At 73.9% G+C, this 56,108-nt stretch carries 51 protein-coding genes, 2 tRNA genes and 1 pseudogene (2 of these 54 running past the window's edge); 26 read left to right on the top strand and 28 right to left on the bottom strand.

Annotation, left to right across the window (positions count from 1 at the left end; all coding sequences use genetic code 11):
- Window positions 1-212, top strand: partial view of a DNA primase gene (dnaG, locus tag V6D49_RS20235; protein WP_340561695.1) — the 3' portion only. Its footprint begins 1,711 nt before the window's first position; only the last 212 of its 1,923 coding nucleotides appear in the window; its start codon lies beyond the left edge, outside the window; it ends in the stop codon at window positions 210-212.
- A gap of 133 nt (window positions 213-345) precedes the next feature.
- On the top strand, window positions 346-1,590 hold the full coding sequence (locus V6D49_RS20230; protein WP_445330561.1) for an RNA polymerase sigma factor: 1,245 nt from the start codon (window positions 346-348) through the stop codon (window positions 1,588-1,590).
- A gap of 22 nt (window positions 1,591-1,612) precedes the next feature.
- Here the strand turns inward: V6D49_RS20230 and V6D49_RS20225 are convergent, their stop codons facing one another.
- The 3 genes from V6D49_RS20225 to V6D49_RS20215 form a co-directional block, all read right to left on the bottom strand.
- The gene (locus tag V6D49_RS20225; protein WP_340564166.1) at window positions 1,613-3,064 is read right to left on the bottom strand and encodes an FGGY family carbohydrate kinase; all 1,452 of its coding nucleotides are present in this window, start codon (window positions 3,062-3,064) and stop codon (window positions 1,613-1,615) included.
- Window positions 3,065-3,244: 180 nt separating this feature from the next.
- Entirely contained in the window at window positions 3,245-3,652 is a 408-nt protein-coding gene (locus V6D49_RS20220) for a rodlin (RefSeq protein WP_191207856.1), read from the bottom strand.
- 201 nt (window positions 3,653-3,853) lie between these two features.
- Window positions 3,854-4,690 (bottom strand): SAM-dependent methyltransferase, encoded by an 837-nt coding sequence (locus tag V6D49_RS20215; protein ID WP_445330560.1) that lies wholly within the window; start codon window positions 4,688-4,690, stop codon window positions 3,854-3,856.
- 211 nt (window positions 4,691-4,901) lie between these two features.
- Between V6D49_RS20215 and V6D49_RS20210 the strand changes: the two genes are divergently transcribed.
- The 3 genes from V6D49_RS20210 (at window position 4,902) to V6D49_RS20200 (ending at window position 9,653) form a co-directional block, all read left to right on the top strand.
- The gene (locus tag V6D49_RS20210; RefSeq protein ID WP_340561693.1) at window positions 4,902-5,477 is read left to right on the top strand and encodes a hypothetical protein; all 576 of its coding nucleotides are present in this window, start codon (window positions 4,902-4,904) and stop codon (window positions 5,475-5,477) included.
- A gap of 95 nt (window positions 5,478-5,572) precedes the next feature.
- Window positions 5,573-7,732, top strand: a complete 2,160-nt coding sequence (locus V6D49_RS20205; RefSeq protein WP_340561692.1) for a SpoIIE family protein phosphatase — start codon at window positions 5,573-5,575, stop codon at window positions 7,730-7,732.
- A 91-nt stretch (window positions 7,733-7,823) separates the two neighbouring features.
- Window positions 7,824-9,653: an ATP-binding SpoIIE family protein phosphatase gene (locus V6D49_RS20200; protein ID WP_445330559.1), complete on the top strand. Its 1,830-nt coding sequence runs from the start codon at window positions 7,824-7,826 to the stop codon at window positions 9,651-9,653.
- Window positions 9,654-9,681: 28 nt separating this feature from the next.
- Here the strand turns inward: V6D49_RS20200 and V6D49_RS20195 are convergent, their stop codons facing one another.
- Both V6D49_RS20195 and V6D49_RS20190 read right to left on the bottom strand, forming a co-directional pair.
- The gene (locus V6D49_RS20195) at window positions 9,682-10,326 is read right to left on the bottom strand and encodes a TMEM175 family protein (RefSeq protein WP_340561691.1); all 645 of its coding nucleotides are present in this window, start codon (window positions 10,324-10,326) and stop codon (window positions 9,682-9,684) included.
- Window positions 10,327-10,607: 281 nt separating this feature from the next.
- A complete protein-coding gene (locus V6D49_RS20190) occupies window positions 10,608-10,859 on the bottom strand; it encodes an acyl carrier protein (protein ID WP_340561690.1) in 252 nt (83 codons plus the stop codon).
- An 818-nt stretch (window positions 10,860-11,677) separates the two neighbouring features.
- Between V6D49_RS20190 and V6D49_RS20185 the strand changes: the two genes are divergently transcribed.
- The 5 genes from V6D49_RS20185 to V6D49_RS20165 all read left to right on the top strand — a co-directional run bounded on the left by V6D49_RS20185 (window position 11,678) and on the right by V6D49_RS20165 (window position 16,778).
- Window positions 11,678-12,757: a hypothetical protein gene (locus V6D49_RS20185; protein ID WP_340561689.1), complete on the top strand. Its 1,080-nt coding sequence runs from the start codon at window positions 11,678-11,680 to the stop codon at window positions 12,755-12,757.
- Window positions 12,754-14,019 (top strand): glycosyltransferase family 4 protein, encoded by a 1,266-nt coding sequence (locus V6D49_RS20180; RefSeq protein WP_340561688.1) that lies wholly within the window; start codon window positions 12,754-12,756, stop codon window positions 14,017-14,019. Before V6D49_RS20185 ends, V6D49_RS20180 begins: the two co-directional genes overlap by 4 nt.
- Window positions 14,020-14,065: 46 nt before the next feature.
- Window positions 14,066-15,319, top strand: a complete 1,254-nt coding sequence (locus V6D49_RS20175; protein WP_340561687.1) for an 8-amino-7-oxononanoate synthase family protein — start codon at window positions 14,066-14,068, stop codon at window positions 15,317-15,319.
- Window positions 15,316-16,197: an HpcH/HpaI aldolase/citrate lyase family protein gene (locus tag V6D49_RS20170; RefSeq protein ID WP_340561686.1), complete on the top strand. Its 882-nt coding sequence runs from the start codon at window positions 15,316-15,318 to the stop codon at window positions 16,195-16,197. The genes V6D49_RS20175 and V6D49_RS20170 overlap by 4 nt, the downstream gene beginning before the upstream one ends.
- Window positions 16,198-16,268: 71 nt before the next feature.
- Entirely contained in the window at window positions 16,269-16,778 is a 510-nt protein-coding gene (locus V6D49_RS20165) for a MaoC family dehydratase (RefSeq protein WP_340561683.1), read from the top strand.
- 59 nt (window positions 16,779-16,837) lie between these two features.
- Here the strand turns inward: V6D49_RS20165 and V6D49_RS20160 are convergent, their stop codons facing one another.
- From V6D49_RS20160 to V6D49_RS20130, 7 genes are all read right to left on the bottom strand, one after another.
- Entirely contained in the window at window positions 16,838-17,827 is a 990-nt protein-coding gene (locus tag V6D49_RS20160; RefSeq protein ID WP_445330558.1) for an ornithine cyclodeaminase family protein, read from the bottom strand.
- On the bottom strand, window positions 17,824-18,624 hold the full coding sequence (locus tag V6D49_RS20155) for an SDR family NAD(P)-dependent oxidoreductase (RefSeq protein ID WP_340561682.1): 801 nt from the start codon (window positions 18,622-18,624) through the stop codon (window positions 17,824-17,826). The genes V6D49_RS20160 and V6D49_RS20155 overlap by 4 nt, the downstream gene beginning before the upstream one ends.
- Complete coding sequence (gene argS, locus V6D49_RS20150; protein ID WP_340561681.1) at window positions 18,606-20,669, bottom strand: arginine--tRNA ligase domain-containing protein; 2,064 nt, start codon at window positions 20,667-20,669, stop codon at window positions 18,606-18,608. Before argS ends, V6D49_RS20155 begins: the two co-directional genes overlap by 19 nt.
- A 63-nt stretch (window positions 20,670-20,732) precedes the next feature.
- Window positions 20,733-21,812, bottom strand: coding sequence for a 4-hydroxy-2-oxovalerate aldolase (dmpG, locus tag V6D49_RS20145; RefSeq protein WP_340561680.1), 1,080 nt, complete (start codon window positions 21,810-21,812; stop codon window positions 20,733-20,735).
- The gene (locus tag V6D49_RS20140; protein ID WP_340561679.1) at window positions 21,809-22,705 is read right to left on the bottom strand and encodes an acetaldehyde dehydrogenase (acetylating); all 897 of its coding nucleotides are present in this window, start codon (window positions 22,703-22,705) and stop codon (window positions 21,809-21,811) included. Before V6D49_RS20140 ends, dmpG begins: the two co-directional genes overlap by 4 nt.
- The gene (locus V6D49_RS20135) at window positions 22,692-24,713 is read right to left on the bottom strand and encodes a carbamoyltransferase family protein (protein WP_340561677.1); all 2,022 of its coding nucleotides are present in this window, start codon (window positions 24,711-24,713) and stop codon (window positions 22,692-22,694) included. Before V6D49_RS20135 ends, V6D49_RS20140 begins: the two co-directional genes overlap by 14 nt.
- A 14-nt stretch (window positions 24,714-24,727) precedes the next feature.
- Window positions 24,728-25,474 (bottom strand): phytanoyl-CoA dioxygenase family protein, encoded by a 747-nt coding sequence (locus tag V6D49_RS20130; protein WP_340561674.1) that lies wholly within the window; start codon window positions 25,472-25,474, stop codon window positions 24,728-24,730.
- 318 nt (window positions 25,475-25,792) lie between these two features.
- On the opposite strand from V6D49_RS20130, the gene V6D49_RS20125 reads away from it, so the two are divergent.
- Window positions 25,793-26,827 (top strand): beta-ketoacyl-ACP synthase III, encoded by a 1,035-nt coding sequence (locus tag V6D49_RS20125; RefSeq protein ID WP_340561673.1) that lies wholly within the window; start codon window positions 25,793-25,795, stop codon window positions 26,825-26,827.
- Between the two features lie 234 nt (window positions 26,828-27,061).
- Entirely contained in the window at window positions 27,062-27,919 is an 858-nt protein-coding gene (locus tag V6D49_RS20120; RefSeq protein WP_340561671.1) for a cupin-like domain-containing protein, read from the top strand.
- Window positions 27,920-28,069: 150 nt separating this feature from the next.
- On the opposite strand, the pseudogene V6D49_RS26240 reads toward V6D49_RS20120, so the two are convergent.
- Both V6D49_RS26240 and V6D49_RS20115 read right to left on the bottom strand, forming a co-directional pair.
- Window positions 28,070-28,165, bottom strand: a pseudogene (locus tag V6D49_RS26240) (LAETG motif-containing sortase-dependent surface protein); the annotation flags it as partial.
- A 65-nt stretch (window positions 28,166-28,230) separates the two neighbouring features.
- Window positions 28,231-29,424 (bottom strand): Cmx/CmrA family chloramphenicol efflux MFS transporter, encoded by a 1,194-nt coding sequence (locus tag V6D49_RS20115; protein ID WP_340561670.1) that lies wholly within the window; start codon window positions 29,422-29,424, stop codon window positions 28,231-28,233.
- Window positions 29,425-29,892: 468 nt separating this feature from the next.
- On the opposite strand from V6D49_RS20115, the gene V6D49_RS20110 reads away from it, so the two are divergent.
- Both V6D49_RS20110 and V6D49_RS20105 read left to right on the top strand, forming a co-directional pair.
- Window positions 29,893-30,498, top strand: coding sequence for an XRE family transcriptional regulator (locus V6D49_RS20110; protein WP_340561669.1), 606 nt, complete (start codon window positions 29,893-29,895; stop codon window positions 30,496-30,498).
- A 282-nt stretch (window positions 30,499-30,780) separates the two neighbouring features.
- A complete protein-coding gene (locus tag V6D49_RS20105) occupies window positions 30,781-31,194 on the top strand; it encodes a hypothetical protein (protein ID WP_340561668.1) in 414 nt (137 codons plus the stop codon).
- A gap of 802 nt (window positions 31,195-31,996) precedes the next feature.
- Here V6D49_RS20105 and V6D49_RS20100 read toward each other — a convergent pair.
- A tRNA-Ile gene (locus V6D49_RS20100) sits at window positions 31,997-32,070 on the bottom strand.
- 179 nt (window positions 32,071-32,249) lie between these two features.
- Window positions 32,250-32,322: transfer RNA gene (locus tag V6D49_RS20095), tRNA-Asn, on the bottom strand.
- A 157-nt stretch (window positions 32,323-32,479) separates the two neighbouring features.
- On the opposite strand from V6D49_RS20095, the gene V6D49_RS20090 reads away from it, so the two are divergent.
- On the top strand, window positions 32,480-32,785 hold the full coding sequence (locus V6D49_RS20090; RefSeq protein WP_340561667.1) for a YtxH domain-containing protein: 306 nt from the start codon (window positions 32,480-32,482) through the stop codon (window positions 32,783-32,785).
- Window positions 32,786-32,855: 70 nt separating this feature from the next.
- Here the strand turns inward: V6D49_RS20090 and V6D49_RS20085 are convergent, their stop codons facing one another.
- The 3 genes from V6D49_RS20085 to V6D49_RS20075 all read right to left on the bottom strand — a co-directional run bounded on the left by V6D49_RS20085 (window position 32,856) and on the right by V6D49_RS20075 (window position 36,397).
- Window positions 32,856-34,115 (bottom strand): NAD(P)/FAD-dependent oxidoreductase, encoded by a 1,260-nt coding sequence (locus V6D49_RS20085; protein WP_340561666.1) that lies wholly within the window; start codon window positions 34,113-34,115, stop codon window positions 32,856-32,858.
- A gap of 128 nt (window positions 34,116-34,243) precedes the next feature.
- Window positions 34,244-35,548, bottom strand: a complete 1,305-nt coding sequence (locus tag V6D49_RS20080) for a deoxyguanosinetriphosphate triphosphohydrolase (protein WP_340561665.1) — start codon at window positions 35,546-35,548, stop codon at window positions 34,244-34,246.
- 33 nt (window positions 35,549-35,581) lie between these two features.
- Window positions 35,582-36,397, bottom strand: coding sequence for a sirohydrochlorin chelatase (locus V6D49_RS20075; RefSeq protein WP_340561664.1), 816 nt, complete (start codon window positions 36,395-36,397; stop codon window positions 35,582-35,584).
- A gap of 160 nt (window positions 36,398-36,557) precedes the next feature.
- On the opposite strand from V6D49_RS20075, the gene V6D49_RS20070 reads away from it, so the two are divergent.
- On the top strand, window positions 36,558-38,780 hold the full coding sequence (locus V6D49_RS20070; protein WP_340561663.1) for a molybdopterin oxidoreductase family protein: 2,223 nt from the start codon (window positions 36,558-36,560) through the stop codon (window positions 38,778-38,780).
- 44 nt (window positions 38,781-38,824) lie between these two features.
- Here the strand turns inward: V6D49_RS20070 and V6D49_RS20065 are convergent, their stop codons facing one another.
- Window positions 38,825-41,587 (bottom strand): SpoIIE family protein phosphatase, encoded by a 2,763-nt coding sequence (locus V6D49_RS20065; protein WP_340561662.1) that lies wholly within the window; start codon window positions 41,585-41,587, stop codon window positions 38,825-38,827.
- Window positions 41,588-41,777: 190 nt separating this feature from the next.
- On the opposite strand from V6D49_RS20065, the gene V6D49_RS20060 reads away from it, so the two are divergent.
- On the top strand, window positions 41,778-41,969 hold the full coding sequence (locus V6D49_RS20060) for a hypothetical protein (protein WP_340561661.1): 192 nt from the start codon (window positions 41,778-41,780) through the stop codon (window positions 41,967-41,969).
- Between the two features lie 30 nt (window positions 41,970-41,999).
- On the opposite strand, the gene V6D49_RS20055 is transcribed toward V6D49_RS20060, so the two are convergent.
- The 3 genes from V6D49_RS20055 to V6D49_RS20045 all read right to left on the bottom strand — a co-directional run bounded on the left by V6D49_RS20055 (window position 42,000) and on the right by V6D49_RS20045 (window position 46,151).
- The gene (locus tag V6D49_RS20055) at window positions 42,000-43,529 is read right to left on the bottom strand and encodes an ABC transporter substrate-binding protein (RefSeq protein ID WP_340561660.1); all 1,530 of its coding nucleotides are present in this window, start codon (window positions 43,527-43,529) and stop codon (window positions 42,000-42,002) included.
- A 19-nt stretch (window positions 43,530-43,548) separates the two neighbouring features.
- On the bottom strand, window positions 43,549-45,576 hold the full coding sequence (locus V6D49_RS20050) for a hypothetical protein (RefSeq protein ID WP_340561659.1): 2,028 nt from the start codon (window positions 45,574-45,576) through the stop codon (window positions 43,549-43,551).
- A gap of 125 nt (window positions 45,577-45,701) precedes the next feature.
- Window positions 45,702-46,151 (bottom strand): VOC family protein, encoded by a 450-nt coding sequence (locus tag V6D49_RS20045; protein WP_340561658.1) that lies wholly within the window; start codon window positions 46,149-46,151, stop codon window positions 45,702-45,704.
- Between the two features lie 178 nt (window positions 46,152-46,329).
- Here V6D49_RS20045 and V6D49_RS20040 point away from each other — a divergent pair, with 178 nt between their 5' ends.
- Window positions 46,330-47,511, top strand: a complete 1,182-nt coding sequence (locus tag V6D49_RS20040; RefSeq protein ID WP_340561657.1) for a S8 family peptidase — start codon at window positions 46,330-46,332, stop codon at window positions 47,509-47,511.
- On the opposite strand, the gene V6D49_RS20035 is transcribed toward V6D49_RS20040, so the two are convergent.
- Entirely contained in the window at window positions 47,495-47,914 is a 420-nt protein-coding gene (locus V6D49_RS20035) for a gamma-glutamylcyclotransferase family protein (protein WP_340561656.1), read from the bottom strand. The two genes, V6D49_RS20040 and V6D49_RS20035, sit on opposite strands and share 17 nt — an antisense overlap.
- Window positions 47,911-48,231 carry a divalent-cation tolerance protein CutA gene (gene cutA, locus V6D49_RS20030; RefSeq protein WP_340561655.1) on the bottom strand — a complete coding sequence of 107 codons (321 nt, stop codon included), beginning with the start codon at window positions 48,229-48,231 and terminating at the stop codon, window positions 47,911-47,913. The genes V6D49_RS20035 and cutA overlap by 4 nt, the downstream gene beginning before the upstream one ends.
- A 123-nt stretch (window positions 48,232-48,354) precedes the next feature.
- Between cutA and V6D49_RS20025 the strand changes: the two genes are divergently transcribed.
- A complete protein-coding gene (locus V6D49_RS20025) occupies window positions 48,355-48,750 on the top strand; it encodes a VOC family protein (RefSeq protein WP_340561654.1) in 396 nt (131 codons plus the stop codon).
- A 57-nt stretch (window positions 48,751-48,807) separates the two neighbouring features.
- On the opposite strand, the gene V6D49_RS20020 is transcribed toward V6D49_RS20025, so the two are convergent.
- Entirely contained in the window at window positions 48,808-49,290 is a 483-nt protein-coding gene (locus tag V6D49_RS20020) for a MarR family winged helix-turn-helix transcriptional regulator (protein ID WP_340561653.1), read from the bottom strand.
- 51 nt (window positions 49,291-49,341) lie between these two features.
- On the opposite strand from V6D49_RS20020, the gene V6D49_RS20015 reads away from it, so the two are divergent.
- Entirely contained in the window at window positions 49,342-49,803 is a 462-nt protein-coding gene (locus tag V6D49_RS20015) for a nuclear transport factor 2 family protein (protein WP_340561652.1), read from the top strand.
- A 13-nt stretch (window positions 49,804-49,816) separates the two neighbouring features.
- Here the strand turns inward: V6D49_RS20015 and V6D49_RS20010 are convergent, their stop codons facing one another.
- Together V6D49_RS20010 and V6D49_RS20005 are read right to left on the bottom strand one after the other, a co-directional pair.
- Complete coding sequence (locus V6D49_RS20010) at window positions 49,817-50,548, bottom strand: helix-turn-helix transcriptional regulator (RefSeq protein ID WP_340561650.1); 732 nt, start codon at window positions 50,546-50,548, stop codon at window positions 49,817-49,819.
- A 5-nt stretch (window positions 50,549-50,553) separates the two neighbouring features.
- Window positions 50,554-51,510, bottom strand: a complete 957-nt coding sequence (locus tag V6D49_RS20005; protein ID WP_340561649.1) for an AraC family transcriptional regulator — start codon at window positions 51,508-51,510, stop codon at window positions 50,554-50,556.
- Between the two features lie 104 nt (window positions 51,511-51,614).
- On the opposite strand from V6D49_RS20005, the gene V6D49_RS20000 reads away from it, so the two are divergent.
- From V6D49_RS20000 to V6D49_RS19975, 6 genes are all read left to right on the top strand, one after another.
- On the top strand, window positions 51,615-52,502 hold the full coding sequence (locus V6D49_RS20000) for an NmrA family NAD(P)-binding protein (RefSeq protein WP_340561647.1): 888 nt from the start codon (window positions 51,615-51,617) through the stop codon (window positions 52,500-52,502).
- Window positions 52,503-52,730: 228 nt separating this feature from the next.
- The gene (locus V6D49_RS19995) at window positions 52,731-54,419 is read left to right on the top strand and encodes an ATP-binding protein (protein WP_340561645.1); all 1,689 of its coding nucleotides are present in this window, start codon (window positions 52,731-52,733) and stop codon (window positions 54,417-54,419) included.
- On the top strand, window positions 54,416-54,862 hold the full coding sequence (locus V6D49_RS19990) for a roadblock/LC7 domain-containing protein (protein ID WP_191207899.1): 447 nt from the start codon (window positions 54,416-54,418) through the stop codon (window positions 54,860-54,862). The genes V6D49_RS19995 and V6D49_RS19990 overlap by 4 nt, the downstream gene beginning before the upstream one ends.
- Complete coding sequence (locus V6D49_RS19985) at window positions 54,859-55,227, top strand: DUF742 domain-containing protein (RefSeq protein ID WP_340561643.1); 369 nt, start codon at window positions 54,859-54,861, stop codon at window positions 55,225-55,227. The genes V6D49_RS19990 and V6D49_RS19985 overlap by 4 nt, the downstream gene beginning before the upstream one ends.
- Window positions 55,205-55,855 (top strand): GTP-binding protein, encoded by a 651-nt coding sequence (locus V6D49_RS19980; protein ID WP_340561641.1) that lies wholly within the window; start codon window positions 55,205-55,207, stop codon window positions 55,853-55,855. The genes V6D49_RS19985 and V6D49_RS19980 overlap by 23 nt, the downstream gene beginning before the upstream one ends.
- Window positions 55,852-56,108, top strand: the start of a protein-coding gene (locus tag V6D49_RS19975) for a cytochrome P450 (RefSeq protein ID WP_340561639.1). The gene runs 1,138 nt beyond the window's last position; 257 of the gene's 1,395 nt are visible here — the first part of the coding sequence; its start codon is at window positions 55,852-55,854; its stop codon lies beyond the right edge, outside the window. The genes V6D49_RS19980 and V6D49_RS19975 overlap by 4 nt, the downstream gene beginning before the upstream one ends.

Here is a 56,108-nt window from a genome sequence, read left to right as displayed (position 1 = left end):
GCAACGGCGCCCCCGACGAGGCGTACGCGGGCGAGCAGTTGGTCGCGGTGCGGCTGGCCGCCGTCCGGGCCCGGGTGGCGGAGCTCGAGGGCAGCGCCCGGCGGCTGGACGCCCAGGGGCGGGCGGAGGAGTCGGCGGCGGTGTGGCAGGAGCTGTGGGTGCTGGAGCAGTACGCGACGGCACTGCGGGCCAAGGGCGCGTCCGCGCTGTAACTCCCGCCCTGCGTAGTCCTACCGCCGCGTCCCGTAGCGAAAACCCAAAAAACCGTACGCAGACCCCTACAGAGTGCAGTGTGTCGTACCCCACACTGTTGACGGTGTCTCAACCCGTTGTCGAGCGCGACGCGTGGAGCAGCCGACGCGCTCTCATTACCGGGGACGGGCGGCGGCGCCGAGCCACCGCGACCGTCCTCGTCGTGCACGCCGTTCCCGCAACTGGCAGCGATCACTCCTGGAGGTCGCCCTCGTGCAGACCCAGACCCTGACCGGTTCGCCGACGCCCGCGTCGCCGTTCGCCCCGGCCGGCCTCATCGGCTCGCCCGCGACGCCCGCCGCGCACCCCGAGCAGGTGCCCGCTCCCGGCACCGCCCCACCGCTGGACCTGCTGGAGCCGCTCCCGCCGGAGCCGCCCGCCCCTCGGCGCGTGCGCGCGGTGGGGGTGCGTCCTGACGCGGGTGCGGCGCCGTCGGCCGACCTGTTCCGGCAGTACCTGCGGGAGATCGGCCGCATCCCGCTGCTGAGCGCGGCCGAGGAGGTCGAGCTGGCGCGCAGGGTCGAGGCCGGGCTCTTCGCGGAGGAGAAGCTGGCGGCCTCCACGGACCTGGAGAGCGGCCTCGCCCTCGACCTGGACCGGATCGTGGTGCGGGGCCGGCTGGCCAAGCGGCGGCTGATCGAGGCGAACCTGCGCCTGGTCGTCTCGGTGGCCAAGCGGTACGTGGGCCGGGGGCTCACGATGCTCGACCTGGTGCAGGAGGGGAACCTCGGCCTCATCCGCGCGGTCGAAAAATTCGACTACGCGCGTGGATTCAAGTTCTCCACCTACGCGACGTGGTGGATTCGGCAGGCGATGTCGCGTGCGCTGGCCGACCAGGCCCGCACGATACGCGTGCCGGTACACGTGGTGGAGCTGATCAACCGCGTGGTCCGCGCCCAGCGCAGCATCCTCCAGGAACGCGGCTACGAGCCGACGCCGCGGGAGGTCGCGCTGCTGCTGGACCTCACCGAGGAGCGGGTCAGCGAGGTGCTGCGGCTCGCCCAGGAGCCGATCTCCCTGCACGCGCCGGTCGGCGAGGAGGAGGACGTCCACCTCGGGGACCTCATCGAGGACGGGGACGCCCCCTCACCGGTGGAGTCGGCGGCGTTCCTGCTGCTGCGGCAGCATCTGAACGCGGTGCTCTCCACGCTCGGCGAGCGCGAACGCAAGGTGGTGCAGCTGCGGTACGGACTGCTCGACGGGCGGCCGCGCACCCTGGAGGAGATCGGCCGGCTCTTCGGCGTCACCCGGGAGCGCATCCGGCAGATCGAGTCGAAGACGCTCGGCAAGCTGCGCGACCACGCCTACGCCGAACAGCTCCGCGGGTATCTGGACTGACGGCACTGACGGCACACCCGGCTCAGGCGGTGAACGCGCCGGGGTGGGTCTCGTCCCGCACGGCGGCGTACTGCTGGCGCACGGCCTGCCCGACCGGCAGGTCGTCGCCGGGGTCGCACAGTGTCGCGGCGGGTGCCGGCCACTGCGGGGGCGCGGCCGGTGTGTGGTGCCCGTTCGCGACGCCCAGGGCCCAGGCGGCCTGCCGCGCGGCCCCCAGCGTGGTGTAGTCGGCGGCCTGCGGGACGACGACCTGGGTGCCGAACACGGCGGGCGCGATGGCCTGCACGGCGGGCAGCTCGGCGGCCTGGCCGAGCAGGAAGATCCGGTGCACCGCCACACCTCGGCGGCGCAGCACGTCGAGCGCGTCGGCCAGCCCGCACAGCATCCCCTCGAAGGCGGCCCTGGCCAGGTGCTCCGGCTTCATGGACTCCCGCCGCAGTCCGGCCAGCGTCCCCGCCGTGTGCGGCAGGTCGGGCGTCCGCTCGCCCTCCAGGTAGGGCAGCAGAACCATCCCGTACGAGCCGGGTGAGGACCGGAGCGCCAGGGCGGAGAGCCCCTCCAGGTCGCAGCCGAGGAGTTCGGCGGTGCCGCGCAGCACGCGGACGGCGTTGAGGGTCCGCACCACGGGCAGGTGCATGCCGGTGGCGTCGGCGTACGAGGTGATGGTGCCGCTGGGATCGGCGAGCGGTTCGTGGTGGATGACCGAGACCGAGCCGGAGGCGCCGAGGGAGACGACGGCGTCGCCCAGCCCGATGCCGAGGCCGAACGCGGCGGCCATGGTCTCCCCGGTGCCGGAGGAGATGAGCAGGCCTTCGGGCGTGTGCCCGGCGACGTCGGCGGGTCCGAGCACCTCGGGGAGGGCGACCTGGTGTCCGAGTGCCAGTTCGGCGAGGTCGGGGCGCCAGCCGCCGGTGGCGGCGGACCAGTAGCCGGTGCCCGAGGCGTCGCCCCGGTCGGTGGTGCGGCGGGCGGGGCGGCCGAGGAGCTGCCAGGTCAGCCAGTCGTGCGGCTGAAGGACGGCGGTCGTGCGGGCGGCGGCGTCCGGCTCGTTGCGGGCGAGCCAGCGCAGCTTCGTGACGGGGTTGCCGGACTGCGGGACGAGGCCGACGGCCTGGGCCCAGGCGGCCTTGCCGCCGAGCCCGTCGACCAGGTCGGCGGCGACCGTCTGGGCGCGCGGGTCGTTGCCGACGAGTGCGGGGCGGACGGCGTTCCCGACGCGGTCGAGGAAGACGGCGGCGTGCTGCTGTCCGGAGACCCCGATCGCCTGCACCCCCTCCAGGAGGCCGCCCCCGGCCGCCTCGCCGAGCGAGAGCAGCCAGGCCTGCGGGTCGATCTCGGTCCGGCGCCCGCCGCCCTCGGGCGGCGGGGCGGGGTGCGGGGCGTACCCCTGCCTGATGACGGCACCGGTGTCGGTGTCGCAGACGACGATGCGGGTGTACTCGGACGAGCTGTCCAGACCGGCGGCTATCCCCATGGCCACGATGATGCCGTATCGGGGTGCGGACACGAGCGAGCCCCCGCCCGTGCGCGGTGGCACGGACGGGGGCGGGAGGGTCGAGCGGAGCGCCGGTCAGAAGGAGGTAGATCCCGGTGCCCGCGCATCCTGGGAGCCCGGGTGGCCGGAGGACGTCCGGCCACCCGGTGCCACCGGGGCTCAGTCGACCGCGGCGGCGCCGTTCTCCGAGAGGAGGTTGAGGTCCGACAGGATGTGCGACAGCGGGTCGTCGCCGTCCTGGATCGTGGAGTTCTCCGTGCAGGCCTGGCTGTTGTTGCTCGACAGGACGTCCTGGACGGTGATCGGCACGAGGCCCACGAGGCTGCCCACGTTGGTCTTCCCGTCCAGCGCCGCGATGCACGGCTTGTTCAGGGAGCCGTTGACCAGGCTCATGTTCGGGCTCATGTAGCCGCCCGTGGTGGTGTTGCCGTAGACCTGCTTCGCGCCGTTGCCGCTGGCCGCTTCCTGGTTCCCGTCGCCGACCGCGAGAGCGGGGGACGCAACGACACCGGTCACACCGACGACGGAAGCCGCCACAGCAGCCGTGGCGAGCACCTTCTTGATCACGAGTTTTCCTTCCGAATCTGGAATGCCCCGCTGCCGGAGCAAACTGGACAACTCACGATCCGGCGCAGAAGTTCTGCCCCTTCACTCGACCGGCTCAATGATGCGATTCTCGGATTCTTCCTACCGGAACAGGACGTCGCAGCTCGAAACGTTTCCGCAGGCATGGACACCGAGAAGGCGCCCAAACGTGGGACGGCCGCCTTACGGCTTGCGCCCCACGCCGCCGTAGGAGTCCACGGGAACGGCGGAGCCGACCTCCGACGGGTTCGGCCGCCACAGCGGACACGAGACGACTCCCGGCTCGACGAGGTCGAACCCGGCGAAGAACGCCCCGAGCTCCTCCGGGCTGCGCAGCCTGTACTGCACCTGCCCGCCCTCGTTGTGCTCCTCCTGCGCCTTCTTCAGCGTCTCGTCGGTGTCCGTGCCGTCGCAGACCAGCAGGTAGCTACCGGACGGCAGCGCCTCCGTCAGTTCGCGGACGATGCCGAGCGCCTCCGCGTCGTCCGTGACGTGACCGAGGATGCCGCTGAGGATGAGCGCGACCGGCCGGTCGAAGTCCAGCGTGCGGCGGGCCTCGGCCAGGATCGCCGCCGGCCGGTGCAGGTCGGCGTCCAGGTACGCCGTCGCGCCCTCCGGGGTGCTGGTGAGCAGCGCGCGGGCGTGGGCCAGGACCAGCGGGTCGTTGTCGACGTAGACGATCCGCGAGTCGGGGGCCACCCGCTGCGCGATCTCGTGGGTGTTGTCGACCGTCGGCAGCCCCGTGCCGACGTCGAGGAACTGCCGCACCCCGGCGTCGTCGGCCAGGTACCGGATCGCCCGGGAGAGGAACGCGCGGAAGGCGCGGGCGTTGGCCGCGATGGCCGGGAACGCCGTGGCGAACTGGTCCGCCGCCACCCGGTCGGCCTCGTAGTTGTCCTTGCCACCGAGCCAGTAGTTCCACATCCGGGCCGAGTGCGGCACGCTGCTGTCGATCAGCGCCGCCGGGTCCTCGCCGGTCGGGTCGCCTTCGGCTATGGGTCCGCCGTTCGCCACGTTCATCTCCTGTTGGCCACGTCACATGCGATCAGTGCGATCAACGTACCGCCCCGCCCGTCACCGGGCCACAGGCCGGTCCCCCGCCCAGGGCCGGGCAGCGGCGTGAGCCACGTCATTCTGCCCGGACCCCGCCGCCGGATACCGTGCCCCTGCCCGGCCCGCGACGGACGGTTCGGGGCCCGTATCCGTCCGGACGAGCTGGAGGTCCGCCGTCGTGTCCGATGACGTCCCTCCCGCGGTGCCGGGCTACTCCGCCGACCTCTCCCCCCTCATAGCCGCCACCGCCCGCTGGCTGGTCTCCGCCTACCCGGCCGTCGGCGGGGCGATGAGCGCGGCCCTGGCCGAGGCGCAGGCCCGCCAGGCGGCCACGGTCGCGGCCTGGCTGCGCTACCCGACGGCGGTGGACGCGGCGCTGGCGGCCCTGACCGGGGCCGGGGGCTCCGATCGGCTGGACCGGCTGCTGGGCCCAACGGGCGGTACAGGCGACGGCCCCGGCGATCCCGACCAGGCGTGGCGGACCTGGGTGGACGAGGTGGTCGCCAGCTGGGCGGCGTGCCTGCTGTCCTGCCCCGAGCTCGCCCGCAGCGCCGTGGCGGCGCTGTCCCCGGGCAACGGGACCGGCTCCGGCGTCTCCGGCGGATTCGGCGAGTTCCGGCGGCTGACGGCCCCCGACGTCCACGACCGGCAGGCGGCACCCCTGCTCCGCCACCCCGACCTCGTGGCCGGGGTGGCCGACCTCCACCGCGCCGGCCTGATCGCCCGTCTGCGGGCCGACCCCGTCGCGGGCTGACCCCGTCGCGGGCCGACCGGTCCCGCGCACCGTGCGGAACGCCCCGTTGTGCCGGATCATGGCAGCAGGCCGAGGAACGGCGGCGAGGACGTGAGATGGCCACAGGGCACGGCAGCGGCAGGTTCGCGGACGCGCTCGTCCGGCTGCTGGCCTGTGCCGAACCGGACGACCTGCTGGCCGAGGCGGCGGCCGCGCTCTCGCCCCGGGTACAGGACGCGGTCGGCGTCCTGTACCGGCTGGACGCGGACGGATCGCTGCGGCTGACCGCCTCCGTCGGACTGCCCGCCGCCTACCTCGAAGCCTACCGCGTCATCCCCGTGGACTCCTGGCTGCCGTGCGCCCGCGCGGTACGGGAGAGCCGCCCGGTCTGGACGACCGCCGGTGAGTACGCGCGGCCCGACCTCCACCCGGAGGACCACGGCCGCGTGCCGCTGCCCTCCAGCGCGGAGTTCGTCGCCGTCCCCCTGCTCGTGGACGGCACCTGCCTCGGCGCGCTCAGCCTGCGGGTACCCCGGGGCAGCGCGCTGGACTCCACGGTCGAGTACCGGCTGATGGCACTGGCCACGGCCTGCGCCCACCGCTGGGAGCGGATCCTGACCGGCGGGAACGTCCCCGCCGGGGACCAGGGACTGCCGCCGAGGGCCCTGGCGGCAGGGCAGCGGCGGGTGACGATGCTGGAGATGGCGCTGTCCAACGCCAGCATCGGCACCTTCGACTGGGACTTCCCCTCCGGCCACGTCGTCTGGGACGAGCGGTCCTGCCGGCTCTTCGGCATCAGCCCCGAGGAGTTCGACGGCCGCATCGAGACGTTCGAGAGGTCCGTCCACCCCGAGGACCGGGCCCTGGTGGCGGAAGCGGTCGCCAAGAGCCACCGGACGGGCAAGTACGACGTCACCTACCGCGTCGTGCACCCCGACGGCGCCGTCCGCTGGATCACGGCCGAGAGCCGGGTCGTCTACAACCGCGAGGGAAACCCGCAGCGCATGATCGGCATCGTCCAGGACCGGACGGACGAGCACGAGCGGGAAGCGGCCCGCAAGGCCCGCAGCGACTTCATCCTCGCCCTCACCCGCTCCCTGGCCGCCGCCCTCTCCACCGACGACGTCGTCTCCGCCGTGGCCGCCGCGGCGCTGCGGGAGCTGGGCGGTACCCGGCTGGCCGTCTTCCTGCGCGAGGAGGACGGCACCCTGCGGCTGGCGGGCTCCCGGGGCTACGCCCCCGAGCAGGTGCCGAAGCTGCGGCTGCTGGGCGAGGTCAGCACCGAGCACCCGCTCCTGCGGTCCGTGTGGGCGGGCACGCCGCTGTTCATCGAGACCGCGCGCGAGTACCGCGAGCGCTTCCCCGACGAGCGGCTGGCCTCGCCCAGCGGCGACAACGCCCAGGCGTGGGCCGTCCTGCCGCTGATGTCCGCCCGCAACCTCGTGGGCAGCTGCGTCATCACCTACGCGCGGCCCCGGCGCTTCTCCCCCGACGACCGGACCGTCTACACGGCCGCGGCGGGCATCATCGCCCAGGCCCTCACCCGGGCGTCCCTCTACGACTCGGGTCGGGGCTACCTCACGGAGCTGCAGCAGCTCATGCTCCCCCGCGACCTGCCCGAGCTGCCGGGGCTGGAGGTCGCCGTCCGCTACCGGCCGGGGTCGGAGGGCCTGGACGTCGGCGGGGACTGGTACGACGTCCTGCGGCTGCCCGGCGACCGGGCCGCGCTGATCATCGGCGACGTCCAGGGGCACAGCGCCCGGGCGGCGGCGGTCATGGGGCAGATGCGCACCGCCATGCGCGCCCGCGCCGCCGAGTACCACTCGGCCCAGGGGCTCATGGCCTGGGCCAACCGCACGCTCTGCGACCTGGACACCGACCTCTTCGCCACGTGCATCATCACGGAGGTGGACCGGGCCAGGCGGCGGCTGCGCATCGTGCGCGCCGGCCACCCCTACCCCATGCTGCTGTGCCCCGACGGAACCGTGCGGGACATCGAGGTGCCGGGCGGCACGCCGCTCGGCACCTTCACCGAGGAGACCTACCCCTCGTGGGAGACGGAGCTGGAGCCGGACAGCACGCTGCTGCTGTACACCGACGGCCTGGTGGAGGCGCCGGGCTCCGACTACACCGGAGGGGTCACGCGGATCGCCGACCAGCTCGCGCGCGACGGGCGCCTGCCACTGGACGTGCTCGCCGACCGCCTGGTCGCGCCCGCCGCCTCCCGCTCCCTGCACGACGACATCGCGGTCCTGCTGCTGCGCCCCGACGGCTGACCCACCGGGACGGGACCGGGCGGGCGCGGGACGGGGCGACCTCGGAAAATCCGCTGCCGCCCGGAGGCCGATTCCGCCGTCACGGGGCAGAATGGGGAAGCGCCAGGGGGTGCCCACGGCACAGGTCGGTCCAGGAGGTGGTGCGGTGGTCCTCGAGCGCAGGCCCACGGCCCGCCGGACGCTCTCCGGCCGGGGTCGCGGGGCCTCGGCGGCGCTCCGCAGGACGCGTGAGGCGCTGGGCACCATGCTGGCCCCGCGCGACCGCCTGACCTGGCTGAACGAGGCGAGCAGCCGGATCGGCACGACCCTGGACCTGGAACGGACCTGCCAGGAACTCGCCGACTACGCGGTGCCCGAGCTGGCCGACGGGGCGGCCGTCGACGTGCTCGACAGCATCCTGCGCGGCGAGCAGCCCGTGACGCCGCCGACCGGGCGGCTGCCCGTGACGCGCGCGATGGCCGTCTCGGAACTGCCCGAACTCGACCTGGAGCCCGACCCGGTCGGCGACCTCTCCACCCGCCGTTCCGGCAGCCTGGTCAACCCCTGTCTGCTGGAGCAGCAGCCGGTCCTCGTCAGCCGGATCGAGCCGCACGAGTACGAGATGATCGCCCCCACCCGGAACGCGGCCCTGGCCATGCAGCGGGCGGGTGTCCACAGCTACATGGCGGTGCCGCTGGTGGCCCGGGGCGTGTTCCTCGGCATCGCGGACTACGTGCGCGCCGGCACCCGGCCCGGTTTCACCCGCACGGACGTGTCGCTGGCGATGGAACTGGCCACGAAGGCGGCCGTCTACGTCGACAACGCCCGGATGTACGGACGGGAGCGGCAGGCCGTCGTCTCCCTCCAGCGCAGCCTGCTGCCGCGCGCCACCCCCGAGACGCCGGGCCTGGCCGTCGACACCTGCTACGCGCCGGCGAACGAGCCGCAGGGTGTCGGGGGCGACTGGTTCGACGTCGTCGGCCTGCCGGGAGGCCGGACGGCGCTGGTGGTCGGGGACGTCATGAGCCACGGCATGGCGGCGGCCGCCACGATGGGCCGGCTCCGGGCCGTCGCCCGCACGCTGATGAGCCTGGACATCGCCCCCGAACGCGTACTGGGCCGCCTGGACCTGGCCGCCCGCGACCTGGAGGAGGATCAGGTCGCGACCTGCCTGGTCGCCGTCCACGACCCCGTCGACCGGACGTACACGCTGGCCGCCGCCGGACAGGTCCCGCCGCTCGTCGTGGACGGCCGGGGCAACGCCCGTTACCTGGAGATGCCCGTCGGCGCGCCGCTCGGCTCCGGCGTCATTCCCTACGACGCGGTCGAGCTGCCCGCCGAGGAGGGCGACCGGCTCGTGCTCTACACGGACGGGTTGATCAAGACCCGTGAGGACGACCTGGACCACTGCCTCGACCTGCTGCGCAAACGTGCGGGCGAGCTGCTGGCCGGTCGGATGCTGGGCGCCGAGGAGCTGGTGCACGCCGCGCCGACCGGCGTGCACCGGTTCGACGAAGCGGTGACCGTCGTCTCCGCGTCCTGCCCGAGCGGTGACGTCCTGCTCCGGCAGTGGGACCTGCCGAGCGACGGCGCCGCGGCGGGGCGGGCCCGCAGGCTCGTGCGCGAGCAGCTCGGCCGGTGGCGGCTGGAGGAGATGTCGGACGTGACCGAACTGGTCGTCAGCGAGCTGGTCGGCAACGCGCTGCGGTACGGGGGCGGGCCGGGCAGGCTGCGCCTGCTGCGGCACAGCCGCCTCGTCGTGGAGGTCTCCGACACCGGCCCCGACCTGCCGCAGATCCAGCACGTTTCGCTGAACGACGAGGGCGGGCGGGGCCTTCAGCTGGTCAACCTCCTGTGCCGGCGCTGGGGTTCGTGCCGCACCCCGCTGGGCAAGGTCGTCTGGGCCGAGCAGGACATCCCGCTCCCGGCGGAGGCGGACTGAGCGTGCCCGTCCCGGTCGGCCGCAGCGGTCAGCGACGGCGCGCGCGCCGGGCGGCGGCCTTCTGACGCAGGCCGATCATCGGTTTGAGGGGGAGGAAGAGCAGCCACGACAGCAGCGCGGCGGTCGGTGAGACGAACGCCAGCGGGACGGCCAGCCCGAACAGCACGACGGCGACGGCCACGTCGGCGTCGTCCAGCCGCTGGAGCCGCAGGGCCTCCGGGGACGCCGCCTGCCCCGGGCCACGGTGCGAGAGCACCCGCAGCGCGAGGTGCACCGCGTTGACGGCCGCGACCACGGCCGCGTACAGCGCGACCGCCGAGGACTCCTCGGAGTAGTCGGCCAGGACGGCGGTGGGGAAGGGCACCAGCGCGACGAGGGCCAGGCCCAGGAGCGTCAGCCAGACGACGCGCACGTCGATCTCCGGGATGGCCGCCAGGATGCGGCGGTGGTCCCACCACAGCTGGGCGATGACCCAGAAGCTCAGCGCGTAGGCCCCGATGCCGGGCAGTGCCTCGCGCAGCGCGGCGTGGAACGCCTGCGGCCCGAGGTCGGGCGGGACGGAGAGATCGAGGACGAGGATGGTGAGCGCGATGGCGAAGACGCCGTCCGACAGCGCCACCAGGCGCTCGTCCGCCGCCCTGTCCTGTTCGCGCGCCTCCGGTGGACGTTCCACGCGAGCACCCTAGAGGCCACCGGCGGGCGGGACGCGGCCACACGCCGGGGCGGCAGGGGGAAAGGCGGTGGTGCGGGACGCACGGGCCCACACAGAACAGTCCCCGGTAGTCCGGGTCGGCACCCTCCGCCCCAGTCGTCGCTGAGGCTCCGGTGCCCTGGGACTGCCGAGGGCCTGGCCAGTACCTGACGAGAGTCTCTGTCGACGGACGTCTCCCTCGACGGTGGGGCTCTCCGGCTCCCTGGTGTACTGCCCATTTTCACCCCTTTGCCCCCTTCGCGTCAAGGGCTCGACGCCTCCTGGGCGGCCTGCGCGGCACGCTCCTCGACGAGCCGGGCCAGGTCTCCCACGGTGGCGGCCTCCAGCAGTTCGTCGTCGCTGACGTCCAGCCCCAGCCGCTTGCCGATCGCCATGGACAGCTCCACCATCGCCAGGGAGTCCAGGCCCGCCTCCTCGCGGGTCGCCTCCGGCCGCACGTCGCCCTCCGCCACGTGGAGATCGGTGATCAAAATGGTCTTGAGCTGCTCGTACACGATGTCTCCTTGAGGGGAAGGACCACAGCCCGGGGAGAGACGCAGCCCCCGGCGCCATGACACGACGATCGCCTCCGCAAACGGAAAGCGCCGGGCCGTCCCGGCGCGCCGGGCGCGCGATCGGACCCGTCGAGCCGTGGTCGGCCGAACACGGGCTCGACATCCCCCGTTCTACCACGCCCCCCTGATCCGCGCCGTTCCATATCCGCCGCCCTCCGGCGGAGTTACCCGAACGGCCGGAGCAAGTTCAGCCTCGGAAAAGCCACATGATGTCAGGTCAGCCCCAGCCCTCGGAGCAGGCGGGGCGCGGACTCACGAGCGTCCGACGTCGTACGGAAGCATCTCCCCGGCAGCCGTGGAGACGTTCCGGAGCAACCGGCGCGCGAACGGCCGCCGTTGTCCGACTGCCCGGGGGAGCCGACGGGCGGCGTCGGTACCGCGCGGCACGACCCGCTCTGGCCCCCGCTCCCCCAGGGCGATAACGTGACCCCTCGTGACGGGGACAGCGCCGCGGCCGACGGGCCGGATCGGGATCTCAGTGCGATCGAGACCCACCATCGCCCATGCCGCCGCGCGCTCCGGCGTGGCCGGTGGTTCGCCATGGCACACACCCGTGACACCACCCGTCGACGCCCCGCACACCGGACCGGCGGACGTGCGCACACCGCGTACCGCGAACCCCGCCTGACGCACCCGTTTGTCGCCGCGCCCGGCCCGTCGCCGCGCAGTTCCGGCGCGGCACCCGGCGACGCCGCTCGGTGCTCTTGCCCGTCCGGGGCGCGTCGCCACCGTCTCCACCACCACGCCCGAGGGGGATCATGTCCGCACAGGGGAACAAGCGGTTCACCGCTGAGGAACTCGAACACGCCAGGACCGACAACGAGCGTGAACGAGCGCTCCACGACCTCACCCAGGTACTCCCCGCGCCCGAGCTCGAACAGGTGTTGCGGTCCCTGGGCGGGCCGGAGACCCGGCTGGCCGGGCTGCCGCCGCTCAGCGCCGCCGTGCGCTTCGTGGACACCGGGCTCGAACACACGCGGGCGAAGCGGCTGTCGGCCGCGGACGTCCACGCGGCGGCCGCCACCGTGGCGGCCGGGCGCGGTCAGCCGGACGTCCCCGCGCCCCAGCCGCTGTTCGAGCGGGCGATCTTCGTCTTCGGCCTGCGGCGCGGAGCCAACCACGCCATTTCCGAGTGGCTGCGCGGCCACTTCGACGAGGCGGAGGTCTGCTACCTGAACAGCGCCGAGATCTCCCTGTTCGAGACCGAGGGCAACACGCTGACCGTCGACCGCGACACCTACCGGCGGCTGCCCGTGGACCCCGGGAAGCGTGTCCTGATCGTCGGGTACGAGAACCTCGACCCGGCTCACTTCCCCCTCCGGCACAACGCCCGGGTGGCGCGGCGCTCCGACGTGGTGGTGGTCCTGCGCGACTTCCCCAACACCGCCGCGTCCATCGCCCGGCAGGCCGACGACGACCCCGCCTTCGCCTACCGCTACCGCATCCGCGACCTGCTGGACCTGTGGAAGCGCTACGCCGACTACTTCGCGAGGCGGGCCTTCGGCCACACCTACATCGCCTTCAACTCCTGGTTCAGCGACCCGGACGAGCGGCGGGCCATCTCGCGGCGGCTCGGCCTGGACCACACCGACGAGGGGCTCAACCGGGTGAGCCCCTACGGGGAGGGCAGTTCGTTCGACGGACTGCACCACGACGGCAGGGCCCAGGACATGGCCGTGCTGGGCCGGTGGGAGAGCATGCTGGACGACCGTCTCTTCCAGTTCCTGCTGCTCGCCGACGAGGAGGCGCTGGAGGCCGACCAGCGCCTGTTCGGCGGGTTCCCGCACACGCGCGCGGACCTGCTCCGCCGCTGGCGTGCCGGGGGCGACGCCCGGTGAGGGTCCTCCACGTCATCAAGGAGGTGACCGACGGCGGAGCCAGCGTGGGGCTGCTCCGGATGTGCGTCGACGGCCCCGGGGAGGCGCGGCCCACGGTCGCCTCGCTGATACCGCCCCGCCCCGAGCACCGCGCGGTCTTCGAGCGGGCGGGCGTCCCCGTGCTGGCGGGCGGGGAGGCCGCCCGCGCCGCCGTGGCGGAGACCGACCTCGTGCAGGTGGAGTGGTGGAACAACCCCTACGTGAACGACTTCCTGGTCAACGCCGACCTGCCGGCGACCCGCGTCCTCCTGCACTCCCGGGGCCACTTCGACGCTCCGTGGATGTGTCCGAGCGACCGGCTGCTGGCGCGCGTCGACGGCTGCACGGTGACCACGCCGAGTGCGGCGGCCAACCCCCGCTTCGAGAGCAACCGCCGCAGCACCGGGCTGCCGGCCGCCCGGTGTGTCTTCTCCTCGGCGGGCCCGGTGGCCGCGGCGCCCGGGCCGGGGCGGGCCCGGCGCGAGGAGGGGCGGATCACCGTCGGCTACCTCGGCACGGTCGAACCGATCAAGATGCACGCCGCGATGATGGAGATCGCCGCAGGGGTGATCGAGGCGGCCCCGGAGGTCGACTTCGTGTTCGCCGGTGACGGCGCCCTGGCGGAGTACCGGGCGGAGGCACGGCGGCTGGGCATCGGCGACCGCGTGAGGTTCCTGGGGTTCCAGGACGATCCGGCCGCCTTCCTCGCGGGGCTCGACGTCTTCTGCTACCCCCTCAACCCCTACACGTACGCCACGAGTGAGAAGGCGCTCCAGGAGGCGATGCTCGCCGGGCTGCCCTGTGTGGCGCTCCCGGTGGGCGGCATCCGCGACCTGCTCACCACGGACAGCGCCCTGCTCGTCGAGACGCCCGCACAGTGCGTCGACGCCTGCCTGTCGCTGGTGCGCTCCCCCGCCCTGCGGACGCGCCTGGGGCGCGCGGCGCGCGAGCGGATCGAGCGGCTCACCGAACGCCGCGCGTGGCGGAGCCGGCTGTCCGCCGCCCGCGCCGAGGTGCTGGCCCGGCCCGCCCGGGCGAGGTCCGCCCTCGGGGTGGACCGGGCAGCGCTGTTCGACCACTGCACCGACCGGCGCGGGTGGGAGACGGACCGGATGGACGAGGCGCGGCGGGCGGACTTCGCCCGGGTGGCCGCCTTCGTCGAGGACGACTACGCGGCCTGGCTGGAGTCCGGCACACCGCGTCCCGACATGCCCGCCGTGCGGGCGGAGAGGATCTCATCGTGAGTGACACGGCTGCCGGAGCGCCCGGCGGACACCCCGGAGGCGTCCGATGACCGCCCGAAGGACGATCGAACCGACGCACCGCTTCCGCAACAACGACAAGTCGGTGGGGATCGGCAACGCGTTCTGGGACCTGTCGGAGGAGAACGGCCTCGCCGGCATCGTCGCCGAGCTCGACGACGGCGTCCTGCGCACTGAGGCGGGGCACACGTTCGTCAACTTCAGCTGCTGCTCGTACCTGGACCTGGACTCGCATCCCCGGGTGATCGAGGGAGCCGTCGAGGCCCTGCGCCGGTACGGCGTGCTGGACCACTGCATCCCCCGCAGCCGGGTCCAGATACCCGCCCTGCTGGAGCTGGAGCACTCGCTGGGCGAGCTGTTCTCGGCGGACGTCGTCTCGGCCATCTCGGCCAGCGCGGCCAGCGCGGGCCTACTCCCGCTGATCGCCTCGGGCCACGTCGGCGACGGCGAGCGACCGCTGATGATCTTCGACAAGAACTGCCACGTCTCGATGGCGCAGACCAAGCCGGTCTGCGCGGACGAGACGGAGGTCGTCACCTGCCGCCACCACGACCTGGACTTCATCGAGGCGCGCTGCAAGGAGTACTCCCGCGTCTGGTACGTCTGCGACGGCAGCGACAGCCTGGGCGGCTACGCCCCGGTCGCCGAACTCGCCGCGCTGCAGGACCGGTACGGCCTGCAGGTCTACTACGACGACTCGCACTCCCTGTCGGCGTTCGGACCGCGCGGTGTGGGCTACGTCCGGTCGGTCAGCCCCGCCTTGAGCGACCGCACCGTCGTGGTCACCACCCTGAACAAGGCCTTCGGCACCAGCGGGGCCGCCGTGCTCCTCAACGGCCACCCGAAGCGGACGTTGCGCGTCATCGAGCGCTTCGCCGGAGCGATGAGCTACTCGCAGCCGCTCAACACCGCCGCCGTCGGCGCGGGGCTGGCGTCCGCCGAGATCCACCGGAGCGAGGAACTGCCCGCACTGCAAAGGCGGTTGCAGGAGAAGATCGCGCTGTTCGACGCCCACGTGGAGACCGCGCAGTCCGGTTCGACGTTCCCCATCCGGCTCGTGCCGATGGACGACGAGGTGGTCATCGAGGCCGGAAGGCGCGTCTTCGAGGCCGGGTTCTACGTCTCGCCGGTGTTCTTCCCGATCGTCGCGCGCGGTACGGCGGGGCTGCGGGTGATGATGCGGGCCGGGCAGACCGACGAGCAGATCCGCGCGCTGTGTTCCGTCCTGGTGGAGGTGGGGGCCCGGCCGGCCCCCGCGACGCGGACGGAGGCGGGGGCGTGAGGAGCACGACGCGCGCGATCCCGCGCAGCTTCCTGTACACGCCGGCCCTGTCCCTGGACCGGGTCCTGGCGGCCCGCTCCTACGACGCCGACGTGCACCTGATCGACCTGGAGGACTCCGTCCCGGCTCCGGCCAAGGAGGAGGCGCGGACGATCTGCCGCACGGCCCTGGACCGGGCGGACGACGCCCGGAACCTCGCCGTCCGCATCAACCCGACGGGCACGGTCGACCACGTGCGCGACCTCGCGCTCCTGACGGACGGCACGGTACGGCCCGGCTACGTCTTCATGACCATGGTGCGGTTCCCCTCGGAGCCGCTGCTCCTGCGCGAGTGCCTCGCCTCGGCCGGGTGGCGTCCGGAGATCTTCGTGACGGTGGAGACCGTCGAGGCCGTGCACGACCTCGACGCGGTGGCCGGGGCGAGCGACGGGCTCATCCTCGGCTCGGCGGACCTGGCGGCCACCCTCGGCATCGACATCAACCCCACCGGACTGCTGGCCACCCGGCAGGCGATGGCCCTGGCCTGCGCCCGGCACCACACGACGTGTATCGACACCGGCAACTTCCAGCTGGCCGACACCTCGGCCCTGCACGAGGAGATCGCCCAGGCCCGCGCGCTCGGCTTCCACGGCAAGGGCACCGTGCACCCGAAGGAACTCGACGCCATCAACGCCGCCTTCCGGCCGAGCCCCCAGGAGATGGCGGAGGCCCGCACGGTCGTGGACGCGGTCCGCGCGGCGGGCGACGGCGTCACGCTGGTGGACGGACGGATGGTCGGCCCGCCCTTCGTGCGCCGGGCCCGCGAGACCCTGGGCCGGGGGGAGGCGTGGGAGGCCCGTTTCGGCACGGCCCGCTCCGACCGCCCCGCAGCGCCCTGACGGCCGGCCCCGGACGCCGGGGCCGGCCCCCGTCCGCTCCCCCTGCCCCTGTGACGCACGAAGGAGTTCCCATGGCGCTGCGGCGCACCGGCGAGAACGAGTACACCGAGGAACACGGCGGTGACTACGAGGACTTCGAACCCGGCATGGTCATCAAGCACTGGCCCGGCCGGACGCTCTCGGAGGCCGACAACACCTGGCTCACCCTGCTGCTCATGAACCAGCACCCGCTGCACTTCGACGAGAACTACGCGGCGGGCACCGGGTACGGCCGGGTCCTGGTGAACAGCTCGATCACCCTCGCACTGGTCGGCGGCATGACCGTGCAGGCGCTGTCGGCCCGCGCCGTGGCCAACCTCGGCTGGGACAAGGTGCGGCTGGCCGAGCCCGTCTTCGTCGGGGACACCCTCTACGCGACCAGCCGCATCCTGAGCAAGCGCCTGTCACGCTCCCGTCCCGGCCAGGGCATCGTGACGGTGGAGACCACCGGGACGAAGGCCACCGGGGAGACCGTCATCGTCTTCGAACGGTCCTTCCTGGCCCGCTCGCGCGACGCCCGGCCCGGCCGGGACGCGGGCTGACGCGCGGGCCCCGTGGCCGGCGCGCGCGTCGGGCACGGGGCCCGGTCGGGCGTCGGGCGTCAGGCGTCCGCCGTGACGACGTCGTGGACGGCGGCAGCGGCGGCGGTGTCCTCGATCGACAGGCCCACGCTGCGGAACAGCGTCGTCCGGCCGGCGGGCGGGGTGACGTCCCCGTCGAGCAGCGCGCCGAGTTCGTGCAGCGCGTCGGCTCCGATCAGCCCGGCGGCGAGTGCGGCCCGGACCTCCCCCGCCTCCTCCAGCGCGTCGGCCCGCTGCTCCACCGCGACGAAGGCCGAGGCCAGCAGCTCGGGGGCGACCTCGACGGCGTCCTCGTGGGTGCCGCCGATCACGTTGAGGTGGGCGCCGTCCGCCACCCACCCGGCCTCGACGACGGGCGTCGCGTCGTCCGTGGAGGTCGCGGTGCAGACGATCTCCGCGTCCCGGACCGCCGAGCGGGCGTCGCCGCACACCGTCACCCGCGTGCGCGGCCCGAAGCGCTCGCGCGCCCAGTCGGCCAGTTCCTCCGCGCGCGGCCGGGTCCGGGAGTGGAGCCGGACGGTGTGCACCGGGCGCACGGCCGCCATGGCGCGCAGCAGGGCCCGCGCCTGCACCCCGGCCCCGACGACCGCGAGGTCGCCGGCCTCCGGCGGTGCGCAGAGCTCGGTGGCCAGCCCGGCGACGGCGCCCGTGCGGAGGGCGGTGAGCGCCGCGCCGTCCAGCAGGGCCGCCACCCGGCCCGTCCGCAGGTCGACGAGGGCGACGATGCCGTGGATCAGCGGCAGGCCCCGGCCGGGGTTTCCAGGGGTGAGCGTGGTGATCTTCAGGCCCGCCACACCGTGCCGCTCCCACGCCGCCGGGCTCACCAGCAGCTGGTTGCGGGGTTCCTCGCCCGTCTGCAGCAGGGTCCGGTCCGCGCTGTGGGCCCGGCCCCCGCGCAGGTCGCGGAAGGCCCGGCCCAGCGCGTCGACGACGGGGCGCAGCAGGTCGTCCCGGTCCAGCACGGACGGGTCGATCAGCCGCGGGGCCCACGCCGCCGTCGGCTCGCTCACAGGGCCACCTCGCCGCCGTCGACGGCGATGTCGCCGCCCGTCATCCACGCCGACTCGGCGGAGGCCAGGAACACCGCCGCGCCCGCCAGGTCCTCGGGACGGCCGGGACGACCCAGCGGGATGTCCTTGCCGCGCTCGGCCCACAGGTCCGGATCGTCGCGCCACTGCACGGCGTTGGACTTGGTGGCGGTCAGGCCCGGGGAGACCGTGTTGACGCGGATGCCGAACGGCGCCAGCTCGTAGGCGGCGCTCCGCGTCAGCATCGACAACCCCGCCTTGCTGCACTGGTAGTGCGCCATGGCGCTGACGGCGCTCGACGCGCTGAGCGAGCTGATGTTGACGACGCTGCCCCGGGCCCCGGCGGCGCGCAGCCGGGCCGCGAACGCCTGGATGGCGAAGAACGGGAACCGGAGGTTGACCTCCATGACCCGGTCGTACTCCTGCGGCGTCAGGTCGAGGAAGCCGGTACGGGTCGCCGTGGCGGCGTTGTTCACCAGCACGTCCGGCAGCCCGATCGCCTCGGCCGCCGCGCCCATCAGCCGGTCGACGGCGTCCGGGGCGGCGGCGTCGAGCAGCGTGAAGTCCGCCGCGACGCCGTACCCGCGCAGCTCGGCGCGGGTCGAGCGGGCGGCGGGCTCGTCGCTCAGCGCGGTGAAGAAGACGTCGCACCCCTCGCGGGCGAACGCCGTGGCGATGGCGCGGCCTATGCCGTTCGCACCGCCGGTGACGATCGCCCGCCGCCCGTCCAGTCGGCCCGCGGCCCGCCCCCCGTCCCCCATCAGATCTTCGGGGGGCACTCGACGTGGCACATCGCGAGCCCGTTGACGAGGACCGTCTGCACGGACTTCGTGATGAGCAGGCGGAACTCGTTCGCCTGGCCGCCCTGCAGCACGGGGGCGCTGGCGTAGTACGAGTTGTAGATCCCGGAGATGTCGAGCAGGTGCCGGACCACGACGGCCGGGTCGTCCTCCTCGGCGGCCCGGGCCACCTTCTCCGGGAACTCCAGGAGGCGGAGGATCAGCAGGGCCTCCTGGTCGCTGACGTCGAACGCGCCGATGGCGGCGGCCTCGGGCAGCGGCCGGTCGTACTTGCGCAGGATCGCCCGGGCGCGGCAGGCGGAGTAGACGACGTAGGCGCCGCCCGCCTTCTCGAAGCCCGCGATGGTCGAGTTCAGGTCGTCCTTGGCGATGCTGACGGACGCCTTCATGTCCTTCTTGAGGTCGTTGAAGACGACCGAACCGACGGCGAGCTGGCGGGCGGCCTCGTCGATCTCCTCCTCCGTCATCCCGCCGCTCTCGGCGGTCTTGGCGCGGAAGTGCTCGACGGAGCCGGCCAGCAGCTCGTTGACGCCGGCGACGCTGTCCCGGCTGGAGAGCTTCTTGCCGGAGGCGGCGTCCACGTAGAAGCCGAACCACGTGTGCGTGAGGTTCAGCTCGCCCGGCTCGGCCAGGCCCATGACCTCGGCGGCCTCGAACAGCCGGGAGAAGTGGACGCGCTGCTCCTGACCCACCACGTAGTTGATGTCGGTCGGTGCGAACAGCTCGCGCCGCAGCTTGATGGCGCCGACGTCGCGGGTGGCGTAGATGCTCCGGCCGTCGGAGCGGCGCACGACGAGGCGCTCGCCCTTCTTCAGCGGCACCACGATCGCGCCGAGGTCCTTCTGCAGGGAGGTGACGGCCTTGTCCCGCACCTCGGGCGTCATCTCGTCCTTCTCGACGAGGCCCGTGAGCTCGGCGGCCTCGCGGTCCACCATCTCCTGGGTCAGCTCGTAGGCCCGGCCGCCGCGGATCGCCTCGTCGACGGCGGCGTTCCCCGCGTCCAGGTAGAAGCTCTCACCGATGGTGAAGTCGATGTCGATGTCGAGCGCGGCGTAGAACTCCCGGAAGTCGGCCAGGCTCCACCGGACCATGCGCAGCCAGAGCTCGACCTCCTCCGGGTCGCCCTCCTCCAGCCGCTGGAAGCGGGCGTCGGAGGCGGCGACGAACTCCTCGTACGTCCGCCGCAGCGCGTGCGCCTCGGTCACTCCGGGGAAGTAGGTCTCGATGACCTTGCGGTCGCCCTCGGCCGCGCGGTCGAGGTCGGTGCCCGCCGCGACCGTCCGCTCCAACCCGCGCCGGATGGCGTAGATGGACAGCAGCCGCTCGTTGTCGCCGAGCTCCGGGGGGAAGTGCGGCTCGAACCGGCGGTAGCCCTCCAGCATGAAGCCGAAGCCGCCGAAGTCGTTGATGTGGTTGACCCGGTAGACCAGGGCGCCGCAGGCCTCGTAGAGGTTGCTCAGCACGTGGCCGATCATGGTCGACCGCAGGTGACCGGCGTGCAGCACCTTCGCCACGTTGGGCGAGGAGTAGTCGACGATGTGCGTGCGGTCGGCCCGGCGGTCGTTGTGCCCGAAGCGGCTGTCCAGGGCGACGACGGAGGCCACCCCGGCCAGGTACCAGGCGTCGGTCAGCCGGACGTTGACGTAGATGCCCTTGCGGCTGACCTCCGCGACGGCGTCGCGGAGCGAGGGCGACGACAGCGCCTCGACGATCCACGGGACGTGGGAGGCGATGTACTCCTTCGCCCCGCCCTCCTTGAGCAGCCCCGTCAACCGCACCGCCAGGTCGGCGCCGAAGCGGGTGCGGTCGAGGATGTCGACCTCCCAGTCCAGCGTGTCGCGGCCGGAGCGCTCCCGCAGTGCCTGCTCGATGCGTGCCTTGACGTGGGCCAGCGGATAGTCCCCGGCGGCCGGCGGCGTCGAGGCGCGTCGGCGTTCGCGCACGGCGTCGCGAAGGGCCTCCACCTCGTGCCGACGGGCTTCGTTCTGCTTGGCCAACTCGTTCATGGGAATCGCTTCACGCACCGTAGCAATAGTCGTTTTCGGGTGGGTGTGTCCTGTCCGTCCGTCCGGACCGTCACGAAACGGTCAGCTCCGAGCGGCTCCCCGTCCACCGTCGTCACGCGCGCGGAGCGTGGTGTCGCTCCGCAGCTCCGTCACGACGTCGACGATGAGGTCCTCCTGCCCGGCGACCACCTGCCGCCTGCCCAACTCGAAGAAGACGTCGCGCGGATCGACCCCCGCGCGGCGGGAGGCGTCCAGCACCCGGTTTTTGAAGCCTGAGAATACCCCAGCCAGGCCGCTCACTATGCTTTCGGAGCTGATGGTGGGGGGCGCGGGCATGAGGGTCCGCTCGGCCAGGTCGCCCGCGTCCAGGAGGGCGTAGAGGTCGATGCCGGTGGCGAATCCCATCCGTTCCAGCACCGGCACGACGACCTCCAGCTGGGTGTTCCCGGCCCCGGCGCCGAAGCCCCGGGCGCAGGCGTCGACGATCGTGGCGCCCGCCGTCGCGGCGGCGACCGAGTTGGCCACCGCCATGCCCAGGTTGTTGTGCGCGTGGAAGATCACCGGCACGTCCACCGCGGCCGTGATCGCGGTGATCCGTTCCGTGACGTCGGCGGGGAGGTAGTGCCCGGAGGAGTCGAAGATCCCGACGGCCCGCGCCCCGTAGGAGACGAGCGCCGCGCACTGCTCGGCCAGTCGCCCCGGCTCGGCCATGTGGCTCATGAGCAGGACGCCCTGCGCCTCGACACCGCTCTCCCCGAGGACGTCCAGGTGACGCTCGGCGACGTCGCCCTCGGTGCAGTGGGCGCCGATGCGCACGACGTCCGCGCCGTGCCGGACCGCCCGGCGCAGGTCGTCGCTCGTGCCCCAGCCGGGCAGCATGAAGACGCCCATCCGGCTGTTCGGCAGGGCCTCCCGGACGACCGCCAGCATCTCGTCGTCGCGGAGCCTGGCCCGGCCGACCTGCAGGGACGAGGCGCCCAGGCCGTTCCCGTGCCCCACCTCGACCACCGGCACCCCCGCGGCGTCGGCCGCCGCCGCGTAGCCGCGCAGCTGCTCCGCGTCGAGCTGGTGACGCACCGCGTGGTGCCCGTCCCGCAGGGTGGGGTCGTGGATCACGATGCGCGGCCGGTCCCCCGCTGGCTCGTCCACCGTCCGGTTCACGACAGCTCCTCCGTGGCGCCCACCAGGGGCTGACGCGCGGCGTACCGCTCGGCGATCAGCACGGCGGCGGCGTTGATGATGTCCAGGTTCCCCGCGTACCGGGGGATGCGGTCCCCCGCGGCGGTCACCTCGACCGCGACGAAGATCCGCTCGTCGGTGACGGTGCAGGCGGTCACCCGGTAGCCGGGGGTGTGGCGGCGCACCTCGGCCGCCGCCGCGTCGACCTGTGCCGCGACGGTGTCCGCGTCCGCTCCGGGCACGACGAGGGACATCGCGACGCGGAACGGGGTGGGCGGCCGGGCGGGGCTCAGGTTGACGATGGCCTTGACGTCGGCGACACCGGTGAACGTCCGCGCGGCGTCCTCCGTCGTCGCGATGTACTCGTCCAGGTTGAGGCGGGTGGCCCGGCCCACGCTGACGCTCGCGGCCGTGGTCACCACCTCGATGTACTCCGGCCGGTAGTGGCGCGCGAGCGCGTGCAGGACGGGCACGGAGGCCTGCCCCCCGCAGCTGACGAGGTTGACGTTGCGGTGCAGCAACGCGTCGGCGCCGTTCACCGTGGGCACGACCATGTGGCCCACCCGGCTCGGCGTGAGGTCCACCAGCAGCGTCCCGAGCGGCCGGAGCCGGGCCCAGTGCTCGGCGTGCGCCATCGCGTTGGTGGCGTCGAAGACGACGTCGAACGGCTCGCGTCCGGCGACCAGCGCGTCCACGCCGCCCGCCGCCGTCGCGCAGCCCAGCGCGGCGGCGTGCCGCAGCCCGCGCGTCTCGTCGGTGCGCCCGACCACCAGCGCGCAGCTCAGCGCGGGGGACCGCTGGATCTTGGTGACGAGGTCGATGCCGATGAGTCCGGCGCCGAGCACCGCGGCCTTCAGGGGTTCACTCCGGGGCATCGGCGAGAGACCTCCCCCGGGCCAGCAGCAGCCGCTCGGCCAGCAGCCCGCGCACGACGCGCAGCGCCTCCGCGCGCTGCTCCGCCTCCGGGCAGTGCGCCGTCAGCAGGTCGCGCAGCGGCGTGGCGCCGTCGGCGTGCGCCAGCAGCAGGAAGGCGGACGGCGTCAGCTCCAGGCCCGGGCCGCTCCGGGGCCGGCTGGTCAGCCGGTAGGCGGGCCCGTCCTCCCCGACCGTGGCGCTCAGCTCGACGCCCGGCGCCCGGGCCGGCAGGCAGTCCGCCAGGGCGTCGGCGCCGGCGAGCGGCGGTGGGGCGGGGGCCACGACGCGGTCCTCGATCACCAGCGCGTCCATCTGCGTGGCCAGCAGCACGTCGACGGCCTGCCCGGGCGTCTCGACGATCGGCTCACCCCGCACGTTCATGCTCGTGTTGACGAGGACCGGCACCCCCGTCCGCTCGCCGAACGCCGTGAGCAGCGCGTGCCAGCGCGGATTGCGGACGCGGTCGACCGTCTGGACGCGGGCCGACCCGTCGACGTGGGTCACGGCGCCGAGGCGGTCCCGCCACTCGGGGCGGACGGGCACGACCCGCAGCATGTACGGGCTCTCCGGGTCCGGGCCCATGTCGAAGAACCGGTCGGCCACCTCCACCGGCACGATGGGCGCGTAGGGCCGGAACTCCTCGCGGTACTTGATCGAACGGTTGAGGTGTTCCCAAGTCCCGCGCTCGAACGGCGCGGCCATGATGGAGCGGTGACCGAGCGCACGCGGCCCGAACTCGGAGCCGCCCTCGAACCAGCCGACCACCTGCCCGCCGGCCAGCCGTTCGACGACCTCCTCCTGCTCGTACCGGCCGACGTCCAGGAAGCCGCTCCGGGCCCGCAGCGCGGCGTCGACCTCCTCGGGCCGGTAGGGGCGGCCCAGGAAGTCGTGCGGCACCGGGCGGCCCTTGGTCTCGCCGGTGAGCAGGTAGTGCGCGGCCGCCGCGACGCCGACGGAGACCCCCGCGTCGTGGCTGGCCGGCATGGCGTAGAACCGGCGTACGCCCGACTCCCGCACCATGCGCTGGTTCGCGACGCCGTTGAGCGCCACGCCGCCGGCGTAGGCCAGGTCGGCCTCGCCGGTGCGCTCCAGCACCCGGGTGGCGCGCTCGGTCAGCGCCACCTCCAGGTCGGCCTGCACCCGCGCGGCGAGATCGCGGTACTCCATGGGGCCGCCCCGCCGGTTGGCCCGGCGGAGGTCCTGCTTCCACGCGCTGCCGAAGCGGGACACCCCGTCGCCGTCCCGGGTCAGCAGGCTCTCCCCGAAGCGCGCCGCGTCGCCGTAGGGGGCCAGCCCCATCAGCTTCCCGCCCTCCTGCCAGTCGCCGAAGACGTACTGGGAGACGGCCGCGTAGGTCTCCCCCAGCGAGGAGGACCCGCACATGGGGTGGAAGGACGCCGCCACGGCCCGGTCGACCAGCCGGTAGCCGCTCCGGTCGAAGACGTACGCCGACTCGACGTGGTACGGCGGCCGGGGCACGGGCATCGGCGTGTTCACGTACGCGGCGAGCTCGGGCCCGCGCAGCAGAAGGTCGTCGGCCCCGATCACGCTGCCCCCGGAGCCGTCCACCACCCAGACGGCCGACCGGTCGAACGGGCTGGAGAAGAACGTCGCGAAGGCGTGGGCCAGGTGGTGGGAGACGAAGACCGACCGCTCCCCCACGGGATCGAAGAGATCGAAACCCTCGTCCGCGAAGGGGAAGTTGAGACCCACCTGGGTGGGCACCAGGTTCTGGGTGTTGAACGCGAACAGGTCGACGTCGTCGGGCGTGAGGCCCGCCGCGTCGAGGCAGTAGTCGGCGGCGAGCCGCGTGTTGAGGTAGGGGCGGCCATCCCGCTTGACGCGCGTGAGCCGTTCGAGCTGGATGGCGGCGACGACCTGCCCGCCGCGCAGGAGACACGCCGAGGCGTCGTGGCTGCACGACATCCCGAGCACGACGGGGCCGTCTTCGGCCTTGCTGGAGACCATGGAGGAGTGACCGCCTAGGAGTTCTGCGGCAGCGGCGCGTCGCGCAGCGGACGCTCGGAGCCGTAGCGCGAGACCTGCGTGGAGTTCTTGGGCTCCGAGTAGTAGTTGACGACGGAGGCGAGCCGGTCGTGGTCGGAGCGGTTGCGCGCGCTGGCGTGGACGGTGAGGACGTCCAGGAAGAGCGCGTCGCCGGGCTCCATGACGGCCGCCTCGACCCTGCTCAGGTCCAGGGTGTTCTCGCGCACCTGGTAGTCGTCCAGGTCCTCGTGCGGCAGGAGCTGTTGGTGCGAGCCGGGGAGAAGCTCGATGCCGCCGCGCTCCGGCGTCGCCGGGTCGATCGCGCACCAGAGGGTGAGCTGCCGCGCCGACAGGTCCGTCCAGTATGCGAGATCCTGGTGCATCGGTTTGCGACGGCCACTTCTCGCGGGCTTGAAAATCAGCTTGGAGGAGTGCAGATAGATGCGGGGCCCCATCAGGTCCTCGACGTGATCGAGAACACGTGAGGAACCGAATATCTCACGGAAACCGGCGTCGTTGTCGAAAGGCGCCGGAACGCGGCGCAGCACCGGCGTGGCACTTCCGTCCTGATCCCAGGCCGTACCGTCCGACGCGGAGACCGACGCGGACTGGGCCGCGGCGACGCGCTGGTAGTACGCCTTGATGTAGGTGATGTCGTCCTGGCTCAGAAAACCCGGAACTATACAGTAACCGTCCCGGCGGAACTGCTCGGCCTGAGCGGCGGTAAGCGCCTTGAGCGTCATATGCCTGAGCGTACTGACGGACCACCACATGATCAACGTCCTTTTCGTGAAAGGACCTTCACCGCGGCCGCGCACCCGGCATTCCGGACGGGGATCGGGCGGCCGTCGTCATCCTACCCGGGCGGCACCGCCGCTCGCGCCGCCCACACCGCGCTGACCTGGGGCTCCCCGGTCCGGGCGGGGCGTGACGGGCGTGCCGGCCGGGAATCCCCGGACGTCCGCCCGCTCTACACTGATCGCCGACACGACCGACCGAGCGGGCGAGGTAAGTGCTGTGCGACGGATATTCCGCAACTCCCGGCGTCCCGGCGCGCGTCGATGACGGATGACGGCCTCCCCACCACCGGACCGGCGGACCGGGCGGCGGTGCTCTGCGGCCTCGGACACTGGCTCCCGCCCACGGTCGTGACCAACGAGGAGCTGAGCTCGCGGCTCGACACCTCGGAGGAGTGGATCCGCGGCCGGACCGGCATCTCCACCCGGCATCTGGCCGGCCCGGGCACGGCCACCTCCGACCTGGCGGTGGAGGCGGGCGCCCGAGCGCTGAAGTCGGCCGGCGGCGGTGAGATCCAGGCCCTCGTCCTCGCCACGACGACACCCGACCACCCCTGCCCCGCCACGGCCCCGGACGTCGCCGCCCGTCTCGGCATGACGGGCATCGCCGCGTTCGACGTCTCCGCCGTGTGCACCGGCTTCCTCTACGGCCTCGCGACGGCGGCCGGGCTCATCGCGGGGGGCACCGCGGACCGCGTGCTCCTCATCGCGGCCGAGACGTTCTCCACCCTGCTGGACCCGCAGGACCGCACCACCGTCCCGATCTTCGGCGACGGCGCGGGGGCGGTCGTCCTGCGGCGCGGCTCCGCCGAGGAGCCCGGGGCGATCGGGCCCGTCGTGCTCGGCAGCGACGGGGGACGCCGCGCGTTGATCACCGTCGACGCGGGCGGCTCCCGGCACCGTGCCGACGGACCGGCGGACACCGCGCCCGACGGCTACTTCCGAATGCGCGGCCGGGAGGTCTTCCGGCAGGCCGTCGAGCGCATGGGCGAGGCGTCCCGGAGCGCGGTGACGGCCGCAGGCTGGTCGCTGGGGACGGTGGACCGGCTCGTGGCCCACCAGGCCAACGCCCGCATCACCTCCTTCGTCGCCTCGGAGCTGGACATCCCGCCGGCGCGGTGCGTGCACAACATCGGACGGGTCGGCAACACCGCCGCCGCCTCGATCCCCCTCCTGCTCTCCCAGGCCGCGCAGGACGGCACGCTCACCCCGGGGCACCGCGTCCTCATGACCGCCTTCGGCGGCGGGCTGACCTGGGGCGCCACCACCGTCGTGTGGCCCGACCTCGGCCTCGGGTAGCACCTCGCCCACCCGGTCGACGTGGGTGACGCCGCGCAGCGGCACGTCGGTTCGGCCTGCCGGAACGATCCCTGACCAGGGCTGGAGATCACCCTCTTGATCGTTTAAGGTGTCCCTGCCATGCCATAGTGTCTATACGCATGGCACCCGGGGACCGCGCGGCGGCCACCTGCTCGCTGGGAGCGGGCACTCCACCCCGCAGCGCAGCCACCGTCACAGAGGGGGGATTTCCTGATGAGCGACACCGATACCGCGTACTTCGGCATCAAGAGCGTTCCCCATCCCCGGTTGAGCCTCAAGGAATTCCTGGCCTGGGGCCCGGAAGCCGTCATCAAAGCGGACACCCCCGCGGTGATCGACGTCCTTCCCTCCCCCGACCCCGGGCACTACCGCACCGCCGTTCTGGAAAAGCTCGGGGATGCCACGGTGACACTGGTCCGAAAGGACCGCACCAAGGAGAACGAAACACGCGCCGAGGTCTCGAAAATACCCCTGCGGGAATTCTTCGAGAAGGAGCCCTACACCTCGAACACGGACGGCACCTACCGCGTCGTCTCCAACATCAAGCACCACGCGGAGACGATCAGCGCACTGCTCGGCTTCGACACCACCAGAATGTTCGACTACCGGGCCCCGCTGAACTCGGCGAACCTGTGGGTGAACTACTCCGGAATGCGGTCCCGCAACCACTTCGACGACCTGGAGAACTTCAACATCCAGCTCGAAGGCCGCAAGCGGTTCGTCGTGATGCCCCCGGGCTTCCGGAACTACTACGTCCGCTCACCCCTGCAGGGCTACGCCAACACCTCCAGGAGCGTCCGCGTCGACCACGCCGACCTCAGCCGCTACCCCCGGCTCGCGGCCGCGCTGGCCCGGCGCCGGGACATCGTCCTGGAGCCGGGCCAGATGCTGTACCTCCCGATGGGCTGGTGGCACCAGGTCGACGCGGTGGACGGCCTGAACATCAACCTCAACTTCTGGCTGTACCACCCGAAGATGCTGCGCCGCCCCCTCATGCTCGCCGACTCCCTCTACAAGGTCGCGTTCCGCAAGCTGAACGGCCTCTACAACCTGGAGCCGGAGAAGACGTAGGGGGCGCAGCGCCGGTACGCCCCCGCAGCGCCCGCCGTCCTGCCCCGTGTCAGGGCGGAGGAGGACGGCGGACGGGCCGGGACCGCGGCGGCCTCGGGCCTCAGCCCTTCGCCCGGCGGCGGCTGAGGGCGACCAGGCCGGCCCCGCGAGCAGGACGGCGACGCCCCCGCCCACCAGGTAGGGCGTGTTGTCGTCGCCACCGGTCTCGGCCAGCTCCGTGGCGTCCTGCGACTCCTCCCCGCCCACCGGCTGCTCCGGGCCCTCATTCGCCTCCGGCGCGGAGGTCGGCTCCGTCGGGTCCTCGATCGGCCTCAGGATCGGGCCCGCACCGCACGACCCGCCGGACACTTCTCCGTCGCGCCGAGGACCCCCGCGACCCGGGCCACCCCCGCCACGGACAGGGCGACGCCGACGAGCACGGCGCTCACCACCAGCGGCGAGCGGTAGCCGAGGTCGGCGCCCAGGGCGAGACCGCCCAGGGCCGGCCCGGCGGCGGCACCGACGTTGAGCGCGGCCGTGGCGAAGCCGCCACCCAGCGTGGGGGCGTCCGACGCCGTGTACAGGGCCTGCGCGATGAGCGTGGATCCCACGCCGAAGGAGAGCACCCCCTGAACGAAGACGAGGATCAGTGCCACGACCGGGTTCGAGGCGGTGAGGGCGAAGACCAGCCAGCCCACCAACAGCGCCGCACCGCCGACGGCCAGTACCTGGCCGGGGCGGCTGTCCGCCAGCCGGCCGCCCACGTTGACCCCGACGAAGGACCCGAGGCCGAACAGCGCCAGCACGGCGGGCACCCACCCGGAGCCCAGAGCCGTCACGTTGGTGAAGACGGGCGCGAGGTAGGTGAACGAGCAGAACGTCGCCCCGTTGACCAGCGCGCCGAGACCGAGGATGACCAACAGCCGAGGCGCACGGAACGCCCTCAGCTCGTGGCGGACACGGGGAGCCGCCGGGTCGACGGGCGTCGCCGGAACGGACCGCAGCACCGCGAGGACCGCGGGAGCGGAGAGGAGCGCGACGCCCCAGAAAGCGGAGCGCCAGCCCCACACCTCGCTCAGGACGGCCCCGAGGGGCACCCCCGCGACGCAGGCGAGGGTGACTCCGCTCAGGAGCACCGACGTCGCCCGCCCCTTGGCCTGAGGCCCCGCCATGCTCACCGCCGTCGCGAGACCGACGGCGAGGAAGCCCGCGTTGCACAGTGCGGCGACGACCCGGGTGACGAAGAGGACCTCGAAGTCGTCCGTGAGGGCACCGACGACGTGGGCGAGGAGGAAGGTGACGAGAAAGGCGAGCAGCGCCCGGCGACGCGGCCACCGCAGGCTCAGCATCGCGACCAGCGGCGCGCCGACGACCATGCCGACGGCGAAGGCGGAGGTGAGAGAACCGGCGGCCTGCAAGGAGACGCCCAGATCGGCGGCCAGGTCCTCGACCAGCCCGGACAGCATGAACTCGGACGTTCCCTGGGCGAAGACGGCCAGCCCGAGAACGTAGACGGCGAACGGCATGAAGAAGCTCCCACTACATCGCAGAACGGGGGACGCGACGCACGGACGGAAGGTCGGTGGTCGCGTGGGAGACGTCCCGGACGGACTCCGGGCGTGCTCCCGCGATGCGGTGGATCCGTGGCGATCGGCGCGACGCGCTGCCCGGCGCGGGGGCCGGAGGAAGCAGGGGTCGTCAGAGGGTCACGCGGTCAGCCACCGGATCACCGGTGGCCCGCTTCTCTCCGCCTCAGGACTCGACACGCCCCCCAACCTAGCAACGCCGCCCTGCCCCGTCCAAGGCATGGTCGCGCAGCGGGTGTCGCCTTCCCGGCAGCCAGTCGTGCCTCCCGGCCACGCGGGTTTCCAGCACGACCGAACCGGGAACTGTCGTCCCGTCAGTCAGGGCCTCACGTGAGTGTCACGGCCTTGCCCGTTGAACGGTGGTTGGGGGACGCCGAACTCGTCCCGCACGCGAGGAACCGCGCGGACGTGGCCGAAGTGCTGGGGGTTGATGAGCCGATGCTGTGGCCGAAGGCGATGCAAACGGTCGTCAAGACCGGACCGGACCGCGAAGTGGTCAGCGTGTATCCGTATCGCTCGGCATGTCCCACATCGGTGTGGGCCGAGCTGATCGACGCAGCCGAGCAGGACATCGTCTTCGCCGGGTACACGAACTACTTCCTGTGGACCTCGCAGCCCGGTTTCCCGTCCACGTTGCGCACCAAGGCGGGGCGGGGTTGCCGCGTACGGTTCCTCCTGGGTGACCCCACCGGCGACCTCACCCGGCAGCGGGAAGAGATCGAGGACGTGACGCTCTCGGTCTCCACACGCATCCGCGTATCCCTTGAGGCGCTGGAGAAGCTCGGCTCTCCGGAGGGCATCGAGGCCCGCTTCAGCAGCGCCTTGGACGCGTCCCACCACGTCGGCCTGTCGGTGTTCCGCTTCGACGATCAGATGCTGGTCACTCCGCATCTGGCACGGCTGGTGGGCCACGACTCCCCGATGATGCACCTCCGCCGCCACCAGGACGACGGCATGTTCGACCGTTTCGCGCAGAGCACCGAGGAGCTGTGGGAGCGCGGACGGCCCGTGTGAGGGGCATGAGTGCACGACCTCAGGAGCGGGTGGGGCAGCACTGACCCTGCCGCGAACCGCTCGACGAGCGGGCATCCACTCATGCCGCCACCGGGTACACGCTTCGTCCACCGCTGTGGAGCCGGACGGCAGGTGCTGAGGTGACTTCGCCCGTCCCTAGCCGGACAGGGCCCGGCCAGCTCCGCCGAGGTGTCTGACACGCTGCGACGTCCGCCCGGCGACGCCCACCCACGGCCGACGGCGTTCGTAGACTGACGTGCCGCCGACGGAAGGAAGACCACCATGCGACCCCAGCGTTTCGAGGCCCTCGTCCTGGATTTGGCCAAGAACGACCCCAGGGTCGGCACCGTCACCACGCTGAAGGAGGCCGGAGACGACCGGTACCCCTACGGGCTGGCTGTCCGCATGGACGGCCGCGAGATGCGCTTCCAGTTCATCGCGCAGTCCCGCGACGGGGACAAGTTCACCGAGCCCGAGCGCGTCACCGAGGCCGAGCAGCCGTTCGACGTCGACCGGGTACCGGCAGGTGGTCTGCCCGAGGAGCGGTTCATCGCCGAGCTCGTCGCCCGCTCCGGCTCCCGCGAACTCGTCGATGTCGTGATCTGGTCCTCTCGGCCGGACAACCGGGACGGCAACGACGGGGTCACCTTCTTCTTCGCTGACACGGCGAGGATCTACGCCCGCGTCGTCCGCTGAACCGGCGACGGGCGGGCGTAAGGCACCACCGAGCACGGACCTGAACCACCATCCATCAAGGAGGTAGTCATGTCTGACCAGTCCGGTTGCGGCTCCTGTGGGGCCCGGGTGAGCGTCCCACCCGGCACTCCCTGCCCGCCCCACCAGCCCGCCGGTGATCGGGCCATGTGTCCCGGCGCCGGTCAGCCGACCCAGTAGCCCGACGCCCAGGCCCCCGCTCAGCTCTGGCTGGGCGGGGCCTCGTCGTTGGGCGCGAGTTCGAGTAGTGGGTAAAACAGGATGGCTGGACCGCCGAGCGAATCACCCGACGGCCAGCCCCTGCAAACGCAGTCAAGAGCATCCGCGCGAGCACGGGGGCGACCTACCCAACGTTGGGTAGGTGTGCCCGACTGGAGCATCCCCGCACGCGCGGGGGCAACGCCTCCTCCTGCCTGGCCTAGCTTGGCCCCTCCGAGTCGACAGTGCGCCGCCGGGGCCGACCCACATGGGTCGATCATCACGGAGATGCGCAGCTGGTGCCACGGCATGAGGCGATCCGTGTCGGACGCGAGCTGGCGGCGGCCGGAAGTGCGACCTGCGCCCGTCACCAGCAGTCGGAGCGGTCAGCACGCGCTGTCGGCAACGCGGTCGAGTGCCCCCTTCAGCTCCGGCTGATCGGGGGCTTCGTCACGCATGATCGTTTGCAGCTCGGGCCAACAGCGGGCCAGCCAGCGATCTTCACGAGGTCCGCCGCCCGCCCGTTCCCTGACCGCTCAACGCTCGTTGTGCCGGTCGGTACGGCTCCCATCGGGAGGCCCTGGAGTGGGGCGGGTGGGACTCGAACCCACGGCCGACGGATTATGAGTCCGCTGCTCTAACCGGCTGAGCTACCGCCCCGTTCGGCGCGTCGCGTACATCTGTACGCGCCGTCTGCCGCAGCATAGCTCCTTATACGATCTCCCGCCCGGACGGGGCTGCGGCCTTCGGGAGGGGAGACAACGATCACGTGGGACGTGGTTCCGCGATCGGCGAAGATCACCAAAAAGGGCCCCGTACGGGGCCCTTCGTGTGACGAGCTCCCCCGACTGGACTCGAACCAGTAACCTGCCGGTTAACAGCCGGCTGCTCTGCCAATTGAGCTACAGGGGACTGCCCTGCGTGGGTGCGTCCGCCGTGCTCCGGGGGCGCTCCCTCGCTGCGAGCAATACATTAGCGCATGCCAGGGCATGGTTTGAAATCGGTAAGCGCGCAGGATCTGGGCACCCTGGACAGTGAGCGTTGAAGACGAGCGGAAGGGTTGTCGAGCATGCGGTACCGACTGACGTTCCTCGCCGGTCTGGCGATCGGCTATGTGGCCGGCGCGAAGGCCGGGCGTGAGCGGTATGAACAGCTGCGGAAGGCCGCGGAACGGTTCACCGAGAACCCGGCCGTACGGAACACCTTCGAGGCCGCCGCCGTCAGCGGCCGGGACGCGGCGGGCAAGGCCGGGACGGCCGTGGCCGACCGGATGGGCGACCGGCTGCCGCACTCGGTGAGCGACCGGATGCGCACGATGGCGGGCGGCCGGCGGAACGCCTCGGCCGGTGACGACTGGGGCACGAGCAACACCTGAACGGCCGCGTGGGGCCGGTGCCCGGAGCGAACGGCTCCGGGCACCGGCCCCACGTGCGTCGGCGCGTGCGTCAGGCGGAGGGCAGGTCGGTGAGCGGGGCCGCCGGATCGGCGAGACGGTGGGGGTCGACGGCCCGGCCGGAGCGGACGAGGTCCTGGATGGGCCCGGCGACGTCCCAGACGTTGACGTTGAGCCCGGCCAGCACGCGGTTCCCGCGCAGCCAGAAGGCGATGAACTCGCGCTTGCCGACGTCGCCCCGGCACACGACCTGGTCGTAGGTGCCGGGCGGGGCCCAGCCGCTGTACTCCAGGCCCACGTCGTACTGGTCGGAGAAGAAGTAGGGGATGCGGTCGTAGGAGACGTCCTGGCCGAGCATGGCGCGGGCGGCGGCCGGGCCGCCGTGCAGGGCGTTCGCCCAGTGCTCGACGCGCAGCCGGGTGTCGAGCACGGGGTGCTGGACGGCGGCGACGTCACCGGCGGCGTGGACGGCCGGGTCGGAGGTGCGCAGGGCGGCGTCGACGGCGATGCCGCCGGTCGCGGCGTCCAGGTCCAGCCCGGCGGCGTCGGCCAGTGCGGTGCGGGGGGCGGCGCCGATGGCGGCGAGGACGCCGTGGGCGGGGTACTCCTCGCCGTCGGCGGTGCGGACGGCGAGCACCTGGCCCTCGGAGCCGACGATCTCCTCCAGGGTGGCGCCGAAGACCAGCCGGACGCCGTTCTCGCGGTGCAGGTCGGCGAAGAGGGCGCCCAGCTCGGGGCCGATGACGCGGTGCAGGGGCGAGGGGTCGCGTTCGATGACAGTGACCTCCGCGCCGTAGGTCCGCGCGGCGGCGGCGACCTCCAGCCCGATCCAGCCGGCTCCCGCGATGACGAGGTGGCCGTTCTCCCGGCCGAGCCGGGTGAGCATGCCGCGCAGCTGGTCGGCGTGGGCCAGCCGGCGCAGGTGGTGGACGCCGGCCAGGTCGGTGCCGGGGATGTCCAGGCGCCGGGGCTCGGCGCCGGTGGCGAGGAGCAGCTTGTCGTAGCGCAGGACGGCGCCGTCACCGAGGCGGACGGACCGGGTGTGGCGGTCGATGTGGACGGCGGGCTGGCCCAGGTGCAGCTCGATCTCGGCGCGCGCGTACCAGGCGGGTTCGTGGACGAAGAGGCCCGCGCGCTCCTCGTCCCCGGTGAGGTAGCCCTTGGAGAGCGGAGGACGCTCGTAGGGGTGGTCGCGTTCGTCGCCGATCAGTATGACCCGGCCGGTGAATCCCTCCGCGCGCAGGGTTTCGGCGGCCTTGGCTCCGGCCAGTCCGCCGCCGATGATGACGAAGGTCTCGTGTGCGTCCACCACGTGGTGCCTCCTCGCTGCCGTTCCGGTCGCCCCCCGGAAGGTTCACCTGGGAGCGTCCCGCACATGCGGGATCACGGGAAGGGCGCACACCTATTGTGCGGACCTGTCGGTCCGTGCGGGGGTGACCGTCACTCCGCCCGGCGTGTTCGGCCGACGGGGTGGGCGAGGTGGCGGGTGAGCCGGGCGTGCAGGGCCCGGGCGGAGGGGTCGGTGAGGCAGGCGATCTGGTCGACGACGACGCGGACGCGGTCGGCGTCGTCGTCGGCCCGCGCGTACAGGGCGCGGAACTGGGGGTCGAGCCCGTCGGGCGCGCGCAGGATCAGCACCTCGGCCAGCTCGGCGAGGATGACGCGCTGCTCGGCGCGGAGTTTCTCCTGGTCGGGGCGTTGCATGACGTAGCGGTCGGCGACGGCCTTCAGGACCGCGCACTCCAGCCGGGGCCCGCGCGGCACGATGAGATCGGCGGCGTAGCGGGTCAGGGGGCCGCTGCCGTGGGCGGCGCGGGTGGCGTGTTCTGCGGCGAGGCAGAAGCGGCCGATGAGCTGGCTGGTGGCGTCCTTGAGCCGTGCCTGTGCGGTGGCGGTGCCGTCGTAGCCGTGCGGCCACCACTCCTGGTCGAGCAGCCGGTCGAGCGCCTCGGCCAGCTCGGCGTCCTCGGTGCCGGGCGGGGCGTAGCGCTCGCGGGCGACGGCGAGGACCTCCCGCCGTTCGGGGTCGGCGAGGAGGACGCCGGGGTCTAGGTGCCCGGCGTGCAGCCCGTCCTCGACGTCGTGCACGGAGTAGGCGACGTCGTCGGACCAGTCCATGACCTGCGCCTCGAAGCACCGGCGGCCGGGTGGGGCACCGGCCCGGAACCAGGTGAAGACGGGCACGTCGTCGGCGTAGACGCCGAACTTCGGGGAGCCGGGGTCGTCGGGGTGGCCGCCCTGGGGCCAGGGGTACTTGGTGGCGGCGTCGAGGGTGGCGCGGGTGAGGTTGAGGCCGACGGGGAGGCCGTCGGCGGAGAATCGTTTGGGCTCCAGCCGGGCGAGCAGCCGCAGCGACTGGGCGTTGCCCTCGAAGCCGCCGCAGGGTTCGGCGATCTCGGCGAGGGTCTGCTCGCCGTTGTGGCCGAAGGGCGGGTGGCCGAGGTCGTGGGCGAGGCAGGCGACCTCGACGAGGTCCGGGTCGCAGCCGAGGGCGGCCCCGAGCTCCCGGCCGACCTGGGCGCACTCCAGGGAGTGGGTCAGCCGGGTGCGCGGGGTGGCGTCCCAGGCGTGCTCGTCGCCGCCGGGGGCGACGACCTGGGTCTTGCCCGCGAGGCGGCGCAGCGCGGCCGAGTGCAGGACGCGCGCCCGGTCCCGCTGGAAGGCGGTGCGGCCGGGACGCTTGTCCGGCTCGGGCTCCCAGCGCTCGGTGTCGGTCGGGTCGTACGTGCGGTACGTGCCGTGCATACGTCCGACGGTAGCCGGGCCCGTCACGTCCCGTCAGGCGACGGCGGGCAGGGCGGGCCGCCGGGGCAGGGCACGCCGCCCGGACAGTGCGCGGACGCGGGCCTCGTCGTAGCGGTGCAGGACGAGGCGGGCGAGGGCGGGGTGGGCACCCAGCGGCGGGGCGGCCGGTACTCCGGGGCCCGCGGCGCGGGCGCAGCGGGTGGCGAAGTACCCGGGGGCCGTGAAGTAGGAGGCCAGGGCGATGCGGCGGTGTCCGGCCGCGCGCAGGGCGGCGACGACCTGGGGGACGGCGGGGGTGGCGGCGGTGGCGTAGGCGGGGTGGACGGGGGTGCCGCCGAGGCGGCGGGAGAGCAGGGCGGCGGTGCGCTCGGCGTCGGCGGCGGAGCTCGGGTCGCGGGAGCCGGCGGCGGCCAGGACGACGGCGTCGGGCGGGCCGGGCCGGCGGGCCGGGGCTTCGGCCAGGCGGGCGTGCAGGGCCTCGGCGAGCAGGGGGTGTGGGCCGAGGGCGGTGGCCCGGGCGGACCGCAGGTGCGGCGCGGCGTCGGCGGCCCGGGGCAGGTCGTGCCCCACGTGGTGACCCCGGCCGAGGAGCAGCGGGACGAGGACGACGTCCCCGGGGGCGTGGGCGGCGAGGGTGTCGGTCAGCAGCGGGGCGGCCAGCTCGATGTGGCCGAGCTCGACGCGCAGGCCGGGCCGCTGCGCGCGGACCTCGTCCAGGAGCGCGCGGACGGTGGTGAGGGCGCGGGGGTCGCGGGAGCCGTGGGCGACGGCGACGAGCGTGGGGGCGTCCGTGGGGGCGTCCGGGCACGGTGGGCCGAAGGAGGGGATGCGGTGGGTGCTCGCCGTCATGTCTCCAGGGTGAACGGGGACGGTTGCCGGGCCGTTGCGCGCGGGAAACGGCGGGTTGCGCGGGCCTCACGGTGCGCGGGGACCGGCGGGGAGCGGCTTGTTACCGGGGCCGTAACACGGTGGGGGCGATCAGGAAACACGCCCGACGCACGATGGCGGCATGAACGCGACGCCCGCCCCGCAGCCCGTGCCGTCAGCCCAGGAGCCCGGTCAGGAGTTCGGTCAGGAACCCGCCCGGGCACCCACCCCGGGCTCCGTCGAGACGCACTGCCCGTACTGCTCGCTCCAGTGCGGCATGGGCCTGCGGCCGGGCGGCGCGACGGGGCTGGAGGTCACCGAGCGGCCCGCGTTCCCCGTCAACCGGGGTGCGCTGTGCGGCAAGGGCCGCACCGCCACGGAGCTGCTGGGCTCCGGGGCGCGGCTGACGGAGCCGCTGGTGCGCCGATCCCCCGGCGGGCCGCTGGAGCCGGCGGGCTGGGACGAGGCGCTGGAGCGGATCGCGGCCGAGCTGACGCGGGTGCGCGCGGTGTACGGGCCCGACGCGCAGGGCGTCTTCGGGGGCGGCGGGCTCACCAACGAGAAGGCGTATCTGCTCGGCAAGTTCGCGCGGCTGGTGCTGGGGACGTCGCAGATCGACTACAACGGGCGCTTCTGCATGTCCTCGGCGGCGGCCGCCGGTATCCGGGCGTTCGGGCTGGACCGGGGGCTGCCGTTCCCGATGGCGGACATCGCCGAGTCCGGTTGCGTGATCCTCGTGGGCGCGAACCCGGCGGAGACGATGCCGCCCGCGCTGCGGTACTTCACGGAGTTGCGGGAGAGAGGCGGCACGCTGATCGTCGTGGACCCGCGCCGCACCCGGACGGCGGAGCTGGCCGACCTGCACCTGGCCCCCCGGCCGGGGACCGACCTGGCGCTGGCGCTCGGTTTGCTGCATCTCGTCGTCGCGGAGGGGCGCACGGACGAGCGGTACATCGCCGAGCGCACGACGGGCTGGGCCGGGGCGCGGGCCGCCGCGATGGCGCACTGGCCGGAGCTGGTCGAGCGGATCACGGGGGTGCCGGTGCCGCAGCTCCGCGAGGCCGTCGGGCACTTCTGCGACGCGGAGTCGGCCATGGTGCTCACCGCGCGCGGCCCCGAGCAGCAGGCCAAGGGCACGGACACGGTGGGGGCGTGGATCAACCTGACGCTGGCCACCGGGCGGGCGGGCCGGCCGCGTTCGGGTTACGGCTGCCTGACCGGGCAGGGCAACGGACAAGGCGGCCGGGAGCACGGGCAGAAGGCCGACCAGCTCCCCGGCTACCGCCTGCTGACGGACCCGACGGCGCGCGCCCACGTGGCCGGGGTGTGGGGCGTGGAGCCGGACGTCCTGCCCGGCCCGGGCCGCAGCGCCTACGAGCTGCTCGACGCCCTCGGCAGCGACGTCCGCTCGCTGCTGGTGCTGGCCTCCAATCCGGTGGTCTCCGCGCCGCGCGCCGCGCACGTGGAGGAGCGGCTGCGCGCGCTGGACTTCCTCGCGGTCTGCGACGTCGTGCTGTCCGAGACGGCGGCGCTGGCGGACGTCGTGCTACCGGTGACGCAGTGGGCGGAGGAGAGCGGCACGCTGACGAACCTGGAGGGCCGGGTGCTGCTGCGGCGCAGGGCCGTGGACCCGCCGCCCGGGGTGCGGTCCGACCTGTGGGTGCTGGGGGCGCTGGCCGCGCGGCTCGGCTGGGAGAAGGGATTCCCGGACGATCCGGAGGAGGTGTTCGAGGAGCTGCGGCGCGCCTCGGCGGGCGGCCCGGCCGACTACTCGGGCATCACCTACCGCCGCATCGCGCGGGAGGACGGCGTCTTCTGGCCCTGCCCGGCGGCGGACGGCCCGGCGGCGGACGGCCCGGGGGCGGACGGCCCGGGGGCCGGGGCGCCGCACCCGGGCACGCCCCGGCTGTTCCTGGACCGGTTCGCGACGCCGGACGGCCGGGCCCGGTTCGTCCCCGTCACGCACCGGCCGTCCGCCGAGGAGCCGGACGCGGAGTACCCGGTGCTGCTGACGACGGGCCGGGTGCTGGCCCAGTACCAGTCGGGGGCGCAGACGCGCCGGGTGGCGGAGCTGAACGCCGCCGCGCCGGGCCCGTTCGTCCAGCTGCACCCCCGGCTCGCCGAGCGGCACGGCATCGCGGAGGGCGATCCCGTCGCCGTCACCTCCCGCCGGGGGCGGGCCGTCGCGCCCGCCCGCGTCACCCGGGACATCCGGCCGGACACGGTGTTCATGCCGTTCCACTGGCCGGGGGCGGGACGGGCGAACTCGCTGACCAACCCGGCCCTGGACCCCACCTCGCGGATGCCGGAGTTCAAGGTCTCGGCGGTGCGGGTGGAGCGGGCGGCGTCGGAGCCGCCGGGGTGAGCGGGGGCGGGTGGGGCGGGGGGGGATCGCCGGACCGGGCGGACTCAGAGTCCGAGGTCGGCGTCGTCGCCGAGGCCGGGCAGGAGGCCGAGGTCGGGCAGCGGGCCGCCCGCCAGGGCCTGCTCGGTCCAGACGACCTTCCCGGTGGGGGTGTAGCGCGTGCCCCAGCGCTGGGCGAGCTGCGCGACGAGGAACAGGCCGCGCCCGCCCTCGTCGGTGATGGCGGCGCGCCGCAGGTGCGGCGAGGTGCTGCTGCCGTCCGTGACCTCGCAGATCAGCGTGCGTTCGTACAGCAGCCGGACGTGGATGGGCGCGGAGCCGTAGCGGATGGCGTTGGTGAGGAGTTCGCTGAGGACGAGCTCCGTGGTGAAGGCGATCTCCTCCAGGCCCCACTCCGCCAGCTGGCGGCTGCACGCGGCCCGGACGCCCGCGACGGCGGCGGGGTCGAGGGGCACGTCCCAGTCGGCGATGCGGGAGCGGTCGAGCAGCCGGGTGCGGGCGACGAGGAGGGCGATGTCGTCGCGCCGGTGCTCGGGGAGCATGCGGGCGAACACCGCCTCACAGGTCTCCTCGGGAGTGCGGTGCGCCGCGTCCGCCAGCGTCGCCCGTAGCAGGGCGAGCCCGGCGTCGATGTCGCGGTCGCGGTCCTCGACGAGACCGTCGGTGTAGAGGACGAGCCGGCTGCCCTCGAGCAGGTGGAGCGTGGTGCTCTCGAACGGCATGGAGCCGAGGCCCAGCGGCGGGGCGAGCGGCAGGTCGGGGAAGTCGACGGTGCCGTCCGGACGCACCACGGCGGGGGCGAGGTGGCCGGCCCGGGAGACGTCACACTGGCCGGATACGGGGTCGTAGACGGCGTACAGGCAGGTGGCGCCCGTGATCCCCTCGCCGCCGGGCTCGTCCTGGTCGATGCGGCTGACCAGTTCGTCGAGGTAGGCCAGCAGCTCGTCCGGGGGCAGGTCGAGAGTGGAGAAGTTGTGCACGGCCGTGCGCAGCCGGCCCATGGTGGCGGCGGCGTGCAGGCCGTGGCCGACGACGTCGCCGACGACGAGGGCGACGCGGGCGCCGGGGAGCGGGATGACGTCGAACCAGTCCCCGCCCACCCGGGCCTGGGCGGGCAGGTAGCGGTAGGCGACGTCCAGGGCGCTCTGGTGGGGTAGGACGTGCGGGAGGAGGCTGCGCTGGAGGGTCTCGGCCATGGCGTGCTCGCGGGTGAACCGGCGGGCGTTGTCGATCGCGACGGCGGCGCGCGCGGCCAGTTCCTCGGCGAACGTCAGGTCGTCCTCGCCGAACGGCTCCGAGCCGGCGCCGCGCCAGAAGTTCGTCAGGCCCAGGACGACGCCCCGGGCCTGGAGGGGCACGGTGACGAGCGAGTGGATGCCGTACGCGACGGCGTGGCTGGCGCCCTCGGGGTCCTGGGCCCGCCAGGCGTCGGCGACGGTCAGGTCGGCCTCCAGCACCGCGTGCCCGCTCGCCAGGGCCTCCGCCATGGGGGTGCCCGGTGCGACGAAGGGGATGAGGTCGCCGACCGGCTGGAAGGGGTGGTCGTCGCGCACACCGCTCAGGGCGGTGCGGCGCATCTCCGACGGCGGGCCGACCGGCTCCCCGCCGAGCGGCACGGGCTCCAGCAGTTCCACGGTGACGAAGTCGGCGAACCTCGGCACGGTGACGTCCGCCAGCTCCTCGGCGGTGCGGACGACGTCCAGCGTCGTGCCGATGCGCACGCCCGCGTCGTAGAGGATGTTCAGCCGCTCGCGGGCCACCTCCGCCGTGCCGGACAGGGCGCGCAGCTCCGTGGTGTCCCGCAGCGTCACCACCGACCCGGGGGGCCCGCCGTGCGGAGCGGTGGGCCTGGTGTTGACGGCCACGAGCCGGTTCCCGGCCAGGTGCACCTCGTCGGTGACGGCCCGGTGGGAGCTCAGCAGCTCGGCCGTGGCCGGATCGAGTCCCAGCTCGGTGACGTGGCGGCCGTCGGCGTCCGGCGGCAGCTCCAGCAGGCGCCGGGCCTCGTCGTTGGCCAGCGCCAGCCGGCCGTCGTGGCCGATGATGAGCACCCCTTCCCGCACCGCGTGCAGGACGGCGTCGTGGTGCTCGTACATCCGGGTCATCTCGCTGGGCCCGATGCCGCGCGTCTGCCGGCTGAGCCGGCGGCTGACGAGCGCCGCGCTGCCCACGGCCAGGGCCAGCGCGGCGGCCGCGGAGATGAAGATCACCGGGAGCTGGTCGTCCATCGACTCGCCCACGGTCTCGATCTCCACCCCGGCGGAGACCAGCCCGATCACCATGCCGCCCGGCTCGGTGACCGGGACGACGGCCCGGGCCGCGTCCGTCGGGTCGCCCCGGAAGATCTCGGTGAACGTCTCGCCCTTGGCAGCCCGGTCGACGCCGGGGGTGCGCTCGCCCACCAGGTCGGCGTCGGTGTCGGCGTAGCGGGTGCCGTCCGTGGACATCACGGCGATGAAGTCCACGCCGGAGTCCCAGTGGGCCGCCTCCACGGAGGGCTGGAGCCGCGCCGTCGGATCGTCGGAGCGCAGGGCCTCCGCGACGCCCGGGGAGTTCGCGTAGGCCGCGGCGGCGGCCCGGGAGCGGCGTTGCGCGTCCTGCTCGGTGTCGTTGCGGGCCTGGGTCGTGACGACGAGCAGCGCGGCGGCGATCAGCAGGACGGCCACGAGCACCTGCAGCACGAGCACCTGGCCCGCGACGCTGCGGGCGCGCAGCTCCCACCAGAGGCCCGGGCGCCGCCTCCCGGCGTCCGGACCGGCGGACCTACGGCCTGTGGCACGCCTCCGTGGAGCAGAACGCCCAGGCATACCCCCTTTCTAGCACCAGAACCCGGGCGGCGACCCCCGTGGACCGCCGCCCGGGTCAGCCCGCCCCCGGCGTCCACCCGGCGCTGTGGCCCCGGGGCGGCGGCGTGCCGCGTGGCCCCGTCGCCGCAGGCATCACCGACCGCCGGACGGGTACCCGGCAGCGGCAACCGTGACGCAGGGAGAGAGAACCATGACGGTGCCCGAAGAGAACCGCCCGAAGACGGAGAAGACCGAGAACGCCCCGGAGGAGCTGTCCGACAAGGCCGGCCGCACCCGACCGGGCGAACACGACGAGGGCGCCACCGGCCGCACGCTGCGGGAGGCCATGGAGGAGGCGGACGTCAGGCCCGAAGACTATGAAGAACGAAGGAGTGAGGAGTGAGGGGCCGCCCGGGCGCCGGGCCGGGGAGGCTCACAGCGCGGGGGTGACGTAGAGGTCGGGTGCGGGTCCCCGGGCGGGGACCTCCAGCACGGGCACCGGCTTGCGGCCGGGGTCGCCGCCTCGCGAGGTGCTGTAGGACAGGGTGCCACTGGCGCCGGGCACGGTGTTGTCCTCGTTGAGCAGGAAGAGCGCGCGGGCCGTCCGCGCGGCGCTCGGCTCCTGGCCGTCCTCGCCGCTGTGGGTCAGCCGCAGGGCGCGGACGGCGACCATGACGGCGTCGTGGTGGGCGGCGGCGTAGCCGTCCTGGAGGGCGGCCTCGACGTCCGTCACCTCGGGCAGCCGGGCGCGGAACGCGGCCTCGAACGGCGCGTGTCCCTCGGGCACCGGGCCGGTCGCCCGTTCCTCGTCCGCCCAGGCTGGGTCGGCGGCCGAGGCGTGCACGACGGTGATGCGGCTCCTGCGCAGCTTCTCGACCTCCTCGGGCGGTATGACGGGGCCGGTCTCCACGAAGAGCACGGAGACGGGCTCCGCGAGGCAGGGCCGCACGTGCAGGGCTTCGAGGAACTCGCGCAGGTCCACGGTGCGGCCGGAGAACAGGGCCATGTCCGCCTCGGCCGCGCAGAGGTTGCGCACGACGGCGTCGAAGTAGGTGTAGGCCACGTCCTCGGAGACGCTCTTCCCCTGGAAGGGCTGCGGCGCGTGTCCGGCGAGCTGTTCGGCGAAGGTGCGGGTGAAGGCGTCGGTCAGGGACTTCACGTGCAGGTCGGGCGGGCTCTCGTCGTGCACGAGCATGGCCGTGTCCAGCATGTCGCGCCCGCCCACGTAGGCGTGCAGGGCGGCGACGAAGTCGGTGTTGCTGGGCGTGACGCGGACCAGCCCCGGGACCTCCGCGTGGCGCAGGCTCGTGGCACTGGCGACCGAGGACACCATCGGGATGTCCTCGGCGGACAGCCGCTCGGCGGCCTCGCGGGTGGCCTCGACGCTGGGGCCCAGCCCGACGACGGCGACGAGCGGGGCCCGGTCGTCGGTCATGCCGACGAGCTCGTCCACCACCGGCTCCCACCGGTCGTGTCCGCTGCCCGCGTTGGCCAGGTAGAGCTGGATCTGCGGGGCGGGATCGCCGAGTTCACGGGTGTGGTTGGCCCGCATCTGGGCGACGTGGGCGCCGTGCAGCGAGTGCAGGACCTGCTCGGGTGACAGCGGACCGTCGGGGGTGGCGGAGAGCGTGCTGAGGAGCGCCACCTTGACCGCCGAGCTCTCCTCGTCGGCCACCCGGTCGTTCTCGGCCTCGATCCGTTCCTGGACGGCGCGGTAGCGCTCGCGCAGCCCCTCGCCGCCGCCGGGCAGGAAGGCGGGGCTGCCGTCGGTGACGCCGATGCACTCGCCGTCCCGTTCGACGACGCCCGAGCCCGGGCCGTCGCACGCCAGCCGGGGCGGCAGCCACACCACGGCGGCCACGCCGGCGGCCAGCAGCACCAGGACGCCCGCGATGACCAGGAGGCGGGTGAGACGGCGGGCGGGGGGTGAGAAGTCGGTGTGGTCCACGGCGGAATCGGTCACGGGTGCTCCTTCGGGTGGGTCACATCCACCAACGGGCCTGTCGCTCGTAGTCGTCGGCCGCTTCGTGCAGGGCCACCAGTCCGTCCGGGGAGTGCAGCGCGAGCGCGGTGAGCGCGTGGGACGACTGGGCGTACAGGAAGCCGCGCTCCACTCCCCCCGCCGGATCGCCGACGACGCGCAGGGCCGCGAGGAGCCGGGTGACGTGGCCGGTGACGTCCCCGGCCACGGGCTCCGGGAGGTCCTGCACGAGGCTGCTGAAGTGCTCGTAAGGGTCCAGGAGTTGACGTTCCAGACTGCCGCAGGGCGCCGTGGCGACGGTCCGCAGGAGGTCCAGCCAGGCGGTGCCGTTCGTCTCGGGGAGCAGCCGGGCCAGCTCACCGGCCACCGCCGGCAGCTCGTCCCGGGCCAGCCGGTGGTAGAGCGTGCCGGGTTCGTCGTCGCGTTCGCGGCAGAACGCGCCGAGGCGGCGGTGCACGGCCTGCCAGGAGACGGGGTCGTCGGCGGGGCGGGCGGCGAGACGGCGCAGCAGCAGCCTGCGCAGGACGGCCGTCGCCGACGCGCCCGTCGTCTCGTCCCGGCCGCCCCCGGACGGCGTCTGGGCGGAGGTCGGCGCGGCGCCGTCCCACAGCCGGGCCTGGCGCACGGCCGCCGCCCAGGCCGGGTCCACGAGGTCGTCCTGGTGGCTCAGCCACAGACCGTCCGCCTCACGGCGGGCGGCGGCACCGGCCGCGAAGGCGGTGGCCATGCCGTCCCACTGCGGGCCGTCCGGCGCCGTGCCCTCGGCGGCCAGGAGGCGGCGCAGCAGGTGGTCCTCGGTGGTCCCGGCGTCCGGCTCCCCGTCGAGCCCCGCGTCGGGGGCGGGCCGGAGCAGGAGGCCGACGACGCCGCCGGGTTCGGCGGGGTGCCGGGCGGCCTGCGCGGCGAGCAGCCCGGCGACCTCCGGGTGGCCGCCGGTGTAGGTGTGCACGAGCCGTGCCAGGCGGCGGTCGGCGCGGCCGGTGGGGCCCTCCATGAGGCTCTGGACGTCGGGGCGGGTCAGGTCGGGCAGCCGGTGGCGCAGCCACACCGGGGGGTCGGCGGGCGGCGCGGAGCCGGGGGTGAGCCGTTCGAGCGCCGTCTCCAGGGGCGCGCAGCCGGCGTCGGCCATCTCGGGAAGCTCGCCCCGCGCCGTGGCGACGACGGTGAGCGGCTCGGCCCCGTCCGAGACACGCAGCGGTGCCCGCGCGTCGAGCAGGTGGCGCAGGAAGGCCCGGCCGGCCGGGGTGTCGGCGTTGTCGAGCAGGACGACGGGCGTCGGCAGGCCCCGGACGCGGCGGGGGGCGTCGCGCAGGTCGGCGAGGAACGCCTCGCAGAGCAGCCCGTCGAGCCGGGCCCGGGCGGCGAGGTGGTGTCGCTCCCCCGGTTCCTCGCTGCGGAGTTCGTGCGCGGCCCGGTTGAGGGCGACGAGGGTGTCGATGGCGCGGTCCGGCAGCTGCCGGTCGCGGTGGCCGTACCAGTGCTGCGCGCGGTCGGGGAAGGTGAATCCGGCCAGGGCGCTGAGCCCGTGCAGCGGGAGTTGTAAGGAGGTGGAGAGCACCCCGGCGGTGAGGCCGAGGTCCAGCGGGCTGTTCGCCACGTCCTGGAGGAAGCGCTGCGGCCAGCTCTTGTTGCGCCGCTGCTTCAGCAGCTGCTCGACGTCCTGGCGGGCCTGCTCGAAGTCGAGGTGGGAGAGGTCCTGCCGGATGACGAGCAGGCCGATGAGGAGCCGTGGGAAGCGGAGCCTGCCGTAGCGCGGCCGGTGGCCGGCCAGCCCGGCGGCCAGGGCCGAGAGGGTCGCGGGCAGGTCCTCGCAGAGCGGGTCGCCGAAGTCGACGCGCCCGTGCGGGATGTGAGGGCCGATCTTCTCGGCGAGGACGTCGAGGAGGACGGTCTTGCCGCTGCCGTGCGGGCCCTCGAACACGACGACGGGCCGCCGTTCGGCCGGGTGGGCCGGGTAGTCGGGCTGCATGAGCGTGTGGACGGCCCGTACGGCCGTGTTGCGTTCGAAGACCGGTCTGTCGTCCGCCACGGTGTCCCTCCCCCGACCGAGCGTGGCAGGAACATTTCCACATGCGATGACCCTGCGCCAACCCCGTGACGCCGAACGGTGACGATTCGTGACCGAAACGTCAACTCCCGCCCGGCCGGGGCGGGTCAGAGGGGACGGGGCACCGGGTCCGCTCCGAAGACCCAGGGGGCCAGGACGATCCGCCACCCGTCGGGATCGGCGAACAGGAGGCAGCCGCGCTGCGACCAGTACGGGTTCGCGGCCGCCACGGGGTGGTGCCCCCGGGCGACGAGGCGGTCGGCGGCGGTGGCGACGGCGTCCGCGTCGCGCAGGTACAGCACGAGCTGGTTCTCGGGGTGGGGCGGCGGTATCCGGGGCGGATCGCCGTGCTGCGTGATCTCCAGGTGGACGGGCGTCCCGGGCAGGCCGATCAGGACGCCGTCGTAGCCGTCGTGGCCGTCGTCGCCGCGCCACGCCCCCAGGACGGGCAGGCCGAGATCATCTCGGTAGAAACGGACGACGTCCTCGTAGCGGGCCGTGGGGCGGGCGAAGCGCACCGCGCCGACGGGGAGATGGGCGGGCCAGGAGTGCGTCATGGGGCCATCGTGCCCCGGGGACCGTCGGGTGAGAAGGGCTTCCCTCCGGGGCGCCGGGGTGCGGGCGGGTCCGGCGGATGTCGCCAGTGCTATGGCCGGGTGCAGTCTTGGCAGGGCCGCCCGGAGCTGGCAGGGTCACGCCGTTCATGTGCGTCCCCCAGCGCGGAGGAGACCCCTCATGGCACGGAAACGTACGGCGGCGTTGTTGGCGGCGGCCCTGGCGGCCCTGACGCTCGGGGCCGCCCCGGCGCAGGAGCCGGCGGCGGAGGCCGAACAGGCCTATGTGGTGATGCTCGACGGCCCGGGCCCCGGCGCCCGGGCGGTGACGGAGACCGGGGCCGAGGTGACGCGGACCTTCGGCGCGGCGCTGGACGGCTACGCGGTGCGGGCGACCGAGGCGGAGGCCCGCGCACTCGCCGGGCGGCCGGGCGTGCTCGGCGTGGTGCCGGACGCCCCGGTGCACGCCCTGGGCACGGGCGGCGTCGGCGGCACGTCCACCGCGCACGGCCCCCGCACGGTGCAGGAGGACGCGCCCTGGCACCTGGACCGGCTCGACCAGGAACAACTGCCGCTCGACGGGCGGTACGTCTACCCGTCCTCGGCGGGTGAGGGCGTGACGGTGTACGTCCTGGACACCGGTGTGCGCGTCACCCACGAGGAGTTCGGCGGCCGGGCGTCCCACGGCACGGACGTGGTGGACGGCGACGACGTCGCCGACGACGGCAACGGGCACGGCACGCACATGGCCGGACTCGTGGCCGGAGAGACCTACGGCGTGGCGAAGAAGGCCGACGTCGTGGCCGTCCGCGTGCTCAACGACTACGGCAGCGGTACGACGTCCGGCATCATCGCGGGCATCGACTGGGTGGTGCGCAACGCCGACGGCCCGGCCGTGATCAACATGAGCCTGGGCGGCGGGCCCAACGCCGCGCTGGACGCGGCGGTCCGCAGCGCCATCGCCGCCGGGGTGACGTTCTCCGTCGCGGCGGGTGGGTCGAACGGCGACGCGGGCTCGTCCTCCCCGGCGCGGGTCGCCGAGGCGCTGACCGTCAGCGCCACCGACGAGCAGGACCGGCGGGCGCCCTTCGCCAGCTACGGCAGCGTCGTGGACCTGTTCGCGCCGGGCACGCGGATCACCGGGCCGTGGCACACCTCGGACCAGGCGACGGTCACGCTCTCCGGCACCTCGACGTCGGCCGCCCTCGTCAGTGGCGCGGCCGCGCTGGACCTGGGTGAACGGCCCTGGGCGAGCCCCGCGTCGGTGGCCCGCCAGCTGAAGTGGGCGGCCACCGAGGGCATCGTCGTCGATCCCGGGCCGAACACCACCGACCGGCTGCTGAACGTCAGCGCGCTCGGCTGAGCCAGTCGCCGGACGGTATGCGGGTGCCCCGCTCGCGCAGGCGGCGGGCCAGCGGCGGCGCGGCGACGTAGAGCCACACCGTCTCCGTGCCGCCGCCGGCCGGGCGGGCCTCGGCGGTGACGCGTTCGTAGAGGTTCGCGCCACCGCCGGGGGTGTACCCCTCCAGCTCGTCGAGGACGCGCAGGACCTCGGCGTACCGCGCGGCGGCCGGTTCGATCACCACACCGGTGACCGCACCGTCCCCGGCGACGGCGTACGGGTAGCCGGGGCCCTCGTACAGGACGAGCCCCGGCAGCGTCGCCGCGGTCTCGCGCACCACGCGGCCCGCGAGCGTCCGGGCGTGGTGGTGCTCGCCGGGCCGCAGGGTGCCGTAGACGAAGAAGGGGAGGCGGGGCGGCGTCACGGTGTCGTCTCCTCCGCCACCCAGCGCGCGTAGGCCTCGCTCGCCCGCGCGACGGGCGTGGCGATGATCTCGGGGACGTCGTAGTCGTGCGCCTCCCGGAGGAACGCCTCCAGCGCCGCGTAGCGGGCGGCGGTGCTCTTGAACAGCACCTGCCACTCCGGATCGGTGTGCAGCGCGCCCTCCCACCGGTAGACGGAGGAGACGGGCCCGGCGATCTGGGCGCAGGCGGCGAGCCGCCGGTCCACGGCTCCGGCGGCCAGGGCCCGCGCCTTCTCGGCGCTGTCGGTGGTGGTGAGGACGGTCAGCAGTTCGGCCATACCCGCACCGTATCCGCCACTCCTTCGGGCCTGCCGGGAGCACCGGTCCCGTCCCCGGACCGGAGCCGGACGCGTCCGATCCGTTCAAGACCGGTGGGGCGCGCGGCCGTCAGCATCGGGGACATGGCACCTCGATTCGATCTCGTCGGAATGGTGACGGCCGACATGGCCGCCACGCTCGCGTTCTACCGCCGCCTCGGCCTGGACATCCCGGCCGAGGCGGACACCGCGCCGCACGCCGAGGCCGTCGGGCCCGGCGGCGTGCGGCTCGCCTGGGACACGCTGGACGTCATCGCCGCACTGCACCCGGGCTGGGAACTCCCCCAGGGCCCCGGACGGATGTCGCTGGCCTTCCGCTGCGACGATCCGGCCGAGGTGGACCGGGTCCACGCCGAGCTGACGGCGGCCGGGTACCGAGGGCTCAAGGAGCCGTGGGACGCCTTCTGGGGGCAGCGGTACGCCGTCGTCGAGGACCCGGACGGCAACGGCGTCGACCTCTTCGCCGAGCTACCCGGCTAGGCGCACCCAGCCGGGCCGTGCCGCACGCTGGGTGGCGGCGGTCCCCGTCCGGCCGTGTCAGCGTGGTGGCCTGACCGCACGGTGCCGGACGGCTGCGGTGCCGCCCAACTCCTCCAGGACCTCCGCGAGCAGGGCGCGCGCCGCGTCCACGGTCGGAGCTCCGAAACGCCGCCGGAGGCGTTCGTCGAGGGCCGCGCGGGCGCTGAGGGCCGTGGCGACGGCCGCCCGGCCGCGTGCGGTGAGAGCGACGCGGCGAACGCGGGCGTCGCCGGGGTCGGGGAGCCGTTCGATGTAGCCGAGGCGCTCGAGTTCGGCGACCGCCTTGGACGCACCCTGCTGGGTCATGTCGAGCTTCTCGGCGAGCTCTCCGACGGTCGGCCGGCCGTACAGGAGGTGCTGGAAGACGTAGCCGTGAGACATGCGCAGGTCGGCGTGGCCGCGCGCGTCGAGTTCCGCCTGGACCGTGGACGCGGCGGCGAAACCCACGAAGAGGGCGAGCGTGCCGGTGTCGAGGTCGTGCGGGGTCGGTGACTGGGGCATGTGACCCATGGTGCTTTACACAACCAACGTTGCACAACTATGGTTTCACACATGCCCGAGTTGCCCGACCACCCCAACGTCCACACCGCCGTCCGTTACCACGAGGCGGTTTCCCGCTTCGCCGCGGGCGAGGAACTCGCAGCCTTCTTCCACCCGGACGCCGTCCACACCCAGTTGCCCAACGCCCTGTTCCCCGAGGGCGCCACCCGCCGGCTGGCGGAGATCGTCACCGCCGCCGAACGGGGCCGCGAGCTCCTCGCGGAACAGCGCTTCGACGTGCTCAACGCCGTCGTCTCGGACAGCCAGGTGGCCCTTGAGGTCACCTGGTCCGGCGCCCTGGCCGCGCCCGTCGACGGCATCGCGGCGGGGCAGGTCCTGCGCGCCCACGTCGCGTCGTTCCTCACCTTCCGCGATGGTCGGATCACCGCACAGCGCACCTACGACTGCTACGAGCCGGCGCCCGCCGCGACGCCGCCCGACCAGCGCACCGAGGAGGCGGGGGACGCGTCCTGAAGGGCCACACCCCTCAGGTGGGGGGGCGCTCCACCGGGCGCACGAGCCGGCCGACCGGTCGGCCGGTGAGGGCGCGGGCCTCGCGGGTGAGGTGGGCCTGGTCCGCGTAGCCGGTGAGGGCGGCGACCTCGGCGAGCGGGGTTCCGGCCCGCGCCCGCGCCAGGGCCCGTTGCAGCCGCAGGATGCGGGCCAGCATCTTCGGGCCGTACCCGAAGGCGTCCAGCGACCGGCGGTGCAGCTGGCGTTCGCTCAGCCCGGCCGTCCGGGCGACCTCCGCCACCGTCCGCCCACGATCCAGCGCGCGGGCCACCGCGGCGTGGAGCGGGTCCGGTGGGACCGCCGCGCGGGCCGCCACGGCCTCCAGCGCCGCACTCCGGTCCGTGGCCCCGGCGACCTCCCCGGCCAGCCGCCGCACCCGGGCGGCGGGCCACAGCGCGTCGAGCGGGACGCGCAGGTCCCGCAGCTCGCGCGCGGGGACGCCGAGGACGGCCGGTCCCGTGCCGGGGGTGAAGCGCAGTCCCGTCCAGGTGGTGCCCGGCGGCCCGGCCCCTTCCTGCGCCCGCGTGTCGGGACCGGCGACCACGAACCCGGCCCCGCCGTCGCCGTCGCCGTCGCCGTCGCCGTCGCGCCAGATGAGGTCCATGCAGCCGTCGGGCAGGACCAGGGCCGGGGACGGCGCAGGGCCCGTTGTGCGGGTCCACAGGACGGTGCCGCCACCGAGGCCCGAGGGACGTTCGCGGTACATCCGGTTCACCCGGCGGTGACGGGTGAACCGGTGCGGTAGGCGCTCGGGGTGACGCCCCGGTGGCGCTTGAACGCCGTGCTGAGCGCGAAGGCGCTGGCGTAACCGACCCGCCGGGCCACCGCGCCGACGGTGGCGCCCGGTTCGCGCAGCAGGTCGGCGGCGAGGTCCATGCGCCAGCCGGTCAGGTACGCGATCGGCGGTTCCCCGACGAGCTCCGCGAAGCGGCGGGCCAGCGCGGCGCGGGAGACGCCGACGGCGGCGGCCAGCGCGCCGACCGTCCAGGCGCGGGCCGGGTCGGCGTGCAGGAGGCGCAGCGCGGGGCCCACGACGGGGTCGGCCTGGGCCCGGTACCAGGCCGGGGGCTCGCCGCCGGGCCGGTCGAACCAGGCGCGCAGGGTGCTGATGAGCAGCAGGTCCAGCAGGCGGTCGAGGACGGCCTGCTGCCCGGGGGCGTCCTTGACGATCTCCTCGGCGACCATCGGCAGCACCGGGCACGGGCACTCCCGCGCGCGCACCACGAGCACCGGCGGCAGGGCGGCCAGCAACCGGCCGCTGACCTCGCCGCCGAGCTGGTACGTGCCGTTGACGAGCCGGGCCCCGCCCGCCGCGCCGTGCCCCCAGGTACGGACGCCGAGGGCGAGCTCCGTGCACAGCGGTGTCCCGTCGGGCGCGGTGCAGGTGTCGTCGGGGTGGATCACCAGCTGCGGCGTCCGGTCGGCCTCCCACGGTTCGTCGGCGACGACGTGGGGCTCGGGGCCACGGACGACGGCGACGTCCCCCTCGTCCAGCCGCACGGGCGGGCCGGCGGCGGGCGTGATCCACCCGCAGCCGCGCAGCAGGGTGTAGAGCGCGAGCGGCGCGCCGTCCTGAACGCGCAGGGACCAGGGCGGGGAGACGAGCATCTGGTGGAAGAGGCCGCCTCGGGCCCGCGTGCCGTCGAGGAGTTCCGCGAGTACGTCCACCCGCGCAGGGTAGCGCGGCACGGGTACACGGCGTGGACGCACGCGTATGCCGTCGAGCTTTTCAGCCATGGACCGTCTCACCGGTGGCCGGTTGACTCGGGGGCATGAACACACCTGAGAACACCGACAGCGCCGCCGGACACCCCGGCGGCCTCACCCTCGTCGCAGGCGGCACCGGACGCACCGGGCGGCGCGTCGTGGCACGGCTCCGGGCCCGGGGCGTCGCGGTGCGCGTGGGCTCCCGTCGCGGGGAACCGCCCTTCGACTGGCACGACGCGTCGACGTGGGAGGCGGCGTTGGAGGGCGTCACCGAGGTCTACCTGGCCTACGCCCCCGATCTCGGCACCTCGGAGGCGACCCGCGTCGTGGCCGACTTCGCCGGGGCGGCGGCCCGGGCGGGGGTGCGCCACGTGGTGCTGCTGTCGATGCGCGGCCGGGACGCGGAGCGCCCGACGGGCATCGCGGCGCGGGCGGCCGAGCAGGCGGTCCGGGAGTGCGGGACGACGTGGACCGTGCTGCGGGCGGGCTGGTTCTTCCAGAACTTCAGCGAGTTGGACGTCTTCCGCGAGTCCTTGCGTGCGGGGGAGATGACCCTGCCGACGGGTGACGGGCTGGAGGCGTTCGTCGACGCCGAGGACATCGCGGACGTGGCGGTCGCGGCCCTCCGCGATCCGGCCGCGCACGCCGGGCGCTGCTACGAGCTGAGCGGCGCTCGGCTGCTGAGCTTCTGGGACGCGGTGGCGGAGATCGCCACGGCCACGGGCCGGGAGGTCCGCGAAGTGCGGCAGGAAGCCCGGGAGTTCGCGCGGACGCTCCGGGGCGCCGGGCTGCCCGCTCCGGAGGTGGACCTCGTGTGCGAACTGCTGGACCGGGTGCGCGCCGGGGAGATGGCCTACGTGTCGGACGGCGTGCGGGAGGTGCTGGGCCGCGCCCCGCGCGACTTCACGGCGTACGTCAAAGCCTGTGCCGCCGAGGGGGTTTGGCAGAGCTGAGGGACACCTTCCGGGTTAACCGGGAGTTAAGGCGAACGCCCGCATGGCCGTGAACCTGGCCGTCAAATGCGGGCGTTCGTCGTACCGCAGCACGAGACGGATGGCCGGAAGTGGAGAAGGGTGGCTGGTATATGGAAAGTTACTCCTAGGATCTGAGAGATTCTGACCAGTGAAGCAGTGCAGGACGCTCGTCGTGTCCTACGGAGGGGCAGTGGCTTTGAGGACTCCATGCTGAAACGGCCGGTGGAGCGCACGGGGAAGCGGGGAAGACGGGCGAAGCGCCGGGACACCTGGTGGGCCGCCACGGCGGCCGTGGCCCTCGTGCTGGGCGCCGCCGGGGCCGCCGCGCCGGGCTCCGCCCCGTGGGTACGAGTGGCCCTCGGCGTCCTCACGGCGACCGCCGTCGTGGGCGTGGCCACGACGTTCCGGCTGCGCGGCCGGCTCGCGGCGGTCCGTGCGGCCCAGGCCCGCGCCGAGTCCGTGGCCGGGGCGCGCGGCGCGGAGGTCGCCCATCTCGCCGGGGTACGGATGCCCGCGATCGCCGAACGCGTCCGCGCGGGGCAGCGCCTGGACGGCCTGCCCGGGCCCGTCACCGCCCCCGAGGCGACCGGTGAGGACTTCGCCCGCGCCGTCGCCGCGCTGGCCGGCGGCCTCGGCTCGGACGACGCGGTACGCCGCGAACGCGCGCTGCGCGACTCGGTGCAGGCCGCCTTCGAGTCCGTCGCCCGCAACATGCACGCCATGGCCACCGTCCAGCAGCAGGTCCTGGACAACGTCGAACGGATCATCAGCGACGCCCGGCTCATGTCCGAGGTCATGAAGGCCGACCACGCGGCCGCGCAGATGACGCGCAAGGCGCAGACGCTGCTGGTGATGTGCGGCATCTGGCCCGCCCGCCGGGAGACGCGGCCGGTGACGCTCTTCGACTGCGTGCGCGGTGCGCAGTCGCGCATCGTGGAGTTCGGCCGGGTCGACGTGCACGGCGGGCAGACGCTCCACGTCGTCCCGCCCGCCGTCGAGGGCCTCATGCACACGGTGGCCGAACTCCTGGAGAACGCCACCGTGTTCTCCCCCTCCAGCACCCAGGTCGTGGTGACGGTACGGGAGGTGGGCGCCGGCGCGGTCGTGGAGATCGACGACGCGGGGCTCGGCATGCCCCCCGACGTGCTGCACCAGGCGCTCGGGCAGCTCCGCGACGACCTCGACCTCGCCCAGCTCGGCGCCGTCCCCCGGCTGGGGCTGGCGTGCGTCGGACGCTGGGCCCGGGAACTGGGCTTCAACGTGGAGCTGACCGGGGCCTCCGCCTACGGCGGCACCCGCGCCGTCATCTTCGTCCCGCACCGGCTGCTCACCGAGCCCGTGCCGGAGGCGCCGCGCCCCGAGGCCCGCACCCGGCCCGAAGCGCGGGACGGACACGCCTACGCCGGGCAGCCGCTCGGTGCGCCGCACGACCCCGTCCGCGCACCGGCGTCCGTCCGCGAACCGGCGCCGGCCCCCGCCTACGCCCGGACCCGCGCCGAGGAGCGGCCCGGCGCCCACGAGGCCCAAGAGGCCCACGACGCCCAGGCCGCGCCCGCGCTGCCCCGCCGCCGCAACCGGCGCCGGGCACCCGGCGGCGGGCCCCCCGGACTGGAGGACTCGGGCGGCTACGGGTCCGGGGCGACGCCCGCACCGCCCGCGTACCCACAGCCGTACGCACAGCCGTACGCACAGCCCGCACCGCACGACCTGCCGCACGACGCGCCGCACGCCCGGCCGCCCGCACCGGCCTGGTCGCCCGAGGCGGCCCGCGCCTCCGTGGCCAGCGTCGTGTCCGGTTCGCGACGCGGCCGGGCGGAGGCACAGGACCCGCAGGCCCGGCACACCGGCGTGCAGGACTCCGACCAGACCGACCACCACGATGGGGGCACGACGTGAACGGAACCATTGCCCGACTTCCCGACCTGGGCTGGATGTTGCGCCCGCTGACCGACATCCCGGGGGTGCGGCACGCCGTCGTGCTGTCCGAGGACGGCCTGCACCTGGGCCACGCCTCCGCCGAGGGGCTCTCGGGGACGGTCTCCCGGCTCGGCCGGGACGAGGCGGAGTCGCTGGCCGCCGCCTGCGCCGCGATGACCATGACCAGCCGCTCCACGGCGACACTGCTGTTCGGGCCGGGCACGGGCGTGCGGCAGCTGATGCTGGAGTCGGAACACGGCTTCGTGCTGTTCACGGCCGCCGGGGTGGGCGCCCACCTCGGCGTCGCCACCGACCTCGGGGCCGACGTCGGCCTCGTCGCCCAGCAGATGCAACTGCTCGTCGCGAAGATCGGCGCGCACCTCAGCACCCAACCCAGGGATGCGGTGAGCCCGTCACGATGACGGGTCAACGGGAGGAACGGACGACGCCGGCCGTCCGCCCCTACGTCATCACCCGCGGCCGTTCCGGCGCCGCGAGCCCGGAGCTGCCGTGGGAGACGCTCGTCGTGGCGGTGGCCGCGGACCCGCCCGCCGGTCCGGCCGGGTTGCAGCCCGAGCACCGGCGCATCCTGGGGCACTGCCAGGGGCTGCTGTCCGTCGCCGAGGTCGCCGCCCACCTGGGGCAGCCGCCCTCGGTCGTGCAGGTGCTGCTCGGCGATCTCGTCGACTGGGGCCTGATCATCACCCGTCCGCCCGTCCCGGCTGCCGAACGCACCGATGTGACCATGCTCAGAAAGGTCCTCCATGGTCTCGAAAGCCGCCTCTGACCAGCCGGTCGTCCCCCATGACGCCGCACAGCCGGGCCCCGGGAGCGGCCCGGCCCCCGAGCCGCACTACGTGCGGTCGAGCGTCGCCGGGGCGGCGAAGATCCTCGTCGTCGGTCCGCTCGGCGTGGGGAAGACGACGCTCATCGGCGCCGTCTCGGAGATCAAACCGCTGTCGACCGAGGCCGTCATGAGCCAGGCCGGCGCCCGGGTGGACCGGGGCGGGGAGCGGACGAAGACGACCACGACCGTGGCCCTGGACTTCGGCCGCATCACCATCGACGGTGAGCTCGTGCTCTACCTGTTCGGGACGCCGGGGCAGCAGCGCTTCCTGCCCGCGTGGCGGGAGCTGGCGCGCGGCGCGCTCGGCGCCCTCGCCCTGGTGGACACCCGCGACCTGGAGGCGTCCTTCGACGCCCTCGGCCATCTGGAGGATCTGGGCCTGCCGTTCGCCGTCGCCGTCAACGCCTTCCCCGGCAGCCCCGACCACGGCGAACAGCGACTGCGCGAAGCCCTCGACCTGCTGCCCCAGACGCCGCTGGTGGTGTGCGACGCGCGCGAGTACCGCTCCTCCGTCCAGGCCCTCATCGCCCTCGTCAGCCACCTCATCAACGCCGCGGAGCCCACATGACGAGCCCACGTCCCGACCACAGGTCCGCGCCGGGAGCGGGCCGCTGCCCGGCCACGGCGCTGTACGGGCCGCACCTGGACGGCGACGCGATGCCGGGCCTGTACGAGGAGCTGCGGCTGCGGCACGGGCCGGTCGCCCCGGTGACCGTCGCGCCGGGGATCGACGCCTGGCTCGTCCTCGGCCACCACGAACTGCTGCGCCTGACCCGGGAGGAGCAGGACTTCTCGCACGACCCGCGCCGCTGGACGCTGCT

Source organism: Streptomyces sp. GSL17-111 (assembly GCF_037911585.1).
GTDB lineage: Bacteria > Actinomycetota > Actinomycetes > Streptomycetales > Streptomycetaceae > Streptomyces.
This window is presented reverse-complemented; position numbering and strand designations above follow the sequence as displayed.

Bases quoted from the DNA above. Each gene is read 5' to 3' on its own strand.
- V6D49_RS20130 (WP_340561674.1), bottom strand. From the start codon at position 25,474: ATGACGCTCAAGGCGCTTACCGCCGCTCAGGCCGAGCAGTTCCGCCGG.
- V6D49_RS20015 (WP_340561652.1), top strand. From the start codon at position 49,342: ATGCCCGAGTTGCCCGACCACCCCAACGTCCACACCGCCGTCCGTTAC.
- V6D49_RS19995 (WP_340561645.1), top strand. From the start codon at position 52,731: ATGCTGAAACGGCCGGTGGAGCGCACGGGGAAGCGGGGAAGACGGGCG.
- V6D49_RS20125 (WP_340561673.1), top strand. From the start codon at position 25,793: ATGACGGATGACGGCCTCCCCACCACCGGACCGGCGGACCGGGCGGCG.
- V6D49_RS20070 (WP_340561663.1), top strand. From the start codon at position 36,558: ATGAACGCGACGCCCGCCCCGCAGCCCGTGCCGTCAGCCCAGGAGCCC.
- V6D49_RS20090 (WP_340561667.1), top strand. From the start codon at position 32,480: ATGCGGTACCGACTGACGTTCCTCGCCGGTCTGGCGATCGGCTATGTG.
- V6D49_RS20215 (WP_445330560.1), bottom strand. From the start codon at position 4,690: ATGAACGTGGCGAACGGCGGACCCATAGCCGAAGGCGACCCGACCGGC.
- V6D49_RS19985 (WP_340561643.1), top strand. From the start codon at position 54,859: ATGACGGGTCAACGGGAGGAACGGACGACGCCGGCCGTCCGCCCCTAC.
- V6D49_RS20205 (WP_340561692.1), top strand. From the start codon at position 5,573: ATGGCCACAGGGCACGGCAGCGGCAGGTTCGCGGACGCGCTCGTCCGG.
- V6D49_RS20140 (WP_340561679.1), bottom strand. From the start codon at position 22,705: ATGCCCCGGAGTGAACCCCTGAAGGCCGCGGTGCTCGGCGCCGGACTC.
- V6D49_RS20200 (WP_445330559.1), top strand. From the start codon at position 7,824: ATGGGGAAGCGCCAGGGGGTGCCCACGGCACAGGTCGGTCCAGGAGGT.
- V6D49_RS20080 (WP_340561665.1), bottom strand. From the start codon at position 35,548: ATGCACGGCACGTACCGCACGTACGACCCGACCGACACCGAGCGCTGG.
- V6D49_RS20185 (WP_340561689.1), top strand. From the start codon at position 11,678: ATGTCCGCACAGGGGAACAAGCGGTTCACCGCTGAGGAACTCGAACAC.
- V6D49_RS20060 (WP_340561661.1), top strand. From the start codon at position 41,778: ATGACGGTGCCCGAAGAGAACCGCCCGAAGACGGAGAAGACCGAGAAC.
- V6D49_RS20105 (WP_340561668.1), top strand. From the start codon at position 30,781: ATGCGACCCCAGCGTTTCGAGGCCCTCGTCCTGGATTTGGCCAAGAAC.
- V6D49_RS20045 (WP_340561658.1), bottom strand. From the start codon at position 46,151: ATGACGCACTCCTGGCCCGCCCATCTCCCCGTCGGCGCGGTGCGCTTC.
- V6D49_RS20010 (WP_340561650.1), bottom strand. From the start codon at position 50,548: ATGTACCGCGAACGTCCCTCGGGCCTCGGTGGCGGCACCGTCCTGTGG.
- V6D49_RS20135 (WP_340561677.1), bottom strand. From the start codon at position 24,713: ATGGTCTCCAGCAAGGCCGAAGACGGCCCCGTCGTGCTCGGGATGTCG.
- V6D49_RS20000 (WP_340561647.1), top strand. From the start codon at position 51,615: ATGAACACACCTGAGAACACCGACAGCGCCGCCGGACACCCCGGCGGC.
- V6D49_RS20025 (WP_340561654.1), top strand. From the start codon at position 48,355: ATGGCACCTCGATTCGATCTCGTCGGAATGGTGACGGCCGACATGGCC.
- cutA (WP_340561655.1), bottom strand. From the start codon at position 48,231: ATGGCCGAACTGCTGACCGTCCTCACCACCACCGACAGCGCCGAGAAG.
- V6D49_RS20020 (WP_340561653.1), bottom strand. From the start codon at position 49,290: ATGCCCCAGTCACCGACCCCGCACGACCTCGACACCGGCACGCTCGCC.
- V6D49_RS20225 (WP_340564166.1), bottom strand. From the start codon at position 3,064: ATGGGGATAGCCGCCGGTCTGGACAGCTCGTCCGAGTACACCCGCATC.
- V6D49_RS20120 (WP_340561671.1), top strand. From the start codon at position 27,062: ATGAGCGACACCGATACCGCGTACTTCGGCATCAAGAGCGTTCCCCAT.
- V6D49_RS19980 (WP_340561641.1), top strand. From the start codon at position 55,205: ATGGTCTCGAAAGCCGCCTCTGACCAGCCGGTCGTCCCCCATGACGCC.
- V6D49_RS20075 (WP_340561664.1), bottom strand. From the start codon at position 36,397: ATGACGGCGAGCACCCACCGCATCCCCTCCTTCGGCCCACCGTGCCCG.
- V6D49_RS20165 (WP_340561683.1), top strand. From the start codon at position 16,269: ATGGCGCTGCGGCGCACCGGCGAGAACGAGTACACCGAGGAACACGGC.
- V6D49_RS20115 (WP_340561670.1), bottom strand. From the start codon at position 29,424: ATGCCGTTCGCCGTCTACGTTCTCGGGCTGGCCGTCTTCGCCCAGGGA.
- V6D49_RS20175 (WP_340561687.1), top strand. From the start codon at position 14,066: ATGACCGCCCGAAGGACGATCGAACCGACGCACCGCTTCCGCAACAAC.
- V6D49_RS20040 (WP_340561657.1), top strand. From the start codon at position 46,330: ATGGCACGGAAACGTACGGCGGCGTTGTTGGCGGCGGCCCTGGCGGCC.
- V6D49_RS20065 (WP_340561662.1), bottom strand. From the start codon at position 41,587: ATGCCTGGGCGTTCTGCTCCACGGAGGCGTGCCACAGGCCGTAGGTCC.